The organism is Niabella ginsenosidivorans, assembly GCF_001654455.1.
Lineage (GTDB): Bacteria > Bacteroidota > Bacteroidia > Chitinophagales > Chitinophagaceae > Niabella > Niabella ginsenosidivorans.
Map to the genome: position 1 here is coordinate 3,690,974 of NZ_CP015772.1, position 57,671 is coordinate 3,748,644.

Here is a 57,671-nt window from a genome sequence, read left to right on the forward strand (position 1 = left end):
ATTGTTAGCAGAAGTAGCATTTTGTGTAGATTGGTAAGTGATTGCATAGAAAGTGGCCAGGTTTACCATATCTTCTCCTCTCATTTCAGCCTGCTCAATAGAGGCCGCCCCAAAAGGATAACCACGGCCGCCGCCGCCTGCGTAAGACCCCACGGCAGCCTGTTCATACATACCATTGGCTACAAGCTCTATTTTAGCGGGATCTGTAAATGCAGTACTTTCTGCAAGTGAGCTTAAAGGAGAAATTTCGGTAAATTTTTTGCAGGAAAACAAACCAACCAGCAGCAGAGAATAGACCCAAAAAGGTGCAAACCCCTTAAACATTAAATCCGTATTTCTAAATTTTATATTCATGTTGATGGAATTAATCGGTTAAAATTAAAAATTAACATTTAGGCCAAATGAGAATGTTCTTGGTACCGGATTGGTATTATAATCCAATCCTGGGGTCTGATTTGTGGTCACACTGTTAGCCAGTTCCGGATCAAGTCCTGAATACCCCGTAATTACAAATGCATTCTGAGCCTGTATATAAATTCTTAAGGTATTGATAACATTGGAAAAGTGTTTTGTGTTAAAAGAATATCCCAGGGCTATCGTCTGGCCCCGCAGATAATCTCCTTTTTCCAGAAAACGGCTGTTTAGGTTGCCATTTGAATTCATGTTATTGTCCTCAAAATACCACAGTTTTGGCACATCGGTTACCTGACCTACGGTTGTCCATCTTTTTAATATTTCCGTTCCATTGTTTTGAAACTTCTGGTTCAATAAAGTTTCCTGGCGGGTAATGTTATATATTTTATTACCGCCGGCAAAGGTGAGTACAATTCCCAGATCAAACCCTTTATAATAAAAGTTATTTGTCAGTCCTCCATACCATTTTGGATTGGGCTGGCCTAAAACCCTTTTATCTGAAGCGCTTAAAGTAGAACTGGTTGATTCATCGGTCGGGTTTGATGGGTCATACACAAAAAATCCGTAATGGGGATCATCTGAACCATCATATTGCACAAAAGAGCCATCTGCTTTTTGAAAAATAGGATTTCCGTTCTGGGTATTTACCCCTGCTGCCTGATATCCATAAAAAGAGCCTATTGGCAGCCCTACCCGGGTAATATTATAAGTATTAATGATATCTTTATTATCTACAAGTTCTATTACCTTATTTTTAATAAAGGAAACATTAAAAGCTGTATTCCAGCGGAAACTTCCGTTATCAATATTCACACTGTTTACTGTAAACTCCCATCCTTTATTGGTCATTTTTCCAACATTAGCTGAATAACTGTTTCCCGGAACACCTAAAGAAGGGGCAGTAGGCACAGAGAGGATCAGGTTGTCAACATTGTTATAAAAATAATCAACAACCAACTGCACCTTTCTATGCAGGAAAGACAGGTCTAAACCAACATCCCATTTCCTGCTGGTTTCAAATTTTAGATCGGGATTTCCCATATTACTGTATTGCACACCACTCCAATCACCATACTGCACAGGACCAAATAAACCTGCATAAGGGTAATTGCCAATATCCACATTACCTACTTCTGCATAACTGGCCCTGATCTTGGCGTCATTAAAAATATTTGAAGCTCCTGAAAAGAAGTTTTCTTTGGAAAGACGCCAGCCTACCGAAACACCGGGCAATGTTGCGCTTTGATTCCCCCAGGGTAGAGCCGATAATTTATCATGCCTTAAACTTGCTGATACTAAATATTTATCTGCATACGAATAATTTAACCGTCCGAAGTAGGACAGGAAGGCATTTTCAGATACACTCCCCCCGTAAAACTGGTTTGCTAAAGTACTGCTGATAATGTTACCCTGCTGACCAAAATATACATCGGATAGATCGGTACCTGAACCTTCAAGATACCGGTATCTTGTTTTTTGCAACTCCTGACCAACTACAATATTGAACAGATGCTCCTGAACTTTTTTACTGTAATCAATGGTATTTTGCCAGTTATATCTGAAGGTGGGAGAAAAAGCCTGATCCACAATACCATTAGAACCACGACCATCACCATGCACCGGATTATAATACCAAAAGTCCTCTGTATTAATATAATTAACACCAATTTGAGTGGAGATATTAAATCCGTCAAATAATTTTAACCGGGCAAAGGAGTTGCCATTTATATTTAATGCCTGACTACGAAATACATTATTGGCCAAAACATATGCCAGGTTGGTATAATTATCATCAACCGTCTGATCATTAGGACCAGCTCCTAACGTACCTGAAGGAGATAAATTATAAGAGCCATCCGCATTAAAAGGCGATACGTTAGGCGGTAAACGTAGTGCACCGGTAATATTACCGGATAAAGCGCTGGATCCGGTGTTTAAACCATTATTGATATTGTAGTTTACAGCGATGTTAGCACCCAGCGTTAATGCGTTATTTAAAGCTTTTTGCTCTACTTTAGCCCTGATATTGTATTTAATCAAATTATTACTTACTGAAATACCATCCATATTTACATAGCCTAAAGACAGAAAGTAGTTGGTCTGGTCCGTAGCACCGCTTAAACTTAATGCGTGGCTTTGTTGAAATGCATTACGTAATATAATATCCTGCCAATCTGTATTAGTCCCATCTGCGCTTGCATGAGCCGGCCCGTCTTCACCATAGTTTGTAAGTTTCTCGTTCGCAATTTCAATAAACTGATCAGCGTTTAAAAGGTCAAATTTCTTAGAAGCCCTGGCAGTGGCGATCCAACCGTCATAAGTAACAGTAGGTTTTCCTGTTTTACCACGTTTTGTTGTAATCAATATAACGCCATTAGCAGCCCTTGAGCCATAGATGGCAGTAGCGGCACCATCTTTTAAAACATCAATGCTTGCAATATCAGAGGGGTTTAAATCTGAAATGGGGTTATAGGGTGTAGCGCTACCCTGGTTACCTGAAATATAGGGCACACCATCCACTACATATAAGGGATCTGAGCTGCTGGATATAGAATTGGTACCTCTGATCCTTATGCGCGCTGCCTGACCTAGAATACCGCTGGGCACAGAAGCCTGCAGACCGGCAACCTGCCCCTGCAATTGCTTATCAAAACTGGGAGTAGCCAGATCCTGTATTGCATCTCCTTTTATTGATCCTATAGCACCCGTTACATCTTTTCTTTGTTGTGTACCATAACCCACCACCACCACTTCTTCCAGGTTTGATTCAGTATTTGGTTGCAGTGCAATAGTATAAGTGCCCTTATCAGAAATTTTAACGACCTGATCCTTGAACCCTATAGCACTTACATATAAACTACTCTCCCCGGACGGGGCATTAATACTGAAATCACCATTCTGATCGGAGGTTGTACCCACGGTTTTGTTACTGCCTAACAGAATAGTAACATTGGGGATCGGCATCCCTTCAGGTGTTGTTATTTTACCCCTGATTGTTCTGGTTTGGGAAAATGCCAGCAATGAAAATGCCATAAGCATTGTAAGCAATACAATTTTTCTCATGTAATTTTTTTTGTTAAAAGATTATTTAGTCAGTCTTGAAGTTTTGTAATAAGCAACAAGTCTTCAATTTACTTGCAATATACTTTTTTTTAACAAAAATTTGATACTTCATTAACATTACACATGAAATTATTCTCCCCCAATATTTGAGACACGGGAATTATATACTTATCTTAATTGATTCACAATAATTTATATTGCACCTTAATTTTTAAAAAATATCAAAATATTGATCTTAATCAATTTATTTTTTGAAAAACTTATAAAAATCTGCTTTTTATTAGTTAAAAATCTAATTCTACTCCTTTATTGAATTGTGATTTATTCAGATCACGGGTTCCGTGCATTTCAATTGGCAGCGGTGTTGTTATTTGAAGCATGAAAACGGTTTAAGAAAAAACAAAAAAGCGCGCCTGCTGTGTAAAAACAGCTTTATTGGATCTTCATTTGCCTGTTATTTGTTTTTGCACCGCTCCCAAACTTTCTGTAGGTTTGCAGCCCTATGCAACTACTAAACGGAAAGGAAACAGCTAAGGCTATTCTGGATTCTTTGGAAATTGATGTAGCCCAGCGTGCGGCATCCGGCAAAAAAGTTCCCCATCTTGCGGCTATTCTTGTAGGAAATAACGGGGCCAGTGAAACGTACGTGGCTTCTAAAGTGCGGACCTGCAATGAAATCGGCTTTATATCTACATTGATCCAGTTTGATGAAGATGTGGCTGAGCTGAAACTGCTGGAAAAGATTGATGAACTGAACGAAGATATGGATGTAGACGGCATACTGGTGCAACTCCCGCTGCCGGAGCATATTTCAGAAAAAAAAGTGATAGAAGCCATTGATCCGGCCAAAGACGTTGATGGTTTTCACCCCATCAATATCGGGAAAATGACCTTAGGAGAAAAAGAGGCGTTCATTTCCGCAACCCCTTATGGCATTATGCTGCTGCTGGAGCATCATAAAATTGAAACCAAAGGGAAACACGCTGTAGTTATAGGCAGGAGCCATATTGTTGGCCGGCCCATGAGCATATTGTTAAGCAATAATACCACTCCCGGTAACTGTACCGTAACCCTCTGTCATTCCAAAACCACAAACCTTAAAGAGATTTGCCTGCAGGCAGATATTATAGTAGCAGCTATCGGCATTCCCGAGTTTGTAAAGGCTGATATGGTAAAGGAGGGCGCTGTGGTGATTGATGTGGGCATTACGCGTACCCCGGATGCATCAAAAAAGTCGGGGTATCGTTTGGTTGGCGATGTAGACTTTAAAAGTGTTGCTCCCAAAACAAGTTATATAACCCCTGTTCCGGGTGGCGTGGGTCCTATGACCATAGCGGCTTTAATGAAGAATACATTTAAGGCCTGTGATAACAGGAATTGAGAATTGAGTAATCAGTTATCAGTTCCGATAGTTATCGGGATCAGTTTCAGGATCAGGATGAACAATAGACAATCCGCAATGAACATGAGGTATGTGTGTTAAAGCAGCCTCTTTTTTTCCGTACCTTTGCAGATCACAATTTTCCAGAATTGATCAAACAACAAACATCAAATAATACTCCCTTGTACGCCCCTGGTATAGCACTTCCGGTAATGGAACATTTTTATACAATCCAGGGAGAAGGCTTTCACCAGGGCAAAGCGGCTTATTTTATCCGGCTTGGGGGATGTGATGTTGGCTGTACCTGGTGCGATGTAAAAGAAAGCTGGCCCTTTGATGCGCACCCCTATTACCCCATTGAATCCCTTATTACCGAAGTAAAAAAGACGAACACAAAGATGGTGGTCGTTACCGGCGGTGAGCCCCTGCTGCATAATCTTGATACTCTTACAAACGCATTGCATACGGAAGGATTCCATACCAATATTGAGACCTCGGGTTCTTCTCCCCTTTCAGGAAGCTGGGACTGGATCTGTCTTTCCCCAAAAAAATTCAAACGGCCGCTGCCCGAAGTGTTGCTAAAAGCAAATGAGCTGAAGGTAATCGTTTATAATAAAACGGATTTTGCCTGGGGCGAGCAATTTGCCGCACAGGTCACCCCCAATTGCAAATTGTACCTGCAGCCGGAATGGAGCAAGGCTGCAGCAATGACCCCGCTGATTGTGGAATACATTAAACAACACCCGGAATGGGAATTAAGCCTCCAACTGCATAAATATATTAATGTGCCGTAGAGAGGTGAGCTGCCAGGGCTGAGATCAGTTATCAAAAGAGCCGGGCATCAGGATGCACCATGAACGATTGACTATAAGCCATCAACTATTGACTATTGCCAACGCAAGCACCTGAAATCACCTGTTGCCGTTCGCAACAACATTAATACCCCTGGTATCTGTATCGCTCTACTCTGCCCATCCAGAATCCGGAAAAAATCAGTACGTTTGAAACCATTAAACATTCATTATGGCGAAATCCGATACAAAGCAAAAAGACAAAAAAGTAAAGGCATCAAAAAAAATAATCACTGATGCTTCGTTCACATTTCTAAAAAATTATATCAATAACCCATCGCCGGTAGGTTTTGAAAGCTGGGGGCAAAAATTATGGCTGGATTACGTGAAGCCATACGTGGACACCCATTATGTGGACCCGTATGGAACAGCTGTAGGTATTGTGAATCCCGACCAGCCTTTTAAAGTGGTGATTGAAGCCCATGCTGATGAAATCAGCTGGTTTGTAAACTATATAACGGATAAGGGTTTAATATATGTAAAGCGGAATGGCGGCGCCGATCACCAGACAGCACCGGCACAGCGGGTATGGATCCATGGAAAAAAAGGAGCCGTAAAAGCGGTATTTGGGTGGCCGGCCATTCACACCCGTATTGGTAAAGAGCATGAAACCCAGCCCAAGACAGAAAATATCTGGCTGGACTGCGGCGCCCGCAGCAAAAAAGAAATTGAAGCCCTGGGCATTCATGTAGGTGCCGTGGTAACCTACCAGGATGGGTTTGATGAATTATCGAACGGCCATTTTGTTGGCCGTGCTTTTGATAACCGTATTGGCGGGTTTATGATTGCAGAAGTAGCGCGGCTTTTAAAAGAAAGGAAAAAAACACTACCATATAGCTTATATATTGTAAATGCAGTGCAGGAAGAGATCGGGCTCCGTGGTGCAGAAATGATCGCGCGCCGTATTAAACCTGATGTGGCCATAATTACAGATGTTACACATGATACCAATACGCCCATGATTAATAAAAATATTGAGGGTGATGTGCTTTGTGGAAACGGTCCATCCCTGGCCTATGCACCTGCCGTGCATAATAAACTACTGGCATTTGTGGAAGCCATTGCCGAAAAAAACAAAATACCCGTTCAATGGCGCGCATTAAGCAGAAGCACCGGAACGGATACCGATTCTTTTGCCTATGCCAATGACGGCTGCCCGTCTGTGCTTATTTCCATGCCACTGCGTTATATGCATACTACGGTTGAAATGATCCATAAGAACGATATCGAAAATACGATCCGTTTAATGTACGAAACATTGCTGGCATTGAGCCCAAAAACGAATCTCAGCTATCTGTGATTATTTTGTTCTACCCTGTTAAAAGTTAAGCGGCCTCAAATTACAGCCGCTTAACTTTTACAGAGATACACATTATCTTTAGAAGCCTGTATTATTGGGTAACAGGTTCGGATTGATGTCTGTTTCCTGTTTGGGAATGGGAAATAATAATTGCTTTTCAGTATATGTTGAGCCAAATACTGTTTTATGCCCTACAAAATTGTCCCAGTTGCCGGTAACATCATTATGAATTTTACGGGTACGTATCATATCGAACCACATCTTGTTCTCAAAACAGAGTTCAAAATACCGTTCCAGCCAAACTTCTTTTTCAAAAGCATCTGTATTCGTATTGGTAAACGGAGCCAGTTCCGCCCGCTTACGAATATCATTCAACGCCTTCTGCGCAACTGCATTTGGAGCCCCTTCTGCACGGTTAGACGCCTCTGCGTACATTAGCAACACATCTGCATAGCGATATAACGAATAGTTCAGGTCCGCCTTTAACGTATTGGTAATTGCATTTACATCAAACCATTTATAAATGTATGGATGTGCAAAAGTAACTGTTGCCCCTGTTTTTGCGTTGGGATAACTCCTGTAAATAAACTGACGTTCTTTTACCCTTTTATCTCCTGCCGGAAAAGAAGCTATGAACTGGTCTGTAGGATAAACAGAACCGTATTCATCTGAATAAAGAGAGATTCCGCTATAGTTTGGAATTGTGAGCGGCGTCAGAGGGTTATTAACGTTTACAGAAGCTGCATATTGTACCTGGAAAATAAACTCCTTTGTATTCTTATTGGCAGGATCAATCATATCAGTATACTCTGTAAACAGAGAATATCCACCTTTATTGATCACGTCCAGGGAGCGCTTAGCCGATTCTGCATAATACTGATTTCCTCCATTGATGGCCGCACCGGCATACGTTAAGTACACATCTGCCAAGACAGATTTTACCGCTCCCATAGAGATCCGTCCGTCTGCATCTTTCCAGGGCAATGTTGATTTTTCTGCTGTTAACAGATCCGGTATAATGATATCATCATAGATCTCTTTTGCGGCAGCCCGGGAAGGCTTCAAAGAATTTAAATCCTTTGGCACTTCAGTAATTTCCGGAACAGCTCCATATAAACGCACTAAATAAAAGTAATATAATGCTCTCATGGCATGCGCCTCTGCCAGCATATTTGTTTTTTGCTCATCGGATAAATCACTGGCATTAATAGAAGGTATTGCCGTAATAGCTTCATTACAGGCGCCAATACCCTTGTATAAATTTTGCCACCAGGTATCTACATAAAATGCCTCGTCTGTAAATGTGAGCTTTTGAAAGGTGGTGTACCCTGTTTGCCCGAGATCACTACCGGTCTTGCCCGTCATAAATTCCATCAGGTTCCATGTATTTCCGCCGTAAGAAGAAGGTTGATTTCCCAAAACAGCATCTTTTAGGTTTTGATAGCATCCATCTGCAAAAGCGCGCGCCACTTTAAAACTTGACAGTTCTGCATCAGGTGTAATAAAACCTGTGGGCTTTTCTTCCAGGAATTTGGTGCAGGACGTTGTTATCAGTCCTACAAAAGCACTAAGAATATATATATACTTTTTCATATTCTGAAACTTTGATTTTTAAAATACAAGACTAACTCCCAGATTCCAAACCCGTGGGCGGGGATAGGAGAAGAAATCCAGGTTTTGCGAAAAATTTGAGTTATTGCCAAAAGAGCTGTTATAAGTATCCACTTCAGGATCATAACCGGTATACTTAGTGCTTATAAACAGGTTCTGAACGCTTGCATAGATCCTCAACTTCTGAATCCGCCAACGGTCAATTGTTGCTTTTGGAATGGAATATCCCAGAATAAAGTTCTGACCGCGGATATAAGAACCATCCTCTACCCACCAGGTATCAAATTTGGAATCCTGCGCCCACTTATAAGGGCGTACCTGGGAGATCATGGTATTCTGATGATCGGGAGTCCACCCATCCAGCACAGTGGCCAGGCTGTTTGCAATGGTTTGACGATCTTCTGTTGAATGCTTGAACGTTGCTGCCGTATTAACACCCTGCACAAAACGGATATCGAAAGAAAAATCAAAATTTTTATAGTTCAATGTGCTGGAGAAGGTGCCCGTCCATTTTGGTACAGACCGTCCGATAATGCTATATACTTCTTTACCGTTTTCATCAAGCAGGTATTTGCGGTCACCCGGTAGTAGTCCCTGAGAAGCTGCCAGATCTGCTTCATCGGTACTATAAGTTCCTAACCGGGTTCTCCCCCAAAATGATCCTATAGCTTCTCCCACCCGTAAAATATTGGTTTGCCCTAAAAAGTTAGGGCCGGGAAATATATCCGCATTCCCATCGTTTAGTTTAAGAATCCTGTTTTTATTGGTGGCAAAAATGAAATTGGTGGTCCATTTAAAATTTTCTGTTTTAATATTTTCTGTGCTTAACCCGATTTCAAGACCTGTGTTTCTTACAGAGCCCACATTTCTGTAAACATAATTTTGCTGGAGCCCCGCACTCCACGCAACAGGGGTCTGCAATAGCAGATCTTTAGTGGTTCTGTTGTAAAAATCAGCTGTAAGATAAACTCTGTTATTCCACAGTCCCAATTCCAGACCTGCATCAGCCTGCCAGCTTGTTTCCCATTTCAGATCCGGATTTCCCAGATAGCTGGGCAGCAAGGTAGATTGATTTGCACCAGCCAGAACAGTTGTTGAGGATGAGATCTGAGGGATTGACATATAGCTGCCAATCTCCTGGTTACCGGTACCGCCATAGCTTGCCCGGATCTTTAAGTCACTAATTGCTGAATTGTTTTTCATAAAATCCTCATTCGAAACTCTCCACGCGGCACCGACAGATGGGAAGAATGCGTATTTATTATTTTTACCAAACCTGGAAGATCCATCAGCACGTCCTGTTGCAGTAAACATATACTTATCATTAATGTTATACATGACGCGCGCATAATAAGAATTCATGGCATAATCTCCGGTTCCTGAAGTTATAGCGTTTCTTACCGAACCAGCACCCAAATTATACCACTGGAAATAATTATCTATAAAGTTTTGTGTTTCTGCAAACACCGTTTCCGTATTCGTTTTTTGCCATGAAGCTCCCAACATTGCTGTCATCCTATGCCCATTATCAAACTGTTTATTCCATGTCAGATAATTTTCAGATTGCCAGTAAACAAACTGCGAGGACCGGATATTGGCTACACCGCCCTGATCCTGCGAAAGATTATGAAGATCATTAGATGAGAAGAAATTATTCTTTTGGGTATTTACATTATATCCGAAATCCGATTTAAACTCCAGATCCTTTGTAAGTTTAAACAACAGATAAGTGTTTCCCTGAACCTGGATATTGTTATTCAATGAATACCGGTCATTAGCAATATGTACCGGGGTAGCGCCTCCTTCCATACCATCAATATCGCTATTACCGGACCAGGTTCCATCAGGATATTTTACCGGTAAGATCGGAAGCGCCTCCGTCACCATTCTTGGTACATTCAATCCTCCATTTCCATCAGATACCATGCGTTGTAAGCCTTTGGAAAATGCAATGCTACCTCCTACTTTCAACCATTTATTTACTTCATTATCCAATGTAAAACGGGCAGAATAGCGCTTAAACCAGGAGTTGATCATAATACCGTTTTGGTCCAGATATCCCATCGACAAACTAAAGAGCGTTTTGTCGCTTCCTCCCTGAAAATTCAGCTGATGACTTGTAGACGTTGCAGGCTTATACACTTCCTTTTCCCAATTGGTATTATAAATAGGGTTATCATTTTCATCAAATAATAACGGAAAATTCTGATGATTCAGCGCTTTGGGAGGAGCTACAGCAACCCCATTGTTCCATTTTGCAGAATTTGCGTAGGCTTCATTATACATTTTAACAAATTCCGTAGCATTCAGCGCAGGCAAATGCCTGTAAAGCTGGCCTACATTTACATTTCCTTCATAAGAAACCTGTGTGGGGCCTTTGCGGCCACGCTTTGTGGTGATCATAATAACTCCGTTAGCACCACGAGACCCGTAAATAGCAGTAGCAGATGCGTCTTTCAGCACCTCCATTGAAGCGATATCATTTGGATTGATGCTATTGGGATCAACTCCAATTACTCCATCCACCACATAGGTTGGATCTAACGACGAATTTATTGATCCCAATCCGCGCACACGCACTTTGGCACCTGCACCAGGCGCATTATTATTGATGCTCACATCCACACCCGGCACTTTTCCCTGCAGGGCCTGAGTAACGTTCGGCACCGGAGCATCCATCAATTTATCTGATTTCAGAACAGATATAGCTCCCGTCAAATCAGATTTTCTTGCCGTACCATAGCCAATCACTACTACCTCATCAAGACTGGAAGCTGTGGTCGTTTTTAAAATAACAGTGCCAATATCTGTACGCCCGTTAACTGCCTGTTCGTAATTGGCATACCCCACATAAGAAAATACCAGGGTGGCATTGCTGTTGGGAAGATGAATGCTGAACCTACCGGCCTCGTCCGTTATCACAGCGGTTTGCGAGCCTTTCATCTCTACAGTAACGCCGGCTAAAGGTTCTCCTTTATCATTGGTTACCACACCGGTTACCGTAGCCTGCTGCTGCAGATAAACAACCGGGGCTGCTATCCCCTTCATGCCCGGGTATAAACAACACCCCAGTAAAGCAGTAAACATAAAATGCCTGAAACGCAAACGGTATAACGTAGTGCGCATAGGCAACAGGTTTAGATTTCTCATATAAATAAAAATTGATTTTCATATCGGTTTCCTGTAGGAAACAGGTCAAGCTTCGGCATGCAGCCGGGCAAACAATCCTACAAAATCCTTTTTGCAACAAAGCAAATACGCATTAAAAGTAAGCAAATCTGTTTGCTAAAAAAATATTTTTTAAAACCCAAAAAGGCGCATACAAGATTGCATACGCCTTTTTACTTTATTCCTTAAATTATTAAACGGCTCTAGTAGCCCGGATTCTGTTTCAGGTTAGGATTAGCTCCCAGTTGTACGTTGGGTATTGCAAACAATTCCCTGTTATGGTCATTAGTGGGTTTATGATCCCACCACGTAGCTGTAGTAAACCTACCAAACCGGATAAGGTCTTCCCTCCTTTTTCCTTCAAAAATAAATTCACGCCCTCTTTCTGCCAGCAGTGAATCCAATGTAAAATTGGAAACATTGAATTGTGCCTTTGCCCAGTCAGCTTCCTTAAAGGCTCTTTTCCTGGAAGCATTGATCAGGTCTACTGCCTCCTGCGTAGCTTTTCCTCCGTTTTTGCGCATCAATGCTTCTGCCTTATCAAAATAAATTTCGGTCAACCGATAAAGAATGTATTGGTTCTCCCGGTAATTATCATCCTTTTTAAGGCCTTTGGCCGGTATGTCCATGCTATATCCCGGTTTATATTTATTAAAGCGCGCCCCGCTGTTTTCTTCCCCCTCGGTCATACTGCCTTCGCTGGTATGATCACCCTGGCTTTCTTTCCGGATAGAATTTACAAATACAATCGGTTTGCCTTTATATTCGAAAGAGCCAAGAATGGGCTCATTGGTGGCAAGGTTATATTGGGGGCCAAACAAAAACCAGTCTTTCTTGCGCAGGTCATTTTCCGCATATGCATTAAAGGCTGATGGGATCACAACAAACGCGTTCCACCCTGAAAAATCGATCCCCAGTGCGGGCTCCATATAATCATACCCGCTGAAAAAACCGGACCAGTCAAACGTAAATCCTCCTTTCCGACTAAACGCTACCTGAAACAGCGGCTCCGGCGAAAGACTGTTGAGGTTCCCAAAACATGCATCTAAATTCGGCGACAATTTCGGTCCTCCGTTTATACCGCCTGCCTGCCCGGAAATAATTTTATCACAGGCAGCAATGCATTGATCCCACATTGGCTTCCCGATCCATTTTTCAGCATTCAGGTACAATTCGGCCAGCATGGCATAACCGGCAGCCTGGGAAACACGGCCAATCAGATCATTTGAGTAGGGCAAAAGCGTGGGCACATACTGCTCCAGCTCCGACTGTACAAAGGCAAAAATACTATCCCTGGGTTTTGTTGAAGGGTTTTCGATCTGCCCACCTTTGGGAACCGTGGTTGCAACAGGCACATTCCCCCACAGATCCATTGCCTTCATATAATGAAAAGCACGTAATACGTGCAGCTCTGAAACAGCCCCTGTCAGCTCTCTTTGAGACATGCCGACTGCAGCAGTGTCCAATTGTGAAACATCTTCCAATGCTGAATTTACAAAGCCGATACCCGTCCAGATCAGCTTCCAGCAATCCAGCATCCGGTTCTCATCTGCCGTCCAAGTGTGATAATGCAATCGTATATGATCACCACCATCATAACCATTTACGCCTTTTTGCGGCCAGGCCAGCTGGTCTGCTGCTAATTCTGAGTTATAATAATATCCATTTTGCCCTGTAGGAGCCATCCATGCCTGCATGTGCGTATAAGGGCGCAACACTGCTTCCAGCACATCCCTGCGGTTTTTGTAAAACTGATTCATCTGCACACTGCTGTATGTAGTTTCATCGAGCTTGGTGCATCCGTTCATCAGTAAAAATACCATGATGATGAAACTGGCAGTTATTCCCTGAATTGTTATGTTATATTTATTTTTCATTTTAAGCTCATTTAAAAAAACACCCTTATGAATTAAAAGCTGATATTTAAACCCAGTGTCCATGAACGGGTACGTGGATAAAAGCCCCGGTTATCGATCCCGGTGGTAAACCCGGTGTCTTCCAGCTCCGGATCCAGTCCCGAATACTTTGTAAATGTGGCCAGGTTCCTGCCGGTTGCGTAGATATACAGTCTTTTTACCCAATCTGTTTTAAACCTGAAATTATAGCCCAGAGTTACATTATCCAGCTTTACAAAATCGCCCTTTTCCAGGTAGTAATCCGAATACTGGGGATCATCATTAATGCCGTTATATTTGCCAATAGCCGATTCCAGCACATTATTGGGCAGCCATTTTTTATTTCCGAAATAGAGATCCGGTGTATTCAGAATATCAAATTTGAATTTTCCTCTGAAAAAGATGGTCAGGTCAAATCCCTTATAAGAAAAACGATTACTTAAAGCAGCCATATACTTGGGCACTCCATTGCCGATCACTGTAAGATCACCGGCATTCATATCCGCCGTTCCGCCAATACTTCCGTCTGCTTTATAAAACTGCCACTCCCCATCTGAAGTAAATCCGGCAAAGCGTTTTCCATAAAAGTCCCCGATCATACTTCCTTCTTTAATCCGGATCGCATTTCCTAAATTACCCGGGGAAGGCAAGCCGCCAAATTCAAGATAATTGGCTTTAAACTGATCATTGGAAAGCCTGGTAAGCCTGTTAAAATTGGAACTACCGGTAAACGTTACGTTCCATTTAAAATCTTTTTTATCCAGAGCCAGCGCGCTGATCATCAGCTCTACTCCCTTACTGGATACAGCGCCCACATTTGACCACATATCCGGCTGGGTAAATGGTGGCTGGGGCACATTGTACTGATAAAGCAGGTCTGATGTTTTACGGCTGTAAACATCCAGCGAACCATTGATGCGGTTATTCAGCAGTCCATAATCCAGACCAAAGTTCAGTTCTGCTTTTTTCTCCCATTTCAGATTGGGGTTCACATTCCGTTCCGGGCCATAGGTTTGAAAGTACATACCGTCCTGCGGATATACGCCCCCGGTAGACAATGTATATAAGGACTGATAGTTATCAATCCCCTGGTTCCCTGTAACTCCATAACCTACTCTTAATTTTAAATTACTGATGGCAGGTATGGCTTTCATAAAATCCTCGTTGGATATCGTCCAGCCGGCCGAAACAGCCGGGAAATTTCCCCATTTATTATTTGCTCCAAAACGGGATGATCCTTCGTGCCGTAAAATACCCTGTAAAAAATATTTGTTGTCAAATGAATAATTCACCCTGCCGAAAAATGCAACCAGGGTGTTGTCTTCTTTATGACTGCCCAGCCCGGGTCTTGGCAGGTCGGTATTGTTGATTGCAGATCCGGCGCCCATGTTCCAGTCCTGGTAGGCATCTGTTGAAAAACCGTTATTGGTAAGGTAATTGTATTCAAAAGTTGAGTACTGATAACTGTACCCGGCCAGGGCTTCAATTTTATGCCTATCCGCAAACGTGGTGTTATAATTCAATGTTCCTTCCAGGGTTTTGGACCAATCCAGCCAGTTCGACTTTGATGCATAAGACATTCCCTTATACTGGCTTTGAGGCCGTTGATCCCAGTCCTGCGAGGACCGGAAATAGCGGTCTGTGTACATATTCCGCTGATAGGATCCGAAAACGGAGCCAGACAGTCCTTTTACAATTTTTACCGTTACTTTGGCATCCCCGGAAAAGGTCTGCTGATCCCGTTCCATTGTACGATATGCCAGTCTTGATAAAGGGTTAAACATATTAAATCCTTCCAATTGTGTGAAGGATCCATCCGGCTGGTATAAGGAAGCTGTCGGGTTCCATTGCACTGCCTGCTCAAAATTGCTGAGGGCATCCGGCTTGTCCGGCTCCCAGTCGGCGGCTCCGCCTCCCATAAGATTTGCCTTATTGATATTGGTGGCAATATTCATTTGTAATGTCAACCGGTCTTTTAACCCTGTTTGATTAAAATTAATACGGCCTCCAAATTCTTTGCGGTCATTATCTTTTGCGATCCCTTCTAATGTATTTGAATAAACAGAGCCGCGGTAGTTTGCTTTTGCAGTACCGCCGGATGCTGCCAGCGTATAATACTGGCTCAGATTGTTTTTATTGATCAGTGCATCATACAGGTCTGCATTGCCGCCAAAATCGTACTGGTCGGAGATCTTTCCCTGTTTGATCAGATCCCGGAACTGTGCCGCGCTCAACGAATGCGGCCGTTTATCTACAAACTCCCTTTGCACGTAGCTTCCGAATTCAAAGGTCGGGTCTCCGGATTTTCCTTTTTTTGTGGTGATCAGGATCACACCGCCATTGGCCCTTGTACCATAAATTGCGGCAGCAGAACCGTCTTTTAAGATGTCCATCGATTCAATGTCATTCTGCTGGATCAGGTCCAGATTGCCCCCGGGAATTCCGTCAACTACAATCAACGGCGGCACGCTGCCTTTTAATGTGGTAATACCTCTTAGCTGGATAGAAGTAGCTGCATTGGGGTTACTGCCCTGCGTCTGATTAATAGTTAATCCTGCTACTTTACCCTGAATAAGATCCAGCGGGTTCACCACCCCACCTTTGTTAAAGTCCTCCGCTTTTACACTTGCAATTGCTGAAGTGATCTCTTTTTTCTTTTGAGTGCCATAGCCCACTACTACCACTTCATCCAGACTGGAAGCTGCTGATGCCTGCAATACAATAGTGCCCAGATCCGTACGGTTATTCAGGGGCATTTCCTTATCAGTATAACCAACTGAACTGAAAACCAGGGTGCCCTTGGAATTTGAAACATTAATACTAAACGCGCCCTTTTCATCGGTAGTGGCAGCAACCGTTGTTCCCTTTTCCTGTACAGTTACATTCGGCAGCGGCTCTCCTTTTTCATTAGTGACCTTGCCTGTTATTGTTGTTTTCGTTTGCAGAAAAGCAACAGCAGGCAAATTACGGCCCTGCACCACAGGGATAAAGAATAATGCCAGAAGAAAGGCAAAAAAGCAACTTCTCACGCTCTTACAGCAACCAGGCGTTACAGCAGGCAACAGATTACAAATTCTCATATATACTAAAAATTGATTTAGAGATCAACAGGGCATTTGCAAAAACGTTTTTGCAAACATCACACAACCGGCTTTATAATATAATACATTTCCATACTCCATTTTATGTTAAACATGCAAAGCAATAACATTCCGGAAAGCTGCGCCGGAAACCTGCAAGAGTTATCTGCGGAAGGTATGGCAACACCTTACTTCTTCCATACCCCTTTTGCTGATACCCAACAGGTACCAGCCAGATGCTATCTGAAAAAAACCATGAAAGCACCTGTTAAACCCTTACAAAAATTCTAATATGTTTTCAAATAAATAGCACTAATCATTTAAGACATAACAAGCTTAAATTAAATATGATTTTTTCAAATCTATAAAGCTATGATTTGACCTTGCACATACTGCCTGTAATCCAAACACCTGTTTACAGGTAGCAAACAAATATTGCTGTTTGCCAAATTATCAATACTTAAACGTTAAAATAGAGGAAATATTATCTCCTGTAAAAAAATAAACCTTATTTTATTTTTTATTCAGCAGATTCTGAAAATAAATACATACCTGCTGCAGACCGCACTCCCAGCATTTGGGATTTCTTGCAAGACAAACATAACGGCCGTGCAGGATTAACCAGTGATGTGCTTTATGAATGAGTTCAGGTTTTAAATTTTTTACCAGCTCTTTTTCTACCGCTAATGGTGTTGTTAATTTCTGCGGTACAAGGCCCAGGCGTTTACTAACTCTGAAAACATGCGTGTCAACAGCCATATTCGGCTGCTGGTCAATAACAGAGGTAATAACATTGGCTGTTTTCCGGCCCACGCCGGGTAAGGTGATCAGTTCCGGCACTGTCATTGGAATCTTCCCGTTAAAATCAGTTACCACTTTTTGTGCCATCCCGATCAAATGTTTTGTTTTATTATTAGGATAGGAAATACTTTTAATAAGAGGGAACAGCTCATTAAATGCGGCCTTGCTTAAAGCACGTATATCAGGATATTTTTCAAAAATGAATGGAGTGGTCATGTTTACCCTCTTATCTGTACACTGGGCAGAAAGGATCACTGCCACCAGTAGCTGGTAAGGATTATCATAGACCAGTTCTGTTTCCGCATCGGGCATATGCTCCTCGAAATAATGAATTACAAAATCATACCGCTCTTTCTTTGTCATAAAACAAACCTACGTAAATTTTAGCGGGTTTGGGAATGCTTTCAATAGTCCATGGTCCATAGTCACGGTCGATAGTTTATCTGCTGTAAGTACCGGTATTGTTATTGCCGGATACTGATTATGGAAGTTATTTTTCGTTTTGCGGGATGGGTTCCTGCTTCTAAGCGGACCCCCCACCCAGGCGGGGGAACTGAGGCTATTTTTTAATGTCAATCAAATTTCAGTTCTGCAGCCATCCGTTCGGATCCTAATGTATGTAAGGCATCCTCAATCTTTTTCTTAGCAGCAGGTCGTGGCTTACGGTGTCTGGTTGAATAATGTTGTAATTGCCGCTGGTTAATACCAGTAAGTCGCTCAAAGGCAGAATTTGTGAAAATCCCTTTGTAATAGTTCAGCAGGCTTTGCATATCAAACCTATAAGTTAGTTTATATCTTCCGGGCTTCAGATTCCCCAATTCTTTCTGTATTTCCACACTTGACGTTCCTTTTACATTTAAAATTTCTTATTTCTTATTTTACATTTCCCTGCGGCCCACTGGTTTATGGTTCATAGTTCATGATCGATAGCTTATCTGCTGTAAGTATCTGTATGGTTGATGCTGGATACTTGTTTCCGGATACAGGCTTTCATTTTTCACTATTCACTTCTAACCCTTTCATCTCTCGGTCCTCCTACTAACTCTTTGAAAAAACAGCTAACTTCATTGTATGGGAACCATAGAACTTGATAAGGATACCCTGCTTATTTCGTCACATATTATCACTTATGGTAATGCTGCAACTGCTGCTATTACTGAACAGATAAGGAATGAAATAGAAACTATGTGGAATGAGCCGGAAGGCGCCGTGCTTGTAAAAAGAAAGGAGTACAGGGTGCAGTTTAAGATAACAGCAGCCTGTATGCCGCAAATAGCCCCGGAAGAAATACTGGCTAACGACAGCCCTCTTAACAATTATTTCAGGATTGAGGAGTATGTGCACGGAAATATTTCTTTTGTAGATGGCCTGGGATGTAATACCGGCTATTTTAAACTGGAAAACTTATACCCCGGCTCTACTACTGCGGCACATGAGTACGGACATACCCTGGGACTGGAGCACCCGTCGGATATAGATTACCGGGGAAAAGGCGTTCCTGGCATCATGTATCCGAGAGGCACTCTGGTGGATGCCATGTATCAATATGATCCGGATAAGCCGGCCGGAGTAACGGGAGGCACCATGCACCCCATGTACCGGAAAGTAAGAAAAGAAGATATCCGGCTCCTAAGAATGGACCGGCTTGATTATAAAAACGGGGTTGCCATTATTGGTGATTTCAGCAGCATATGGCATCCTGTTCATGAGGAGCGCTCCTGATCATATGCCATCCATAAACTACCGGATAGCCCGCCGGCAACTATTATTCAGTTCTTCATCAATATATAATGATCCGCCACATCGCTGTTAATGGGGTTGCCATTCATATCCAGCTGTGTTAATGAATTAGGGCTGATGGTATAGATGATGGGGCGCTCCACGCCCGCACCATCCAGTTTCAGGTACAACCGGTTGTCTTTTACTTCGTATTTACCTTTATTGATAAAAGAGTCGAGGGGCTGTGTACCTTTATAAAACTCTTTCATCAGAAATGAATGATCCCTGTACAGGGTAATCGAAGTTTCGATCCCTTCACAACTCGCACAAGGCAGCATTCCCGTATAGGTGCCTTCCAGCTTTTCCATGCTGATCCCGGGTTTTACAGTAGAATCAATAGTAGCGTCCGGTGAATAAGCATAGACCGAATTGCCGGAACCATCCTTTGTTGCTGAGGAATCACGACCACCGCACCCGATCAGCATGAATATCAAAAGCGGAAAAATTTTTTTTATAACCATCCGGTCAGTTATTTTTTATCAGAATAAATCTCCTGTGATGCCGTAACTCAGCCTTTATCTCCCGTATCCAGCGGAAATTCCAGAACAAAAGTACTTCCTTTGCCCAGGGTGCTTTCTACCTTAATAGATCCTCCATGAGACTGGGTTACAGATTTTACATAGTTCAATCCCAGCCCGAAACCTTTTACATTATGCAGGTTCCCGGTATGGGCACGATAGAATTTTTCAAACACCCGTTTCTGGGTTTCTTTGCTCATGCCAATGCCATTATCTTCAAACCGCAGTATGAGCCGGCCATTGATATTTTGCGAAGTTATTTTTAAAAGTATAGGCACATGATCCTTAGAGTACTTTACGGCATTATCTACCAGGTTATTTACAAGATTGGTAAAATGCACTTCATCTGCTCTTATCAGGTCATTGGATGCGTTCAGGCTTAGTTCTGCCTTCCCGTTCTTTTCCTGCAACTGCAACAAAAATTTATCAACGATCAGCTTTATTATTTCATGAACATGCAGCGGGCCCTTATCCAGCTCCACTTCCTGCTTTTCAAACTGAGACGCTTTTAAAATGGCCTCTACCTGTTTGTTCATCCGCTGGTTCTCTTCCTTTATAATCCCGCTGAAATAGGACATTTTTGTTTTATCAGACAGCACTTTTTCATTCTTCAGGGCATCTACTGCAAGGGATATGGTGGCAATAGGTGTTTTAAATTCGTGCGTCATATTATTGATAAAATCATTCTTTATTTCACCCAGCTTCTTCTGACGCAGCATGGTATAAACGGTAACGAAAAAGGCCGCTATGATCACTAAGGTAAACAGAATGGCCAGCAGGATGCTCCCTGTCAGTGATTTCATAACGATCTTCTTATAATTAAGCGCTATAACGCTCAAAGACTCATCCTGAGACAGGTTTTCAAATGTAGAGCCGCTGGGAACGGCGATCAATGCCAACCCGGGTGAATAATTGTGTATGGTATCCTGGCTTGCCTGTTTGTATCCCGGCGATTGCGTTTCCACCGGGTCTTTTGGCATGGAAGTGTTCAGGATCAATGCAAATTCAAAGTTCAGCTCTTCCAGCCCCGAATTATTAAACGAACGCCGGATCTTTTTATAAAGCGAATCCTGGTTCATTTTTGCAAACAGGGTATTTAATCTGCTCATTTCATGTAATCCCCTGTTAAAAAGCAGGAGATTATTGTCGTAGAAGCCGGAATACGGTGTGGCATACTGAGCTTTATACTGGATCAATTCAAGTGCTACGGATTTGATGGCGTTATCAATCTTCTGACGCACCTGGTCTTCCCTCAGAATGACATTATTCTTTAGCCAGGAAACCTGTAACAAAATAATGCCTAAAAGAGACAGGGTAATTAAAACAGTTATCAGTACAAATAGCTTTTTCACAAAAAAATTTCAGACTAAGTATAGCAAATATAACCATAGCCGGCCAACCGTAAAAACGCATTCCTTCTTAACTTTATATTTAACTTGCTTTTATAGGAGCAATTATTTTAGTTATATATTTGAGTTATGGAACCTGCAAATGGAACTTTTTTAATAGCCAACCCGCATTTAGACGATCCAAACTTTGTAAGAACCGTTGTTTTTTTATGTGAACATGACGCAGAAGGCAGCCTGGGCTTTGTAATGAACCGGAAAACCGGCCAGACAATCGGCGACCTGATCCCCGAAATGGAGGGACAGGATTTTCCCGTATATGAGGGCGGGCCGGTTGGGTTGGACAGCATTCATTTTCTGCACCAGTATCCGGAGGAAATCCCCGGGGAAAGGAGGTTACGGACGGCATTTACTGGGGGGGCGATTTTCATACACTGGTCGCGCTAATGGCCGATGGTAAAATTGAAGCAGCCAAAGTACGCTTCTTCCTTGGCTACAGCGGTTGGGATGGAGGCCAGCTTGATATGGAAATGGAACAAAAGACCTGGATTGTAACAAAGGCCACCCGCAACTTTGTTTTCAACAATAATGAAAGAGAGCTCTGGAAAAGCATTCTGCAGCATTTGGGTGGCGATTACCAGCTGATCATCAACGCTCCTATTGATCCTCGGTTAAATTAGGTTCAGCCCTGAAGACCGATCGCTATCGGAATTGATCGATCGCTGATTACTTTATATTTATAATTTATTTAAAATTTTTACATGATAAAACGTTTATTCTTTTCAATAGTCCTTGCTGCCTCCCTGTTTTTTTCCGGTTGCGACACGCTACAATCCGTAGGGGGCGGCTTATCACAGCTGCAAATGGCCGCGGGATTGCGGGAAGCCTTAACACAGGGCCTTTTCAGCGGGTTCGATGCTTTTGCCAACCCCAATCAGGGCAATCCGTTAGTACGCTTTGCTTTTCCCGGTGACGCCGCCAAAATTGAAAAAACGCTGCGGGACCTGGGCCTCTCGTCTGTTGTTAATCAGATGACCTCAAAATTTACCAATGCTATGGGACAGGCTGTGCTGGAGGCTAAGCCGGTTTTTCTGAATGCTGTAAAGAACATGAGCATTACAGACGCCGCTTCCCTGCTGCTGACCAATAATCACCATGCTGCTACCGATTATTTTAAAACGCAGATGAGCCCGGACCTCATGACGCGGTTCCGCCCTATTGTGGATAATACGGTAAAAACCAGCGGTGCCGATAAAGATTATCAAACCATTGCCAGGGCTTACAATGCCGTTCCTTTCCTGAGCAAAAAGCTGGAGCCGGACCTGAACCAGTTTATTGCAGGGCGCGCTATTGATGCAATGTTCCTGTATGTTGCTAATGAAGAGGAAAAAATACGAACCAACCTTTCCTTTAGAAAAACGGCTTTATTGAAAACGGTTTTTGGCTATGCCGACCAGCAACTGCGCAACAAGGGTACAGCCATCATCAGTGACCCATCAGGCTTCGCCCGCTATCCCGCAATGGCCCGCTTTTAATAAAAGATTTCCTGCATTGAATACCCCGGCTGTTTTACTGTAACGCAATCCTGTAAAGCGGAAAGGGGTTACTGTCACCGGAGATTTACTGCCCTTCCGCTTCCGGATGAGATCTCAAGGAGCTTGTATTTCAAAAAATTTAAATTCAATGCTTTTATTTGAGCCTCCTGAAATTATTTATATCTTTAAAGGTATATTCTTATAAAACCCGATTATCTAAACTTTAAAATTGTAAACTTATGAGTGATCCAAACTACGGTTATTCCGGTAGCCAGGCAGGTTTTCCGGGGCAGAGCGATTCTGATCTGTTCAACGAACCGTTATTACCTGCTCAGTACGGTAGTTTCTGGGAACGGTTAGGCGCTTATATTATTGATGCTATTGTTGTAGGAATCCCTACAAACATTATTGCCTCCGTTTTAGGATTGGGGGCTACTATGCGCTCAATAGATCCGGCAACAGGTGCTGTAAGCGAAGGTTTCTGGGCTATGTATTCATCATTCCTTTTAGTATCCATAGCCATTTCCTGGCTCTATTTTGCATTGATGGAATCCAGCGAAAAACAGGCTACCCTGGGAAAAATGGCGCTGCGGTTAAAAGTAACCGATATGAACGGCCAGCGGATTTCTTTTCTGAACGCTACCGGCCGCTATTTTGCCAAGGTGCTGTCCGGGCTCATTCTGCTGATAGGATACCTGATGGTATTGTGGGATGATAAAAGACAGGCGCTGCATGATAAATTAGCAGGCACACTGGTTGTAAAAAAATAATACTGAAATCCTTATAAAAAAGCCGGGCATGTAACCCGGTTTTTTTATGGGATGCCCCGGAAATTATTTACCAGAGCTGGTTGGTCTTCTGTAAGGAATAAGAGAAACCAAGCGCCAGCGAGTAATATTTATTGGGATTATTTACATTTTCCCCTGTATGATTGTCAAGGTTTTTGGACAGGAACCGTACATTGCCCTCCAGAAACAACCGGCCCCGGTTGCTGACCTTGTATTTGACGCCGCCCCCGACAGGAAGCACAAAGCCCAGTTCGTCTGAAGCACTTTTAGAACCATTGGTGGCTGTATAGTTAAACAGCCGGTACCCTCCTACTCCTGCAATAACATAGGGCGACCATTTGGTTACAGCGTCATTTAAAAAATCATATTGGGCTTTGGCTGTTGCTTCAAAGATATTGGTCTTAAATGACCCTTTTGCCGCCGCAGTATTGCGATCCAGATTATCACCCTTCATTTGTCCAAAAAGCAGTTCTCCTCTTACATACAGCTGGGAAGGTAAAATAATATTATGATCATAAAACGCAGACACTGCGTAAGAAGTGTGTGTACCCAAAGGCGTTTCTATGCTATACCGGCCTGCATATCCCAGAGCGCCCGCGGTAATTCCAATGTCGCTTTTCCGGCTGACATAATCCTTTTTTTTATGATCCTGGGCACTTGCAAAAAAACAGGCACCGGCAAACCCGACTGAAAGAAGAATGTATTTTATTTTCATATCTTATATTTATTTGCCCCACATACGTCTGCTTAAATTATTCAGTTGCTGCTGAATTTCCATTGCATGAGCGTCTGTAAGCGGGTTTTCATTAAATCCGTTCTCCGCATCCAAAGATGACTTGGTAACCTTACTATCAAACAACCGGTTCTCAAATACTTCCTCCCAGGTGATCCGGCCACCCATATCAAGCGGGTTTACAATGTTATTTCGTACCAGTGTTTTTCTTAAATCCGGATAATAGATCCAGAACAAGGCATGTTCGCTGTTTGCCACCGTATATCCGTCTGAAGTGGTATAGGAAGAAAGCGGTGCTATTCCCAGAATACGGATATAGGTTTTGCCATCCCTCTTGTTAAACACCCATTCTTCTTTAATCCTGAATTTGTAAATGGAGTCGCCGGATACTTCCCGGTTCCGTACCTGGTATCCTACAATATTACCTTCCATATCATATTTGGCAGAAGTATCTTTTCCACCTCCAAAAGTAGCCATCACTTCCTCATAGCTGATGGGTGTGGTAAAACGATCGTCAATGTTGCTGAACGCCTGCACACTGTCTTCCCTTATCGCTTTAAGCATAATATTGATCAACCGTGAATTATCTTCCCCGTCAATTGCCTTATTAAAAAAGTAGCGGGCATTTTTCTTTGTTCTTGCATCAATGGTACGCCATACCCTTACCCTGTAAAGCGCATCAGAGGCATACAGGGCCGTGTAAGGCAGCGGCGTTGCCGTACTGTCAGACATATCATCTTCAAGGATATTGTCCTTGCGCAGCGATTTTGAGGCAGTGCCAAACAAGCCGCCGGTCAGTGAGTCCTCCACCACTTCCACGGGTAAATTCATTTGTGTGGTATCCACAACAGGCGCAGTATTTGCCGGCTGATCGGCTGAAGTTTTTTTCTGCGCATCAGACCGGGCAGGTTTTTTATTATAGGAAGATACGGGCGTATCATAGGCACTGTGCTGTGCCCATCCTGTTTCTGATAAGAAACCAGTCATTAAAAGAAGCGCTATTAAAAATTTCAATTTCATCCGTATATGTTTTTTAGCGGCCGGGCAGAACTTCAGATGATGCAACTGTTCACACTGTTTAACAAAATAAATGACCTTTTTATCCTTCCTGTTCCTTGATTTTTATTCTTTCCTGCCAGTAATTGTTGTTATAAAATAGATTAATATAAATTAAACGCAATAGGCGCCAGTGTTCTTGTACCACCGGGGCCCACTGCTCTGATTTCATCAATAGTAATCGTGCTGCCGGGCTGCGCTCTTTCAATCAGCGACCGGGCTGCTGAAAAAGAATTCCCGGAGACGGCTTTGTGCATAAATTCGGGGTAGCCTGCGCCCGCGAAAGTGATCGTATAACTGGACACAGTGAATTTTACGCCTTCAAACACAAAATTTTCCAGCTCTGCCCTTACCCCTGCCTGGGCTTTAAAGTCATTTACGCGCATACGGCCGCCTTTACTGGCGCCCACCATTGCCGTTGGAGCCGGCACTGATTTTACACGGAATTCAAAATGGCTCGTTTGCTTACCATCATTCACCACAACGGTTGCTGTACCAGGAGTGGTAACTCTTGCGGTGTATTTTCCACGTGATCCGGAAATGCTTCCCTGGCTGATGGATACCCGCAATTGATCGGCGCTGGTACCGCTGCCCCCTCCTATAGAGATAGGGTTGTCTAATCCAACATACAGCACTTTTACTGCATCTGCGCTAACGGTTAAACCGGTAGGTGATGCCACTGTATAACTGATATCTCTTGTAACAGTGGAAGTGGTTCCATCCGGCTTTACAAAGGAGATCATTACTTTTTTGGAATAAGTGCCCGGGCCGCCGGCAACCGTTTTATATTCAGCAAGCCCATTGCTGTTTAACGGAACAGGCGTACCATCAATAGTTACGGTAGGCTTTGCATTTTTACTAAAAGCGCCCACACCTGCTGTAATATTAAATTCCTGCCCCGGCAGCAGGTATTGTGCATTGGCCGTAGCCAGCGCCTGAAACTCATCATACACCACTTTTACCGCACCGATCTTATTATGGCAGAATTCTACTACCTGCGACTCTGCGTTCTTTACGTCATTCTGAAATTTAGAAAGGATCGTAATGGCCGCTACAGACGGCGTGCTTCTGAAATAGGCGGCGGACCAGGTTCTGTTATTGCTGTTCTTAACCTTTGGCATAGACAGATCCAGCGGCAGCGTGTTCTGAAATTCGGTATTAATCTCCGGGTCCAGCGCTAATAATGCCGATTTGTAATCTGTTAATCTTTTATGCAGCTCCTCCCCATTCTTTTTATCAACCATCAGGTGGGTAGGCACATCCAGGTTGCTCTCTTTATACGCCCCGGTTTTACTGTTGAGCCCTGAAGCCTCTTTGATCTGTGTTTTTAAGCTTTCAATATAGCCGGATATTTCATCAGAGAGTTGTTTGGCCCTTTCTGCCTTAGGCGCCCATATACGGGCCAGTTCCTGCGTTTTGGGATCATTGGCTTTTTCTGTAAGGGAGGCAAAAATGGTCTGTGTTTTTTTATCTATTGTTTCATTGGCATTGGTTAAGCTTTTATCAATTGTTTTAAAAGCATTCAGTACCTCAGATGATACATTCAGCGCCAGCAATGCTGTAAGCACCAAATACATCAGGTTGATCATTTTCTGTCTCGGCTCTCTTGGTAAAGCCATAATACAATTACTTTATTTAATGATGTTAAAGTAGTACAATACTATCCATTCCTCATTTGCATGGCAGCAATCATGCCGCTATACAGCTGATTCAGCTTTGCAAGATTCGTTGAAAGATCAGCTATCTGCTTTTGGGTGTTCTTTGCATCTTCTGCACTGTTTACCAAAGCTTCTGAAGTTTCCGCCAGCTTTTTATAATACGTGTTCATCTGATTGATGGAAACAGAGGCCTGTTTGATCTGCCGGGAATATTCTTCTGTGTCAATGACACTTTCAGAAGCACTGCTGATCTTATTAATATTTGCCTCAAGGCTTTTAAAGCCATTGCTCAGCCGGTCTAAATTTTCCGGTGTTATATCTGCGGCTTTCAGCATTTCATCAACAGATACCAGGGCACTGTCCTTTGCCATTGTCTGCTTCCCCACAACGGCCTCTTCGGCTCCTGCCGGGTTGCCCATTTCATCCACCTTCTGCGGGGGCTTGAACATATACATTAAACCAAAGCTCAGGAATACCAGCACTTCCGTATATAAACCTACCTGCAGCCAGACGTTGGGGTCTCCAAAAGGTGCTGTTCCTGTTAATTTGAACAAAACACCCAATAATACCGGAACGGCGCCCAGGGAATAAAAAATTTCCAGGTAGCGGTCTATAGGACGAACTTTCTCAGCGGACATATCTTCTGTTTTATAAATAAAAAATTGATGAATAAACTACTATTCGGGCAAATTGATCACTATACGGAACCCGAGATAGGAATGGGAAGCATCCATATCTTCAAATTCCCTGTTTTCAGTGGTCATAAACGTAGGCGTATCTTTCCAGCTTCCCCCTCTTATAACTTTCCTTCTCTGGGATTTTGATTCCGATTCAGGAGTTCCCCACTGGATATCAGGATTGAACCGGTTCTGAAAATTCTCTCCCCCTTCATAGTAGGAGGTTGTGGTCCATTCAGAAACATTATCTGCAAGGTCATAAAGACCATAAGCTCCTTTTTTGGCGCCCCTCACATACACAGGAAATATTTTTCCTTCACCGGGAATGGCCACTTTTGTATTTTCTGCAATCTGATCGTCTGCTCCTGCCCCTTTTGCCAGAGTATCCGCCTCTTTTTTAGGAGCATTTCTTGCATTCAGGCTGGCAGCATATTCCCATTCCGCCTCTGTTGGCAGCCTGGCCTTTCCACCGGCATTGCCCGCTTTTCTTTTCTGTTTTTCAAGGATCTTATGTTTTGTCAGCCAATCGCAAAAGGCGCTTGCCTGTTTCCAGCTGACCCCTACAACCGGGTAATTCTGGTATTTGGGGCTGCTGAAATAGTTAACGGCCATCTGTTCATTATTAGAGTAGCCAAAATCGCGCATCCAGGCTAACGTATCAGGATAAACCTGTACGGTATACCGGTACATAAAATCACTGGCATCCCGTCCTTTATTCACCTTCTTTGCGGCTTCCTGGTAATTAAATCCTTCCATGGCGTACACCAGTTTATCCGGATCCAGCATCCTCCTGGCACTGATCGTTTTAGAAGGGTTCAGCACCAGGTCTCCCAATTGAGCCAGCAGGGCAGGGTCTGCATAATTAATTTTTGCAACAGCCTTCCAGTTAATAGTGGTATCATTCCCTGCTATGCTCACATACTGGCCGCCCAGCTTTTTAGCTACGATGGAGTCCCGCACCCAATTCACAAATTCATGATACTGGGCATTGGTGATCTCTGTGGTTGACATATAAAAGCCGCTGATCAATACCGGTCTTTGCTGATTCTGGCTGGTGGAAGAAGTAGAATCTCCATGATTGTTCATTATAAAAGTGCCTGCAGGAATCTCCACTACAGACAAAGGCATGGTAGCGCCAACCTCCGATTTTTTACCAATAACTTTACTTAAATTAATGCTTTTCTGAGCGTACGAATAACAGCATAATAGGGATACACCAAAAGTCAGAAGAATATTCTTCATTAGAAATTTTAGGTTTAAAAAACATTTCATTCACAAAATGTCTGCCAAATTAAGGCTAAATAAACCTCTTTTGCTCAAAAAAGCAACTTTTTTTGACAATTTCAAAAAGACAGGCAATGCACAGACATAATAAACCTATGCCTTTCAGGCAGGTAAAGAATACGCAGAAAGAGAAAAACGGGGGTCTACAGGGGTTGAGCGCCTTCGATCAGTACAGTTGTTTTGTTGTTCAGCACTTCAGCAAAACCACCCTGGATCTGGAAGAAAACAGCGTCACCGTTCAGGCGGTCTTTCAGGATCTTTAACCGGCCCTGCTGCAAAGCAGCGATCATAGGGGCATGCTTATCCAGCACCTCAAAAGAACCGGAAATGCCAGGCATCTGCACGCCGTAAACATCACCGCTGTAGATTTTTTTTCGGGGGTTAATATTTCTAATTGCATACAATCTGAAAATTTGAAAATTTGAAAATTGATAATGAAAATATGCCCTTTTTAAATCAGCACATCTTCAAATTTTCAAATTAAGCCTGTGCTAATAATTTCTTTCCTTTTTCAATAGCATCATCAATATTTCCAACAAGGTTGAAGGCAGCCTCAGGATATTCATCTACCTCACCGTCCATGATCATATTAAAGCCACGGATGGTTTCATCAATCGGCACCAGCACACCTTTTAGCCCGGTAAAGGCTTCTGCCACGTGGAAAGGCTGGGAAAGGAACCGTTGCACCTTACGGGCGCGGGATACGGTCTGTTTGTCTTCATCGCTCAATTCATCCATACCCAGGATGGCGATGATATCCTGCAGTTCCTTATAGCGTTGTAAAATTCTTTTTACCCGGTTTGCGCATTCGTAGTGCGCATTGCCTACTACCTGTGGCATCAGAATACGTGATGTGGAATCCAGAGGGTCTACCGCAGGATAGATACCCAGGTCGGCAATTTTACGGCTCAGTACGGTAGTCGCATCCAGGTGCGCAAACGTAGTAGCCGGCGCCGGGTCAGTAAGGTCATCCGCAGGTACGTAAACCGCCTGTACTGAAGTGATAGAACCATTTTTGGTTGAGGTAATGCGCTCCTGCATCAATCCCATTTCTGTAGCCAGCGTAGGCTGGTATCCTACCGCAGAAGGCATACGGCCTAAAAGCGCAGATACCTCGGAGCCCGCCTGGGTAAAACGGAAGATATTGTCAACGAAAAATAAGATATCACGTCCTTTTCCTTCCTCATCCCCGTCGCGGAAATATTCGGCAATGGTTAAACCGCTCAGGGCCACACGGGCACGGGCTCCCGGAGGTTCGTTCATCTGACCAAACACAAAAGTAGCTTTGGAATCAGAAAGCTCTTCCCTGTTCACTTTGCTCAGGTCCCAGCCGCCTTCTTCCATACTGTGCTTAAAGGCCTCACCGTATTTCATAATGCCGGCTTCGATCATTTCCCGCATCAGGTCGTTCCCCTCACGGGTACGTTCTCCCACACCTGCAAATACAGACAAACCGGAATAAGCTTTGGCAATGTTGTTGATCAGCTCCTGGATCAATACGGTTTTACCAACACCCGCACCGCCAAACAGCCCGATCTTTCCTCCTTTTGCATAAGGTTCAATCAGGTCGATCACTTTAATACCTGTAAACAATACTTCGGTAGCCGTGCTCAGGTTCTCAAAAGCCGGAGGCAGGGCATGAATGGGGCGGCCATTTTCTTTTGAAACAGCCGGCAACCCGTCAATAGGATCGCCCGTTACATTAAACAAACGGCCTTTAATGGCATCACCGGTAGGCATGGTTATGGCTTTTCCGGTATCACGCACTTCAGTGCCCCGTACCAGACCCTCCGTTCCGTCCATTGCAATGGTACGAACACTGTCCTCCCCGAGGTGCTGCTGCACCTCCAGCACTAAAACATCTCCATTTTCCCTGGTGAGTTCCAATGCGTTATAGATCTCAGGAAGATCGCCATCAAACTGTACGTCGATAACCGCACCAATAACTTGTTTTATTTTACCTACGTTTGCCATATGAGATATTGAAATAAGGTTTTATTTGAGGCTGCAAAAGTAAGGTTTATCGCTATAATAAACACTTTCCGATCAAGAATTATTAATAAGCTGTGGAAAAATGCTTAAATATCTCCCGCACTCACGTATTTTTGTATAAAATAGTTTGCTAACCAATTAAAAATAATCTGATTATCCTATGCCTGTTCGACGTGTTCTGACTGCAGTTCTGGTATTGACTATCATTGCCGCTGTTTCCTGTAAAAATGAAGACAAAAAAGCAAAGAAAAAGGTTATACGGGTTGAAAAACCGGTTACAAAAGTGGACGTTACCATTGACACCACTAACGCCTTTAACCAGCTATTTATTGACAGTTCTTTGGTTAACAGTTATTTAGCTAAAGATAGCCTGAGCGATACATTGATAAACAGGATCAAAAGCTTTTATAACAGCCGTAACTACCAGTATGCCTGGTTCTCTCCGGAAGGACTTCCGGAGCATACCGTTTCCTTCTGGAATATGCTGAAGAATTACCTGAATTATTCAAAGGATTCCACAGTGTATAATAAAGCGCTGGCCCTTAAAATGGAATCGATCATCAATACAGACAAACTGAAGATCCGGAATGATTCCACCTACCAGGCCCTTGAGCTTGCGCTGACGAAATATTTTTATCTGTACGCAGATCATGCCTATGCTGATGATCCTGGTTTTGATATGAAAACCCTGGAATGGTATATTCCCAAAAAGAAGCTGACGTTAGAAGGAATGCTGGATTCGGTACTTGCGGGAAAGGGGCAGTTCTCCAACGCCTATGCTCCTACCAATCCGCAATACAAACAACTAAGGGAGCAACTGCAGAAATACAAAACCATAAAAGATGCAGGCGGGTGGCCCAGGGTAAACAGCCCCGTTGAAGTAATGAGGATCGGCTTCAAAGATCCCTCCGTAAAAACATTAAAAAAACGATTGAAAATTGAAGGATTCCTGGAAGGAGAAGACAGTACCTTTACCAATACCTATAACGCCTCTCTGGCAGAAGCTGTAAATGCTATAAAAAGAGCCTATGGCTATAAAGAGGATGGCACAGCCGGTAAAACCTTCTTAAAAGATGTGAACGTTTCTGTAGACGAGCGCATTCAGCAGATACTGATCAATATGGAGCGGATGCGCTGGATCCCCATTGAAACCAAGGATTCCGGCCGCGCTATCATGGTCAATATTCCTGAATATAAAATGCACGTTTATGAAAACGGGCGCCCGGCATGGGATATGAATGTGGTGGTGGGTAAAGAAAGCAATAATACCACGGTGTTTACAGGCGTTCTGAAAACAGTGGTTTTCAGCCCTTACTGGAACGTGCCTACCAGCATTGTTAAAAAAGAAATGGGCGGACGCCCCAGCCAGGCTTACCTGGAAAGGAACCATATGGAAATCGTAAACGGGCAGGTACGTCAGAAACCGGGCCCCTGGAATTCCTTAGGGCTGGTAAAGTTCCTGTTTCCCAACAGCTATAACATCTATTTCCATGACTCACCTGCCAAAAGCCTGTTCAACAGGGATAAGCGCAGTTTCAGCCATGGCTGCATCCGCCTGAAGGAGCCGGCAAAATTTGCAGAATATGTACTGGAAGACACAGCCCGCTGGAGCGAGCAGAAAGTTGACTCGGCCATGCACAGCTATAAAGAAAAATATGTACGTGTAAAAAGGCCCATACCGGTACTGATCACCTATTTTACTGCCTGGGTAGATGATGATGGTGCCCTCAATTTCCGGGAAGACATTTACGGGCATGATGCCGTAATTGCTAAAAAGATGTTCCTGAACAGCGTGGGCACTACCTATAGCCGTCAAAAGGCCATCAGGGACAGCCTGCAACACATAAAAGATTCCATTAAAGCAAAGGAACTGGAGCTGAAGCAGAAAAGAAAGGCAGACAGCCTGAAGCAGGCGAAAGTGATGAGTGGTGGGTAGTGAAGGGTGAATAGTGAAAAAAACAAGTATCCGGAAACAGGTATCCGGCATTAGGAATACTGGTACTTACAACAGACAAACCGACCATGGACTATGAACCATGAACCATAAATCAATAGTTTTGCGGTATGCACATCATAGAAGTAACTTCCCCTGCACTGGCTAAAGCCTTTCTTCAGGTAAATGTGAGTATTAACAAAAACGATCCGAATTATATACGCCCGCTTGATAAAGATGTTGAAGCAGTATTTGATCCAAAAAAGAATAAAGCCTTCCGGTTTGGCGAAGCGATCCGCTGGATATTGCAGGATGAGCAGGGAAAACCAATCGGCCGCATAGCTGCTTTTACCAATAAAAAATATAAAACAAAAGGAGATGACGGGCCCGTTGGAGGCATGGGCTTCTTTGATTGCATTCACAACCAGGATGCTGCCAATCTGTTGCTGGGCACAGCAAAAAAATGGCTGGAGGAAAAAGGCATGACGGCGATGGACGGCCCCATCAATTTTGGCGAACGTGATAAATGGTGGGGGCTTTTGATAGAAGGTTTTGAACCACCTTTATATTGCATGAACTATAATCCGCCCTACTATAAAGAGCTGCTGGAAGCTTATGGCTTTAAGCCCTTCTTCTACCAGTCCTGCTTTGCACTGGACGTTAAAAACCGCTTACAGGAAAAATTTTACGACCGGCATGCAGCTTTGGCAAAAGATCCCGATTTTTCTTCTGATAATATCCGGAAGAGCAACCTGGTGAAATATGCCAAAGACTTTACAACCGTTTATAACAAAGCCTGGGCAGGCCATGGCGGTTTAAAACAAATAGAAGAACGGGTTGCCATAAAAATGTTCCAAAGTATGAAGGCCGTTCTGGATGAGCGCATTTGCTGGCTGATCTATTATAAGAAGGAGCCTATTGGAGTATGGCTGAACTTACCCGACCTGAACCAGTGGTTCAGATACCTGAACGGAAAATTCGGCTGGATCGATAAGCTTAAGTTCCTGTGGTACAAACATACCAAGCCTAATAACAAATTTGTAGGTTTGGTGTTTGGCATAGTACCGGAATTCCAGGGCAGGGGCGCTGATGCTTATATGATCGTGGAAGGAGGTAAAATTATACAGGATTATCAACTGCAAAACGGAAAATACCAGGTAGGAAATGTCATTTACGAAAAATACGAAATGCAATGGATCGGGGAATTCAATCCCAAAATGATTAATGTAGCAGAATCCCTTGGCACCTACCGCAGCCGCAGGCTGGCCACTTACCGTTATAATTTTAACCGGGAAAAGGAATTTAAGATGCACCCTGTATTATAAACAAAGGCCGGCAAAAGCCGGCCCAAAAATCATTCAGTAACTGTTTACCGGTTACAATCTGCGCCCCATGTATTGTCTCCGTTTTTTAATGCAATATGAAGCTTACCGGCATCAATTGATAAAAGACCTGTATACCCGTTTACAGTACCAATATATCCCTGTTCCCCTTTTGACATCTGTACATCCTTGATGGAAGGGATATTGTCTGAAAAATTAAAATCGTACCGGTCTCCTACTTTTACTACAGTTACCGAGCCATTACTGTTTGTAATCGTTTTATCGCCTGTGTAACTAACACTTCCATGATAGGTACCTATAAATAAATCATTATCCACAGGATTATCATCCTTGCTACAGGAGGCAAAAACAACCGTTGCTGCAATTAGCATCAGGCTTAAAAATTTGAAAACAGATTTCATAGAATTTGATTTTGATTAAAAAATAAATATTAACAGCTATAAAACAAGCACAATGCCAAATACCGGAAAAGAACCGGCAGTAGTTGTTAAAAAACAGGACAAAAAGTGTTAAGGAAATATCAACGGCTTTTGCAATAAACTGATAGCTACCAGAATAATCAAAGCCGTTTAAAAAAGGAATACAGCCATTGCTCCTGTAGTTTTCAGAAATAATTAGTTTTGTAATATTATTATGCCGTATCAATTTTATTAAAGTGGTCGCCACCCCGGATGGTTTTGTGCAGGCATACACTATAGCGATGCAGCGGTCAGTGTTTCACAGAAAAAGAAGCAATGAGTTTGGGGACAGGCCCGCAAAGACAATTTTGATAGCAATTCATTTATAAAAAAGCATCATTATGAAATTTACATTTTACGGCCAATCCTGTTTTCAGCTGGAGCTGGGTGGCAAAAAATTTTTATTTGACCCCTTTATTGCCGGTAATGAGCTGGCAAAAGATGTAGACATCAACCGTATTGAAGCGGATTACATACTGGTAAGCCACGGGCATGGTGATCATACAGCAGATCTGATCCCCATAGCCAAAAGAACCGGCGCGCTTGTGATCAGTAATTTTGAAATCATTACCTGGCTGGGGCAGCAGGGCATAACCAATAGCCATCCTATGAACTTTGGCAGCTATGATTTTGAATTTGGCACCTTAACTTATATGCAGGCCCAGCACAGCAGCAGTTTATCTGACGGCACCTATGCCGGAGCTGCAGGCGGTTTTATACTGGCTTCTGACCAGGGCAATTTTTATTACAGCGGCGATACCAGCCTGATGCTGGACATGCAGCTGGTACCTTATTATGCCAGAGTGGATGTGGCCATATTACCTATTGGCGGCAACTTTACCATGAACGCAAAAGACGCCCTGAAAGCCTCCGACTTTATTCAATGCAATAATATTGTAGGCGTGCACTTTGACACCTTCGGCTATATCAAAATTGATCACGAAAAGGCAAAAAAGCTATTTAATGATGCAGGCAAAAAACTGCTGATACCTGAAATAGGAGCCACTTACGACGTGTGATTGCATCGCACGTTTTTTATTGTCTATGAACATTTATTTTACTGGCAAAACCGCTGATCCTGTTTTACAAAATATTTAAGGCGCCCCGCTTCAGAGATCAATAATGTGGCCGTTATTCCACTCAACGGGCATTTTATTCCGCTAACACAAAATTTCAACGATATTTTTTGCCGACTGACAGTTTTCCGGCCTTTTGCCGTCCTATAAATATTGAAATTTACAGGACTATAGAAATAAGCTACCCCGCAAACAGAATCAAATATATGAGAGGATTTCATTTGGCTGTTTTTTCCTTTGTGCTCCTGGCCGCCTGCACATCCGATAAAAATAAAGACAACAAAAAAGAGAACACAACAAGACCTTACCAGGTACTGACACTGGAACCAAGGCCGGCCATAACGTATCATGATTACCCGGCCACCATACAGGGACAGCAGGTAGTAGAAATCCGCCCGATGGTTGACGGCTATCTTGAAAAAATTTACGTACCGGAAGGCGCCGCCGTTCAAAAAGGCCAGCTGCTCTTTCAGATCAGCAATCCCCAATATGAGCAGGAAGTGATCACTGCAAAAGCTGCCATTAAAAGCGCTGAAGCAGATGTAAGCGCCGCCCAAATGAACGTAGAAAAAACAAAGCCACTCGTTGCACAGGACATCATCAGCAAATACGAATTAGAATCGGCCCAGTATACGCTAAAAGCCAAAGAAGCGGCACTGGCCCAGGCAAAGGCCACCCTTGCCAATGCCTTAACCAATATAGGCTATACTACCATCCGGAGCCCGCAATCAGGGGTCATTGGCCTGATCCCCTATAAGATCGGGGCGCTGGTCAGCAGCACTACCTCCAGCCCGCTTACCACCTTATCCAACAACACCAACATATACGCTTATTTTTCTTTAAATGAAAAACAACTACTGAACTTTTCCAGCAGGCACCCTGGTGCTACCATGCAGGAAAAGCTTAAAAGCCTGCCACCTGTAAATTTAGTGCTGGCAGACGGAACACTGTATAACCAAACCGGTAAAGTAGAGCCCGCCAGCGGCTCTATCACCACCGCAACCGGAACCATCACATTTAAGGCTACTTTCCCCAATCCCGGCGGCATTATACAAAACGGGGCCAGCGCCACTGTAAGGATCCCGCGCAATGAAGCAGCAGCATTAATGATTCCCCAAAGTGCCAGTTTTGAGCTACAGGACAAACGGTTGGTTTATAAACTTACGGCCGATAACAAAATTATCAGCACCGCAATTGTATCCACACCTACTCCGGACGGGCAGTACCTGATTGTGCAAAGCGGGCTTACCAAAGGCGACCGTATTGTACTGGATGGTTTCAACCTTAAGGATGGAACGCAGGTCATTCCCAGGCCGGTAAATGCAGATAGCATCTATCATCTTCAGGATACTACACAAAACAATCCCTAATGTTAAAACGATTTATAGAACGGCCCGTATTAAGTACGGTAATTTCAGTGCTCATAGTTTTACTGGGTGTACTTGGATTGTTAAAGCTGCCCATTGAGCAATACCCTTATATTTCCCCTCCCACGGTGCAGGTAAACGCCACTTACAGCGGGGCAAATACCAGTGCTGTTTTAAACAGTGTTATTATTCCGCTGGAGCAGCAGATCAATGGTGTGGAAGGCATGACCTATATGACCTCTACAGCTACCAATACAGGAAGCGCCAACATCAGCATCTTTTTTGAGGTGGGCCGCGATCCTGACCAGGCTGCTGTAGATGTCCAGAACCGCATATCCGCAGCTACCGGGAAGCTCCCGCAATCCGTTATACAAAACGGCATTACTGTAAGAAAACAGCAAACAAGCAATGTACTGATCATTTCCATTTATTCTGACAAAAAGGATTATGACCAGACCTTCCTGCAAAACTATGCAGCAATCAATGTGATTCCGCAATTACAGCGGGTATCCGGCGTAGGAGGCGCCAATGTATTCGGGAATGTAATGACCTATGCCATGCGCATATGGTTAAAGCCGGATGTTATGGCGGTTTATGGCGTAACCCCTGCTGATGTTTCAGCAGCGCTTGCAGAACAAAATCTGAATGCTGCACCAGGCATCTTCGGACAAAATTCCAACCAGCCTTTTCAATACGTTATTACTTATACCGGCACACTGGTTTCTACCAATGAGTTTGGGAATATTATTATAAAATCAATGGGTAACGGGCAATACCTGCGGCTGAAAGACGTAGCCCGTATAGAGCTGGGCGCCCAAACCTATACCGGCTCTACTGCAACGGATGGCAAGCCTTCTTTAGGAATTGCCATCAGCCAGACGCCCGGCTCCAATGCGCGCGAGGTGATCATCAACTGTAAAAAAGTGATCGAGCAGGCTGCAAAATTGTTCCCGGACGGGGTGAAATTTGTTTACCTGGTTGACATCAACAACTTCCTCAGCGCCTCTATTGAAAAAGTAGTGCATACACTGGTAGAGTGCTTTTTGCTGGTGTTCCTGGTGATCCTCATCTTCCTGCAGGATGTGCGCTCTACTATCATCCACGGCATCTCTGTGCCGGTATCTATCATTGGTACCTTCTTTTTCCTGTACCTGTTCGGGTTCAGCGTAAACCTGCTCACCCTGTTTGCGCTGGTACTGGCTATTGGTATAGTTGTGGATGATGCCATAGTGGTGGTAGAGGCCGTGCATGCAAAACTGGAGCATGGCTATACATCGCCCAGGAAAGCAGCCATTGATGCCATGCGTGAAATAGCGCCTGCTATTATTTCCATTACACTGGTAATGGCATCCGTATTCCTGCCGGTGACCTTTGTAACCGGATCTGCCGGTGTATTTTACAGGCAGTTCGGAATAACACTGGCCATTTCCATTATGATCTCTGCATTAAATGCGCTCACACTTTGCCCGGCTATCGCCGCCATGTTCTTAAAACCGCCCAAACATATACAGGAAGATAAGGAAGGCGAAAAAGTAACTTTCGGAAAACGTTTTGCCAGGGCGTTCAATTCCGGTTATAATGCTGTTGTAGAAAAATACACAGGAGGAGTAAAATTCCTTACAAAACGAACCTGGCTGGTCTTTATCATTATACTGCTTTTTGCAGGCGCTTTCTTTGCGCTTATGAAAAGCACGCCCACCAGCTTTGTACCCAGCGAGGACATGGGTACTATTTTTGTGAACGTTACCTTACCGCCGGGGTCAACCATGGAGCGCGTACGGGAAGTAGACCGGCAGGTAGACAGCGCTGCCCGGAAATTGCCGCAGGTAGCAAACACCATGCGCATGATGGGGCGTAATTTCATTGCCGGTGAAGGCAGCTCATACGGTATGGTGATCATACGGCTCAAACCGTGGAGCCAGCGGCCCGGTGTTTCTGATAAAGACCTGATCAAAAAGCTGATCGACAATACCTCCTATATCAGCGGTGCAAAGATCACCTTCATGCAACAGCCCACTATTTCCGGCTTTGGTACCAGCGGCGGGTTTACCTTTCAGTTGCAGGACCGTGCGGCGCACTCTTCAGAAGAATTTTATAAGGTAGGGCAGAATTTTTTAAATGAACTGAATAAACGGCCTGAGATCCAGTATGCAGCCACTTCCTTTAACCCGAACTTTCCGCAATACCTGCTATCCATAAACGTAGCAAAATGTAAAGATGCCGGTGTCTCCGTTTCTGACCTGCTCAATACGATGGGTGTGTTCTATGGAAGCGCTTATGTCAGCAACTTTAACGAGTTCGGGCAGCAGTACCAGGTGATCCTGCAGGCAGACCCCCGTTATACAGCCAGTGTGCAGGGGCTCAACAACATTATGGTGCGCGCCGGAGACGGTTCCATGAACCCCATTACAGAATACATTACCTTAAAACGGGTTTATGGCCCGGAATCGGTTACCCGGTTCAATATGTATAATTCCATGTCCGTAAACGGATCGCCTAATAACGGGTACAGCACAGGCCAATCCCTTACCGCCATTTCAGAAACCGCAGCAAAGGTGTTGCCGCCCGGTTACAGCTTTGAATACTCCGGCATCAGCCGGGAAGAGCAGAACAGCGGATCCCAGACCGTATACGTCTTTATCCTCAGCCTGATATTTGTATACCTGCTGCTGAGCGCGCTTTATGAAAGTTACCTGCTTCCCTTTGCCGTATTGCTTTCACTGCCCGTGGGTTTGACCGGCGTATTTGTCTTTGCCAAACTTTTCGGGCTGGATAATAATATTTATATGCAGATCTCCATGATCATGCTGATCGGCTTGCTGGCAAAAAATGCGATTCTTATTGTGGAATTTGCACTGGAACGCCGGCAAAAAGGCATGGGACTTTTAGAGTCGGCGCTGGAAGGCGCCAAGGCAAGGCTGCGCCCCATCCTGATGACCTCTTTTGCTTTTATCCTGGGACTGATGCCGCTGATCTTTGCATCAGGCGTGGGCGCTTTTGGCAACCGGTCCATCGGTACCGGCGCTATTGGCGGTATGTTATTCGGTACTGTGCTGGGGGTATTCGTAGTTCCCGCATTGTATATTGTTTTCCAGGGGTTGCAGGAAAGAATTAAAACGAATAAATATGACGAGAACGGGGAGCTTATTACTGAAAAGTAAGGGTCTTATTTACCGGAGGCCGCGCATCCGGCATCTTTCCCGCCTGCCGGCGGGTCACTCAATTTTACTTCAGTGCAAAGCCCGGCTATGCCCCTTATATTAAACAGTTTAAAGAATGAAACGCACAGTCATCATCAATAAAATACTATGGATCGTTTTTACAGCGGCCCTCGTTCCCTCCTGTAAAGTGCTGCAGCCCTATTCATCAGAAAAAAATGTAAGCGATCAGCTATACCGGGATGCAGTAACCAATGATACAGCAACCATAGCTTCAATGCCCTGGAGAGCGCTATTTACAGATCCCAGGCTTCAGCATTTAATTGATGAAGGCCTGAGCAACAACCTGGACCTGAAGATAGCCGTTGCACGAATAAAAGCTGCCCAGGCCAACCTGAAACAGGCCAACCTGGCCTATCTGCCATCGCTGCAGGCAAACGCAAGCGCCGGTCTTTACCAAACTTCCGGAGCACAGAACACACCCGCCCAGGTTTACCAGGTTTATCTCAGCTCCAGCTGGCAGGTAGATATCTGGGGCAAGCTGAAAAGCGCCAAACGTGCGGCACTGGCCAGCCTTCTGCAAAGCGATGCTTATAAAAGGGCCGTACAAACACAATTAGTAGCTGATATTGCGACCAACTATTATGCACTGATGGCTTACGATGCGGAATTGACCCTTACTCTTCAAACAGTGCAGAACAGGAAGGAAGATGTAAAGACCATGCAAATTTTAAAAGACGGCGATGTGGTTACCGGTGCTGCTGTTGTGCAAAGCGCCGCCAATCAGTATTCAGTGGAAGTAACTATACCCGACATCAAACAGAACATTCGCCAGACAGAGAATGCTATTTGTTATTTAACAGGCCGTGCCCCCGGCCCTATAGAAAGAGACAGCCTTTCCAATGAGCCCATTCCTGCCAACCTTTCAACAGGGGTACCCGCACAGCTCCTGGCGAACCGGCCCGATGTGCAGGAAGCAGAATACCAGTTGCGTAATGCTTTTGAAATGGTCAATGTAGCGCGTACTTATTTTTATCCTTCCTTAAACATAACCGGCGAAGCAGGTCTGTATAATACCGGCATAAAGAACTTCTTCAATGCGTCTTCTTTCTTTGCAAATATTATCGGCGGCCTTACACAGCCCATCTTTAATAACGGGTTAAATAAACAACGGTTAGCCCTTGCAAAAGCGCAGCAGGAAGAATACGCTGCTGCTTTTCAGAAAGCGCTGCTGAATGCAGGGACAGAAGTTTCCAATGCCCTGTATCAATACCAGGCGGCGGCGGACAAAAAAACAGCGCGCCGGCTGCAACTGGAAAATCTTGAAAAAGCGGTTTCCTATACCCAGCAATTATTAAAATATTCCAACAAAGCAAACTATACAGACGTACTTACTTCTGAGCAAAGCCTGCTGGCCGCACAGCTTAGCAGCATCAATGACAAGCTGGAGCAGCTTCAGGCAGTAGTGGCATTATACGCAAGCTTAGGCGGCGGCTGGAAATAATTATATCAGCGGCTTTACCCAATCATTCAACTATTTTACCCCGCAGGTTGAAACTATTGTAATTTTTCGGGATCTTGCCTGAAAGAAAATTCTATGCGGTCTTTATCCCTTACAATTGCTGTATGCATTTTTGGCAGTATTGCAATGGCGTTTGCCTTTATGCATCAATGGCAATCCGGATACATCCGATTCCATAAAGATGGCAGCCTGCAATACATTCCCGATGACCAGGGGAATATTATTCCCGATTTCAGCCGGGTAGGTTACCAGACCGGGACTATTCCTATCCCCGATGTTCCCGTTGTACAAACGATCATGCCGGGGCCTGATGCTGAAGCCGCTATCCAAAATGCCATCAGTGCCCTGGCCCAAGAACCAGCAGCCCCCAATGGTTTCAGAGGCACCATCCTGCTGAAGAAGGGGCATTATTCTATTAAAAAAAATATCAGCATCAACGCGAGCGGCATCGTATTGCGCGGAGAAGGCGATGAAACGGTATTAACAGCAGAAGGCAACGAACGGCGTGCGCTGATAGAAGTATCCGGATCAGGAACGGTAAAAGAGGTAAAAGGTACCCGCACCTCCGTTACTGATGATTATGTACCGGCAGGTGCAAAAGCCATCAAAGTAGCTGATGCAGGAGCTTTTAAGCCCGGGGATGCTGTTATTATTCATTGGTCTGCCAAACAGCAATGGATCGATGATCTGCAGATGAACCGGATTGTAGAACGGCCCGGAACCCAGCAATGGCAGGCAAAGGATTATGACTTCCGGTTTCAGCGAACGGTGACCAAAGTAGCAGGTAATACGCTGTTTATCGATAATCCCGTAGTAATGGCTATGGATCCGAAATACAATAGTGCGGAAGTTTACAAATACCAATTTGAGGGAAGGATCTCCAACGTGGGTATAGAGAACCTGTATTGCGCATCTGCATATACTTCCGATACATCAGAAAACCATTCCTGGAACGCCATCACTTTTAATAAGATTAAGAACGGGTGGGTAAGGCACGTAACTGCACGCTATTTTGCCTATGCATGTGTGAACCTGGGCGCATTGGCAAAAAACATAACTGTAACCGATTGCTATTGTTTTGATCATAAATCCATCATTACCGGCGGGCGCCGTTATTCCTTCAATAATAATGGTCAACTCAATCTGTTTATGAATTGCAGGGCCAAAGACGGCCGTCATGATTATGTGACCGGCGCAAGAGTGTGCGGCCCCAATGTATTTTATAACTGCACCGCATCCAATACACATGCTGACATTGGCCCGCATCACCGCTGGGCCATGGGCACTTTATATGACAATATAACCACCGATGGAGAAATCAATATCCAGGACAGGGGTAACTGGGGCAGCGGTCATGGATGGGCCGGCGTGAACCAGGTGGTTTGGAACTGTACAGCAAAAAGGGCTACGGTGCAAAACCCCTGGGCATCCGGCAAAAATTATTGCATCGGTCTTACAGGACAAAAATCACCCGGAAGACTTGCAGGAAGGCCTGATGGTGAATGGGAAGGTCAAAATAAAAAGGGCCTTGAACCGGCCTCCTTATATATAGCACAACTCAAAGCCCGTTCCGCAGCCAGGCATTGAGCACTTCGTGGCCTATCACAAATAATACGGAAGTGACATTTTGATCAGACCGAAAAGTTTCTTCAAAACGTAACGCTTTTTTATTGGTCTGTAATGAATTTCACTTGCATGTTATACCAATTAGATTAAAAAAGTATTGTCATCCGGCCTGACGAAGTAAGTTTGTCAAATGAATTATGGTTCGACAAGCTGTTAATGACAAGTGTTGTAAGTTATTGGAAATGAATCTACATAAGGAACGTCATTCCGACCGAATGGAGCAGAGCGGAATGAGCGGAGGAATCTCTCTGAGAATACAGAGATCCCTCGGCTGCGCTGCCAATGACACATTTGTAAGTAACTGATTTGTACTATTCTTTTCGCATCCACATGTATACCTTATTTAAAGCTTCCCTGGTATTTTTTTTATTTGTACCTTTTTGCTTGTCCAAAAAGGTACCCAAAAAAGACTCCCGAAATCGGTTACGGCACGATTTCGGGGAGCACTTCTATCGGCTTCAGCATATAGTGGTATGTTTCGCTGAAAGCGAAACGCTCAGCTGTTGAATTGCTATCATTAAGCTGATATAGCCCTACATTTAGAAAACGCTTTCAATTTGAAAGAACAAATAAATACGTCATCGCATCATTGATTTGGGCCACCAATAATTTACTCGGGATGACGATTAAAAAAAATTTGTCATCCGAATGAACTTAAATGCAATGTTTTTATGGTTGCCTCACCACTACATTGCTTATTGAACGGATTTTAATGTATAAAAGGTATTATATCCCGCTGTTCCGGACTTTCGGAACGCAGACTTCCGCCAATGGCGGAAGCGCAGATGGTTGGTTGTCTGCGCTGTTCTGCGATCTTTGCGGGAACAGGGAACGGCACCAACCCTTTCTTTTGATTCTTCGGAGATGTCGGAAATGCCATATTCTAAAATAGATTCATCTGCTTCTGGGAACTTTTTAAATGCTCTGGCTACTTAGCCGCAACACTTTGATTTATCTTTATAAGCCTGGAAAATGGCTTCACCTGCTAACGAAGCAGTGCGGTGGCGCACCAAAGCAGCGGAGCCTGGCCGTGCAGATCACCGGTGATGCGTTTACGATCCAGGTAGTATTGATGATCATTTTTCTTATTGGTGCCTTCGCATACATCTGTAACAGCGCCATCCGCATTGATGTATGTAATTAATGAAAGCCAGGCCCTGCGCGCAGCAGGCCCATATATATTTTTATCCAGCCACCCTTCTTTTACACCGGTGATAAACGCAAAGGCAAACATGCCGGTAGCCGATGTTTCTTTCCAGGAAGCAGGATCATCGATCAACTGCCGCCACATACCATCTGCTGCCTGATACTTTAATAAGGCGGCCATCATTTTTTTATACCCTTCCATTATCCGTGGCCTGTCCGGGTTGTCCTTTGGTAAAGAGCGCAACAGTTCGCTCATTCCGGCAGCCATCCAGCCATTGCCCCTGCCCCAGTAATACGGTACATCCGGTGCATGATAAAAAAGCCCGCTGGGCTGCTGCAGTGAATCCAGGTAAAAGACCATTTCATGAGCCGCCTTATCAATATACCTGCGATTCCCCGTAGCCCTGTATGCCTGCGACTGAACCGCTGTGATCATAAACATATCATCGATCCACAGCCGGGTTTGCCAGCTCAGCCCTTTGTTATAAAAACGATAAGATTCAGCGGTTACCCTTTTGCCCTCCGGCGGACCCCATTGCTTATCCGCAAATAATTTTCCCGGTTTCAGGTAACGGGCATCTCTTGTTTGCAGGTATAATTCCAGCGGCACTGATCCGAATACGGTGTAGTCCACATGATCAGGTACCGGGATCAATGTATCCTGGTCTGCAAACAGGGGCTCAAAACGATCCGCCATTTGCCGGGTCAGCGATCTATTGCCGGTTACCTTAGCAAATGTCAAAACACCATACCAGGTGCAGGTTTCAGGGTAGGTGATTACACGGGGCGGCCCTGGCCGGTTAAAATTGGTATGCGGGGTTTCCACAAAGCGCGCTGCGATCCGGTCACCAATCTCTTTTGGCGATGTACCTTTGGGCCAGTTTTGAAATACATCCATCTTTTGAGACTGTGCAGCAATATTAGTACTGCCCAGCAGCATGATAGCAGGGCTTGTAAGGAAAATGGTTAAGGATTTCATGTATCTGTTTTTATTTTTTTCGTTGATCAAAAAGTTGTGTCCGCCAGTCCCGATTGTATTATTTCATAAGGCTGTCAATGCTAATAAACAATAATGGCAGAATGTCATCCTGAGTTTTCCATTTATAAAAACAAAATTAATGAGGCGATGACAATCATTCTTACGGGTCACCCTGCCCCGAATGTTCGGGGTGTTTCAGGGTCTACTCCTGTTTCAGGGTCCGGGTGAGCGATCAATAGATGCCGAAACAATTCCGAACTATCGGAACGGCATGACAAAAAGAAAGATTGATTTTCAAAACAATAACACATCTGTTATTGGCAACCCGCCCCGCCAGAATGACTTTGTCGGGCTGGCGTGCCGGTCAGACGGGCCTGACGAAGGGTGATTTTATAATCGTGCTTCGACAAGCTCAGCATGACAATCAATATTGGCACCAAAAAAAGTAGGTGTCACCCAGCCTGCCGAAGGGCATGGTTCGACAGGCCTTTATTGTTTATTCATGGTTTCACCGGGCCAGTCGTCTGTCCGGTACGGAGATGCGGGCAATCCGGCCTCATTATACAACAGTGCATGCGGGAAATGCTTCCATCCGTAACGCACAGCCACGGGCTGCTGCACTGCCTCGCTCCATACAACAACCGTATTACCTTCAATCCTTGCATTTGCAGGCACAAATTGCTGATCCTTACCTGCAATCATAAACTCAGCGGCTGCTCCATCTTTCAATATCAATCCCCCATCTGCAAAATGAAACCGGACCCTGATCTTATTTCCCTGCGTTTGCATGCCCTCGTATACCGGGCCCGAATACGGGATCTTTTTCCCGTAATCCTTTGCCAATGCCCATAAAGCCAGCCGGTGGCCTACCACATCTTTAGTACGCGGGTGAATGTTCAGAGAATCGCCTATATCTGTAATCACAGCCATCCCTGTATGGGGAACAGATTTATACGTAAGCAGCTGTGCTTCTCTTATTTCCGGGTTTTGCTTATAATGCGGGGCGATCTGTACAAAATAAAAAGGAAAATCATCCTTCCATTCCTGCCGCCAGCTGTTGATCAGGGCAGGAAATAATTTACGGTACTGGCAGGCACGATCCGCATTCGATTCTCCCTGGTACCAGATCGCTCCTTTAATGGTAAAAGGGATCAAAGGATGGATCATGGCATTGTACAGTTTGGAGGGAGATTTGGAGTTCTTAAGCGGATCAACCGGCTTTACAGGCTTCTTATTTCCGGCAGTGTCCTTTTTCCATTTATCCAGTTGCAGTTCATAATGCTTCAGGTCATCCGGATACGTCTTCATTGCCGTTTTATAACGATCCAGTATGGGCAAAAAATCTTTATCGGACAATAACACTTCCTTCCGAACCCATGATTCAGCGGGCGTTCCGCCCCAGGAGGAATGAATGAGCCCCACCGGAAACCCGGTTGTCTTACGGATCTCCCGGCCGAAATAGTAAGCAACTGCTGAAAAGCCGGCTACCGTTTGTGGGGTGCAGGCATCCCATTGCCCGTTTACATCCGCTAACGGTTCATCTGCCACTTCCTGTTTTACCGTAAACAAACGTAATTCAGGATCACCGGCCTTTGCTATCTCTTCTTCATAATGAAACACCCCCGTACGCCAGGCTTTTTGCTTGCCCAGCGGAAACTCCATATTGGACTGGCCGGAACATAACCATACCTCACCCAGTAAAACATTTTTAACCGTGATTGTATTGCTGCCCTTAAAAAGAATGGAATAAGGGCCACCTGCCGCAATGGTTTGCACACGCACCTGCCAGCGCCCTTCTTTACCGGCTGTAACGCTGACCGGTTGCCGGTTCCAACTGCATTGCACCGTTACTTTTTCACCGGCAGCAGCCCAGCCCCATAAGGCCACCCTGGTATTTTGCTCCAATACCATATTGTCTGCTATCAGCGCCGGTAACTTTATTTCGGCATGCGCATTGCCAAACAACAATAGCGCTGCTACAGGAAGTATCCATTTATTTTTCATGCCTGCTTTTTTATTTTATCGGTTCCGCTATGATCGATTTCAGCTTAAACAATTCTTTGCCTTGCTGATACGGTTTAACGGTAAGATGGTAAATACCCGGAGTCGCAGCAGTAAAAATAGCTACAGGATGTTTTATAAACAATAACGGGGCCTTCCGGTCAAACTCCGAGGTACGCAACGTGCGGAACAGGTAGCTTTTATCATCCACATTTAAAACCCCTTCCTGTTGCGCGCTTTCCTGCGGGCAGGCATATTCCAGTATCAGTTTATAATCGCCGGGATCTGTTATACGCACCATAAAGACTGCACTATCAGCAGGAGCTTGCAGGTCTGTTACACAGGTTGTATGCTTCCAGTCGCCGTAATAATAGCTGTAGGTTAGGGACTGGATCTTTGCATTCCCCGTAACTTCCGCAAACACAGCATCCACTGTATTGTTTTCAAAAGCGGCTGAAACGGTAACAGGTGCCCCTGCATTATATGCAGGAGGCGTGCCCCGGAATTCCACCACCAATACGGTATTGGGGCTGCGCACATTTTTTACCGCAGCCATGTTAATATACAGATCCTCTCCTTTTTTTATAAAAGGCAGCTTTACGGCTCCATCCAGTGCATAAACGTTTGAAACAGCATTTGTAAACCCGGGCACCAGCACTGTATCGTTTAACGGGCGATTGAATACGTGGAGAAATAACTTACCCGGTTTGGCAGTGGTTACTCCCCAGGGCTGCGCAGGAATAAAACCAGCAGTTGACGCATAAATGCCGGCGCCGTTTTTCTTTAACCAGGCACCTGCCCTTTGTAAATACTTTACTGAATACTCAGGAATTTTTCCCGAACCATCCGGGCCTACATTCAACATCAGGTTACCGCCTTTGGAAGCCACATTGGCAAGCAGCTTTATAATTTCATCCGGCGACTTAAAATTCATATCGTGCGCAATATATCCCCAGGAATCATTGTGCGTATAAATGGATTCCCATGCCCCTTCAATAGGTACCGGTGGCACTTCGGAATCTCCAAAATCTTTATAATCCCCCATACCCTGACCTACGCGACTGCTGAACAAACTATTGGGTTGTAATTGCCTTAGCTCCTTTACAAAAGCCGCCGTTTGTTCTTTTGTCATTCCGCCAGGCGTATCAAACCAAACAATACCAAGCGGGCCGTAATTGGTCAACAATTCCTTTAGCTGGGGAATGGCTTTCTGCCGGTAATATGACTGATAATCTTTTTTTGATTCATCGTAATCCCAGGTATTCCTTCCTCCATTGGGCTCATACCAGTCCTGAAACTGCGAATAGTAAAATCCAAAGCGGATGCCTCTTTTACGCATAGCAGCAGACAGCGCTTTCATGGGGTCCTTCTTATACGGCGTGGCATCCATAATATCAAAACCTGTCACCTTTGAATCAAACATAGAGAAGCCTTCATGATGTTTGGCCGTAATGACCATATATTTTACACCGGCATCCTCTGCTAATTGTGCCCATTCTTCCGCATTAAAATTTACCGGGTTAAAATCTGCTGCAATCTTCCGGTAATCTTTAACGGGAATCTTAGCCTGGTTCATGATCCACTCCCCGCTTCCATAATAGTTCTTGCCCTTCCAGGTGCCCGCCAGCTTTGAATATAAGCCCCAGTGAATAAACATACCGAATTTTGCATCTTTAAACCATTGAATATTGGGATGCTCTTTTTTTGATGCGGAGCTATCCCACATTTCCTCCATCCCCTGGGCTTTGACTGTACAAGAGGCTATAATAAGGTATAACGTAAATAAAATATGTTTCATTTTCTGTTTTTTATTTTTTCAATCGTCACCCAAGCGGGGCTGACTAAAAAGACTCCCTTGATTGTCTTATTGAGGCACTCATAAAAGCGTTGCATTTATGCTTATTGTGATGACAATTTTTTTTAGTCGTCATCCCCGGCATTGCCCCGTCCCGTGAGGCACTGACCGGATTTCTTTTATTGATTTACCAGGAAATGAACAATGCGCACTGCGTTTCCTTTTGACTCTTCATTTTTGCCGGGCGCGATTGTGATCTTAAGCCGGTGCGCACCGCTTGTAAGATCATCTGCCAGCAATATATACCAGGGTAAATGAAGCCCCTTGCTCCATTGTGTATATAGATCAACGGTCTTTGTTGCTTTGCCGTCAACCGAATACCGGATGCTTCCCGCGTCAGGCCCGGAAACCACCGCTATTCCTACAGCCGTTCCATTAAAAGGCAACTCCATTGTTGCACCGGGTGTTGAACCCACCAATACCGGCACCTGTACAAAGCCCGGTCTTGTGTGCACACCATCTTCCGGCACCCAGGATGGATCCAAAACAAACCCTTTGCCAACCACTGCCTTATCAGACGAAAGATAGCCGCCTTTTGTATAGCTGTGCGCGTCCAGCATAGCCGGTAAGCAAGCCGGAGTCAATGCCACAGCTCCGCTTTTCCTAAAGGCGCCTGCCAGTAATGTTTGTATCGTATTTGCATACAATGCCTGCCCAAAGGGTGAGGGATGCAGGTTTTTGAAATCATCGTTCCAGGTAAATTCCTTGTTACCGATGCGCCGGTACACTTCTTCTGCAAGATTTATGAACGGCAGATGGTAATAACGGGCCAGTTCTTCATGCAATTTTATCTCTGTCGGTATTTTACCAGCCTGGTAACCGGCCAGCTTAAACTCATCGGCAAAGCCCATTAATACAATATTTACAAATGGATCGGTATTCAATACATGGCGAATAATCCCTTCCAGCGCACGGCGTTGTATAACGGCGGGTGTTCCGTTTACATAATCGTTGACCGCAGCTTCCACAAAGAGCAGATCAATCCGCCCCTGATCCAGTACATCCTGCTGAAGACGGAACACATGTGGCAGGCTACCCAAAGAGGGAATACCGGCATTTATAAATTTAAAGGGCACATCAGGGTAGCGCTCTGACAGGTACCTGCATACCTGGTTACGCCAGCCTTCCATGTTGGTAATGGAGCCACCCAAAAATGCAACTGTTACTGCTTCCTTATTTTGAATGCGATGCAACACATTATCCAGGTTGCCATACCGGTAAATAAAATCATCCGCCGGCAATAACCCTGTAACCGGCACAGAATGATCATAGATAAATGCTGCCTGTTTCTCCGGATGTTCAATCGGGAAATGATGCCCGTTCAGCTCCTGTTTGCCTTTTGTCATTGGAACAACCGTTGCCGGGCCGCCGTTATTGATATAATTACGCACCAGGATAAAGGTATTTTCATCATTGGGCACCAGGCTATCCTGTAGTCCGATCACGTGCAGCACTGGTACTTTAAAGGCCGCCAGCGTTTCCAGGTGATCCTTTGGCTGATCATTGTATTGCAGTGCCTGTTCCTCTGTAAATCCATATACTTTTAGTAATTTTTTCCATTCTTCCGGGGCACCTTTGCCTTTGCCCTTACCTCCCGGCCAGCTTGTAAAATCACAAACAGGAGCTTCTGCATAAATGCAACTCACTTTAGACGGGTTCCTTTTTGCCCATGCATAGGCATACAAACCGCCCCTGCTTACCGCTTCCAGTGCGGGCCTGGAAGAAAAATGTTTTGTGTGCACCAGGTAATCATAAAAATCATCCCATACATTCATCGCCGATGAATGGCCATACCGGTCATTGGCTTTTATATAAGCAATATAAAAACCCCGTTCCAGTAAAATGCTGTCCATTTCAGTATGCCAATCGGGGAAATAGGCTCTCCATACCCAGGGATTCCCGGCAACAGGCTTATGCGGTGCTATATACCAGGCTTCCGCGCCGTTCAATAAGAACGTATACTTTTTAAATTGCTTCCAGGCCGTTTCATTCTGAGCCGTAATTTCCTGAGCCGCACAATAAAAAGCCTTACCTAAAAACAACAACAGGAAAACCCAACAGCTTAATCGTATGACCAGATTTTTTTTCACTTATTACTATTCACGCAAAGCATCAGATCCACTAAAATACCAAATTATGCAGGTATCTTACAGCTCTTATTGGCTATTTATTAAACGTTATATTCTTTCCTTTATTTAAAACAGGTTTGATGGCAACCTGCTTGGCAAAGCGCCTTTTGGAACCAGTACTATCCGGTCTTCTTCCTGTGTGTTCAACGACAACTGTGCTGCTTTTGACCGGAGCCAGCGTTTCCCGTTCTTATAAATATCCAGCCTAGTACCCGGCCACGGATTTCGTACCTTACAAATACCACCGGACTTTGACAACAGTTCTACAAAGGCTACCTTACGGTCTTTTATAGCTGCGGTTGTTAAAAAGTTACCACGACATAACAAGGTAAACTGCGCATCCCACTCTTCCGGCCATGCCGCAAAAACATCAATGACAGGGTCTTTTCCGGGACCCGGAGGCGCGCTCTGGCAAAGGCTTTGCTGTAAAGCATCTGCAACTCTTCCGATACGCTGAATATTGGTTGTATAAAACCCTTCACTCAGATCCATCCTGTTTTCCATTACATGAATCCGCTCATTGCCTTTTAACATATTCGGCAACAGGTATTTTATAGCATCTGCCCGGCCTAATACAGCCGCTGCTGCAGGTATTTTGGACAATATATGGGGAATGGTATTTGCAGGGCTGTGCTCCTTAAAATAAGCATTAAACGTATTATTGGCAATGCGTACCAGTTGCGGGTCACCTCCTTTATTGCACAAATCAAAAAACCAAACCGGCATCGTATTCCCATCCGGCAGCCGTTGTGCGTAACCCCGCACCGGGCTTACTGATTTCCGGGCGCCCACCCAAACTTCCGGTTCCTGCTGCCTGTTGGGATCATCCTTTGAGGAAGGAAGGGGCGAAAGATGCTCCAGGAACTCCTTCCACACCGGCCGCATTGCTGCATCCGTATTTAATAATTCAGCGGCTTTTATAACCACCGGAAAAAGCCCCTTCATAGCCGCTATTTCTTCCACGGGATTTTCAGCATCCCAGATGGATTCATTATCATTCACATGACTGATAGAATACAGACCATCGGTTCCTTTTTTTACATTTGGAAAATTCCTGTAAAACTCCGCCACACCCTTTAGCAGCGGGTAAGCCCTGCTGCGTAACCATTCCAGGTTTTTTGTATACTCATATTGCTGCCAGTACTGGTAGGCTATTTTTGCTCCTCTTGAAAAAATATGATTCACCGGTCCAAAGGGGCCATCGCCACGCTCTACATATTCCCAGCGCCCGTTTTTCCATTCACCTGTGTGCTTCCAGTTCCAGCGCGCCAGAAAGGGCTGTTTGGTAAAAGCATAGTTCATAAATGCAGCGGATCGTAACGCCCAGGGCTTTTTTAACAAATACAGGTCGCGCATTTCCGCAGCAATCGGCTCCGGCAGCGCGGGCACACCATCAAAGCCTACTGTTTCCGGAATATAGGCTCCTTTTGAGCCCCACTGCTGCCGTGCTGCCCGCTCAAATGTGGGCAGCGCATGGGTGTACATGTTAAACATCGGCTCCATTAATTCCAGGTGGTTGGCAGGAAACAATGCCTCGTAATAACAACTTTGATTAGCGCCCCAGAACGCGCCGCCCCACTGGCGCGCATCCCCGCCGGTTGCCCATAGCATGCCATTGAACTTAACCGGGAAGTTGCCTCTTGAGCTGGATGCCATCACATAAAGAAAGTACGTATAATTCTTTTCAATTTCATCTGCCACGCCATCCCTGCTGGTCATATGAACAAAAGATTGTTTCCAGAAACCCGCCCACCACCGGGCGTTTGACTGATAAAGCGCTTCAAAGCCCTTTTGCTGAGCCGCTTCCAGTTGACGGATCGCCTTTGCTGTTACATCTTCGGTAGAGTCAAAGGAAGCCGCACTGGCAATATAAACGGTGGATCCCATTCCGGCGGAATTAATTCTTAAACGCAGGGCTGCATCATTCATGATTTCTGCTGTAGCAGCTTCATCAGATGCGCCCACCACTACTGCGGAGCTACAGTAATAATCGTTTTCTTTAAAGGTTTGTGTTAATACAATATGTTTTCCAATGATCTTCAGCGCTGACAGGGCCGAATGATTTCCCCGCAGCGTTACCGGCATGCGCAACATGCGTAAATTCACCAATAAAGCGCGGTTGGCTGTACGCTCATCCTTTACCTGCACGGCCATAACATCCTGCTCGTTCCAGGCCAGCACTTTTGCGGCTACTGATCTGCCGGAAACGGTGGAAAGAGCATCATAGCAGGAAAGCTGTTGTTTAAAATGATCTTTGATAAATACATCATCTTCAAAATCCAGGTCTACATACCCGGTTCCGCCACAATAATCTGTGTTCCGCTCGTAAAAATTATCGGAATTGGAATTACTGCCAAAAACGTCCACCCTGTTGATCTGCATTTTAATCTGCGAAGGAGTGGTCCAGACCAGGCTGCCCATGCGGCCATTGCCTACAGGCTGCCCCGCTTCACTGCGCGATGCAGGTTGGCTATATACCAGGTCGGCACGGGATATTAACGCCCGGTAATCCGGCATCAGTATTGCTGATCCTGCCGGATCCTGCTGCGGCTGCGCATTAGCTGCACTACAGAGCAGCAGTAAAAGAACAAATAATTTATTTTTCAGCTCCATTTTATTTTATTTCGGGATTGATGATAACGGACTTTTTATTCCAGTCTATCGTTACGGTTGTGCCATCCTCAAAGGTTGTCCGTTCCCGGGTAAAATCCGTATTTAAAAACTCATGGTTGGTCATTTCTGTAAATGCCAGCCGCTTGTTTAGCCGGCTCATCCGTTCAATAAGCGCCAGTGAGGCAGCATCCACCTTTGTATTGCGGCCAAACTGCGGAAGCCCGGCATTCAGCAACCCATAAAGATCATCCGGGTTGTAAGTGGTTAAAAGGGCATCATGATATACCAGGTCCCACAAGGGCACAGTAATGCCGTTACGGGCCCTGAGCGGGGATGAAAAATCAACATAAGGCACTGTCCAGTCGCAGGCCGTTTCAGTACCCACAATACCCAAATGGGCTTTGGCCCATAAATACAGTTTTTTCCGTTCGTTCAATGCGCCTGTCCGGGTCAGCCGGTTCTGCGGATTAAAATCCTCATCCGGCGGCACATAGCCGAAAACATCCAGGTAAGAAGCCTGTGGTTGTATCTGGTGATCAAACAACCACTGGTAGTTTTTTTTCATATGCCCCAGCATCAAACGGCCATTCAGATAACTCATTTTACCACCATCCCAATAATCCATGTAAGGAATAACGCCCTGCTTTGAATCGCCAAAACGCGTACCGGGAAATACTGATGGCGGCCGGTCAGCACTGGCCTCATGAATTGCAAACTGCGTATCAAATGAGGGGGCATCCGTATAATAATCCCGGTATTGATCGTGCAATCCTAAAAGGTATCCCAGCGACCGGAGCGTATCGCTCAACCGGCGCATTCCCTGCCAGCCGCCAGCTTCCGGAGCGGGCGGCAATACATCCGGGTGCTGCCGGTCGTAACCCAGCTTTGGCCATCCTGTTAATACAACCATTAATTTTTTCAGGCCGGCATCTTTCCAGCGGCGAAACTCACGGGCCTTTTCATCAAAGCTTACTACACTGTGCCGGCTATCCGGATCGCGGTTCCAGCGTGCTCCCTCCGGATTGTAATTGGTTAAAATGCCGGAACGCACAATGGGCGTACCAATAAGGGCACCTACTTCAGGTTGTATAGCTACCTTATTTTTGAGCGGCACAAATAACCCGGATTCTATGGCATACTGCCGGTAACGTTTTGCCATTGAAACATAATTTCCCTTGTCAAAAAAACAAAACCGGGCAGTGCGTGGATAACGCAATTTTCCCAGGCTTTCCTGCCACCGCGGCCCGATCACAGTAGGCCCACCGGCAGGATGGTGAAACTGGTATGCCGCATCATCGGGCGTTTCTACAATGACCATCATTGCAGCGGCTCCTTTTTGAAACCCCCACCAGGACATTGACCAGGATTCAATCACATTGCTTTCTACTTCGCTCCTGTCTGTTGATGTAATCGTTCCGTCCTTTTCCGATGTACGGATCGGGTGATAGGCTTTTGGCCAGTTGCGGGGCAATAACACTCCCCTTATATTGCTCAGCAAGGTATAGTCAACCGCTGATGCCTCCAGTGCTGCCGGCCAGTCGATACGCTGCACCCCTTCGCCTTTTTCTTCGGCAGCTGTTGTAAAAACCAGCTCTTCTGATGGGCCTTCCAGCGCCATTGTAAAGAATAACTTTAAACCGGAGCCCTTCCAGCCGCCTGCAGTAAGCTTAATGCCCACGCTGTAACCGGTATTAAAATATTCCGTGTGCTTAACCGTTGCATCAGACAATCGCAGTTTTACTTCTTTCTGATCTTTTTCTATTACCAGGTCACCCGGCTGCGATGGGAATAACTGCCATTGCTCCGGCCCTGCTTTTATGTGTATTAAAAAATCTTTTTCATTAAAACGCACTATTTGTTTTTTTCCGGTAATTGTCCAAACTGACCCGTTCCGGGCAACGGTCACTTCCGGCGCGCCAAAAATGGTATTGGTGTATACGGCAGTCCCTTCCTGCTGCGCCTGCATATAGCAGGGCAGCAACCACCACAGAAGAGAAAGATAAAGGGCGGGTACTTTAAAGCGCCCGGAAAAAGCCCTGAAAAAATGCTTCATCATTAAAAATTCAGTTAAAAAATAAGCCGGCTATTTAGCGGTAATCAGGATTTTGAAAATCAGGCCCCATCATATCTACCTCTGATTGAGGCACCGGCCAGTAATAAAAGCGGTCTTCAAACACGCGGGTCACATTCCCCGGGTCTTTTACCCCGTTCAGCACTTCTTTGCCAATTTTCCATCGTTTGATGTCGTAATAACGCAGTCCTTCAAAAGCCAGCTCCACCCTTCTTTCATTACGTACCATCTCCCGCGTAAGCGGCGCAGTTTTCGGAGGCATGCCAATACCCGGTCGTGCCCGGATATCATTAATGGCCTTTAATGCAGCCGGATCGCTGGTTGTGCCACCGCCCAGCTCTACCATCGCTTCTGCATACATCAGCAATACATCAGCGTAGCGAAGCTTTACAAGGGCCTGGGAGCTGCCGGAAGGGCCACCGGAACCATCATTTACCGTAAGGTTGATGTATTTCCGCATACCTAGATTATTAACAGAAGGAGATTCTGCCTTGAATTTTGCCTCGTTGTTAAACCCTATCGTTGGATTATACGCCCAGGGATCGCCCGGGGTAAAGATGGTCAGCTTCAGGCGGGGGTCTCTGTTCCTGTAAAAATCATTCCGCATCCTGTTATTGGGGTCATAGAACGATGGAACGACCGGCGCCACCGGTTTGGAGCCGTCCAGCATTTCATAACTGTCTACCAGCTGGTGCAAAGGCACCATGGAAAACCGGGAACCATATAAAAGATCCAGGTTGTGAACAATCGTCGGGCTGCTGGCTTTTATTGAAAATAATATTTCGGGGTTATTATCCTGTTCTCCCCAGAAAATACCCTGGTAGCTGTTCGCCAGTGAGCTCTTTCCTTCTGTGATTACTGTTTTTGCCGCATCAGCAGCCTCCTGCCATAATTCATTATACAGGCAGATACGCGCCTTTAATGCCAATGCCGAGGCCCTTACCGGATGCCCGGTGCTATAGGCGGTATTCGGAAGCCCGGCCGCTGCGGTATCAAGGTCTGCCAGGATCTGTTTTGCAATAGCCGCCCGCGGTGTTTTTTGTATTTTAAAAACGTCCGGCCCAAAGCCAAGCTGTTCGGTCACAAAGGGAACATCGCCATACAGCATCGTTAATTCATTATAAAAGAATGAACGGAGAAAATAGACCTCCCCCTTCATGCGTGCCTGATCGGCTTCAGTAAGATCAGGCACCCGGTACAGGTTTCCTAAAAACCAGTTACAGGCAGCAATGCCTTTATAGGCATCTGTCCAAACACGGGACTGAATACCGCCAGATGTGGGTGTAAGCACGCCCCGTGAAATATCCGTATAGCTATCCAGTGTGGAATTGCAATAGGCATTATCAGAAAGACCTTCCATTTGCAGGGATGAGAATGAGCTGGCGTCTATGGCAAAGGCAGGAGTTCTCAATGTACTGTAACAGCCGGCAATTGCCAGTTCTGCATCGTTTTTGGAAGTCCAGA

General features: G+C 44.7%; 38 protein-coding genes and 1 pseudogene (2 of these 39 running past the window's edge). 14 read left to right on the plus strand and 25 right to left on the minus strand.

Annotated features, from left to right (window positions below; all coding sequences use genetic code 11):
• On the minus strand, window positions 1–354 hold the start of the coding sequence (locus A8C56_RS15525) for a RagB/SusD family nutrient uptake outer membrane protein (RefSeq protein ID WP_218917192.1). It extends 1,251 nt beyond the left edge of the window; 354 of the gene's 1,605 nt are visible here — the first part of the coding sequence; its start codon is at window positions 352–354; the stop codon falls past the left edge of the window.
• A 24-nt stretch (window positions 355–378) separates the two neighbouring features.
• Window positions 379–3,477, minus strand: coding sequence for a SusC/RagA family TonB-linked outer membrane protein (locus A8C56_RS15530; RefSeq protein WP_067757913.1), 3,099 nt, complete (start codon window positions 3,475–3,477; stop codon window positions 379–381).
• Window positions 3,478–3,979: 502 nt separating this feature from the next.
• On the opposite strand from A8C56_RS15530, the gene A8C56_RS15535 reads away from it, so the two are divergent.
• From A8C56_RS15535 to A8C56_RS15545, 3 genes are all read left to right on the plus strand, one after another.
• The gene (locus A8C56_RS15535) at window positions 3,980–4,858 is read left to right on the plus strand and encodes a bifunctional 5,10-methylenetetrahydrofolate dehydrogenase/5,10-methenyltetrahydrofolate cyclohydrolase (RefSeq protein WP_067757916.1); all 879 of its coding nucleotides are present in this window, start codon (window positions 3,980–3,982) and stop codon (window positions 4,856–4,858) included.
• Between the two features lie 212 nt (window positions 4,859–5,070).
• Window positions 5,071–5,652: a 7-carboxy-7-deazaguanine synthase QueE gene (locus A8C56_RS15540; protein ID WP_067762131.1), complete on the plus strand. Its 582-nt coding sequence runs from the start codon at window positions 5,071–5,073 to the stop codon at window positions 5,650–5,652.
• A gap of 229 nt (window positions 5,653–5,881) precedes the next feature.
• Window positions 5,882–7,009, plus strand: coding sequence for a M42 family metallopeptidase (locus A8C56_RS15545; RefSeq protein WP_067757920.1), 1,128 nt, complete (start codon window positions 5,882–5,884; stop codon window positions 7,007–7,009).
• A gap of 78 nt (window positions 7,010–7,087) precedes the next feature.
• On the opposite strand, the gene A8C56_RS15550 is transcribed toward A8C56_RS15545, so the two are convergent.
• From A8C56_RS15550 to A8C56_RS15580, 6 genes are all read right to left on the minus strand, one after another.
• Window positions 7,088–8,602, minus strand: coding sequence for a RagB/SusD family nutrient uptake outer membrane protein (locus A8C56_RS15550; protein WP_067757923.1), 1,515 nt, complete (start codon window positions 8,600–8,602; stop codon window positions 7,088–7,090).
• Between the two features lie 18 nt (window positions 8,603–8,620).
• Window positions 8,621–11,770, minus strand: coding sequence for a SusC/RagA family TonB-linked outer membrane protein (locus tag A8C56_RS15555; protein WP_245645521.1), 3,150 nt, complete (start codon window positions 11,768–11,770; stop codon window positions 8,621–8,623).
• Between the two features lie 221 nt (window positions 11,771–11,991).
• Window positions 11,992–13,665: a RagB/SusD family nutrient uptake outer membrane protein gene (locus tag A8C56_RS15560; protein WP_067762136.1), complete on the minus strand. Its 1,674-nt coding sequence runs from the start codon at window positions 13,663–13,665 to the stop codon at window positions 11,992–11,994.
• A gap of 32 nt (window positions 13,666–13,697) precedes the next feature.
• Window positions 13,698–16,763, minus strand: coding sequence for a SusC/RagA family TonB-linked outer membrane protein (locus A8C56_RS15565; RefSeq protein WP_084490237.1), 3,066 nt, complete (start codon window positions 16,761–16,763; stop codon window positions 13,698–13,700).
• A 513-nt stretch (window positions 16,764–17,276) separates the two neighbouring features.
• Entirely contained in the window at window positions 17,277–17,927 is a 651-nt protein-coding gene (gene nth, locus A8C56_RS15575) for an endonuclease III (RefSeq protein ID WP_067757929.1), read from the minus strand.
• Window positions 17,928–18,136: 209 nt separating this feature from the next.
• Window positions 18,137–18,400 carry a hypothetical protein gene (locus A8C56_RS15580; protein ID WP_157098005.1) on the minus strand — a complete coding sequence of 88 codons (264 nt, stop codon included), beginning with the start codon at window positions 18,398–18,400 and terminating at the stop codon, window positions 18,137–18,139.
• A 235-nt stretch (window positions 18,401–18,635) separates the two neighbouring features.
• Between A8C56_RS15580 and A8C56_RS15585 the strand changes: the two genes are divergently transcribed.
• The gene (locus A8C56_RS15585; RefSeq protein ID WP_067757936.1) at window positions 18,636–19,286 is read left to right on the plus strand and encodes a M10 family metallopeptidase domain-containing protein; all 651 of its coding nucleotides are present in this window, start codon (window positions 18,636–18,638) and stop codon (window positions 19,284–19,286) included.
• 47 nt (window positions 19,287–19,333) lie between these two features.
• Here A8C56_RS15585 and A8C56_RS15590 read toward each other — a convergent pair whose 3' ends face one another.
• Window positions 19,334–19,804: a copper resistance protein NlpE gene (locus A8C56_RS15590; protein ID WP_084490238.1), complete on the minus strand. Its 471-nt coding sequence runs from the start codon at window positions 19,802–19,804 to the stop codon at window positions 19,334–19,336.
• A 47-nt stretch (window positions 19,805–19,851) separates the two neighbouring features.
• Window positions 19,852–21,213 (minus strand): sensor histidine kinase, encoded by a 1,362-nt coding sequence (locus tag A8C56_RS15595; RefSeq protein ID WP_067757942.1) that lies wholly within the window; start codon window positions 21,211–21,213, stop codon window positions 19,852–19,854.
• Between the two features lie 126 nt (window positions 21,214–21,339).
• Between A8C56_RS15595 and A8C56_RS15600 the strand changes: the two are divergent.
• The 3 genes and pseudogenes from A8C56_RS15600 to A8C56_RS15610 all read left to right on the plus strand — a co-directional run bounded on the left by A8C56_RS15600 (window position 21,340) and on the right by A8C56_RS15610 (window position 23,512).
• Window positions 21,340–21,887, plus strand: a pseudogene (locus A8C56_RS15600) (YqgE/AlgH family protein).
• Between the two features lie 81 nt (window positions 21,888–21,968).
• Window positions 21,969–22,742, plus strand: a complete 774-nt coding sequence (locus A8C56_RS15605; RefSeq protein ID WP_067757945.1) for a DUF4197 domain-containing protein — start codon at window positions 21,969–21,971, stop codon at window positions 22,740–22,742.
• 239 nt (window positions 22,743–22,981) lie between these two features.
• Window positions 22,982–23,512, plus strand: coding sequence for an RDD family protein (locus A8C56_RS15610; protein WP_084490239.1), 531 nt, complete (start codon window positions 22,982–22,984; stop codon window positions 23,510–23,512).
• A 67-nt stretch (window positions 23,513–23,579) separates the two neighbouring features.
• Here A8C56_RS15610 and A8C56_RS15615 read toward each other — a convergent pair whose 3' ends face one another.
• The 7 genes from A8C56_RS15615 to atpD form a co-directional block, all read right to left on the minus strand.
• Window positions 23,580–24,245 (minus strand): outer membrane protein, encoded by a 666-nt coding sequence (locus tag A8C56_RS15615; RefSeq protein ID WP_067757947.1) that lies wholly within the window; start codon window positions 24,243–24,245, stop codon window positions 23,580–23,582.
• A 9-nt stretch (window positions 24,246–24,254) separates the two neighbouring features.
• Window positions 24,255–25,283 (minus strand): type IX secretion system ring subunit PorN/GldN, encoded by a 1,029-nt coding sequence (gene porN, locus A8C56_RS15620; protein ID WP_067757950.1) that lies wholly within the window; start codon window positions 25,281–25,283, stop codon window positions 24,255–24,257.
• A gap of 140 nt (window positions 25,284–25,423) precedes the next feature.
• Window positions 25,424–26,938 carry a type IX secretion system motor protein PorM/GldM gene (gene porM, locus A8C56_RS15625; protein ID WP_245645523.1) on the minus strand — a complete coding sequence of 505 codons (1,515 nt, stop codon included), beginning with the start codon at window positions 26,936–26,938 and terminating at the stop codon, window positions 25,424–25,426.
• Between the two features lie 41 nt (window positions 26,939–26,979).
• The gene (locus tag A8C56_RS15630; RefSeq protein ID WP_067757956.1) at window positions 26,980–27,615 is read right to left on the minus strand and encodes a GldL-related protein; all 636 of its coding nucleotides are present in this window, start codon (window positions 27,613–27,615) and stop codon (window positions 26,980–26,982) included.
• A 39-nt stretch (window positions 27,616–27,654) separates the two neighbouring features.
• Entirely contained in the window at window positions 27,655–28,896 is a 1,242-nt protein-coding gene (gene porK / locus A8C56_RS15635) for a T9SS ring complex lipoprotein PorK/GldK (RefSeq protein WP_169818788.1), read from the minus strand.
• Window positions 28,897–29,081: 185 nt separating this feature from the next.
• Window positions 29,082–29,342 (minus strand): F0F1 ATP synthase subunit epsilon, encoded by a 261-nt coding sequence (locus A8C56_RS15640; protein ID WP_067757962.1) that lies wholly within the window; start codon window positions 29,340–29,342, stop codon window positions 29,082–29,084.
• 76 nt (window positions 29,343–29,418) lie between these two features.
• Window positions 29,419–30,912, minus strand: coding sequence for a F0F1 ATP synthase subunit beta (gene atpD, locus A8C56_RS15645; RefSeq protein WP_067757965.1), 1,494 nt, complete (start codon window positions 30,910–30,912; stop codon window positions 29,419–29,421).
• A 178-nt stretch (window positions 30,913–31,090) separates the two neighbouring features.
• Between atpD and A8C56_RS15650 the strand changes: the two genes are divergently transcribed.
• Together A8C56_RS15650 and A8C56_RS15655 are read left to right on the plus strand one after the other, a co-directional pair.
• Complete coding sequence (locus tag A8C56_RS15650; protein ID WP_067757968.1) at window positions 31,091–32,866, plus strand: L,D-transpeptidase family protein; 1,776 nt, start codon at window positions 31,091–31,093, stop codon at window positions 32,864–32,866.
• 128 nt (window positions 32,867–32,994) lie between these two features.
• On the plus strand, window positions 32,995–34,188 hold the full coding sequence (locus A8C56_RS15655; protein ID WP_067757972.1) for a hypothetical protein: 1,194 nt from the start codon (window positions 32,995–32,997) through the stop codon (window positions 34,186–34,188).
• Window positions 34,189–34,232: 44 nt separating this feature from the next.
• On the opposite strand, the gene A8C56_RS15660 is transcribed toward A8C56_RS15655, so the two are convergent.
• Window positions 34,233–34,607: a hypothetical protein gene (locus tag A8C56_RS15660; protein WP_067757975.1), complete on the minus strand. Its 375-nt coding sequence runs from the start codon at window positions 34,605–34,607 to the stop codon at window positions 34,233–34,235.
• Window positions 34,608–35,005: 398 nt separating this feature from the next.
• Here A8C56_RS15660 and A8C56_RS15665 point away from each other — a divergent pair, with 398 nt between their 5' ends.
• The 5 genes from A8C56_RS15665 (at window position 35,006) to A8C56_RS15685 (ending at window position 43,374) form a co-directional block, all read left to right on the plus strand.
• Complete coding sequence (locus A8C56_RS15665; protein ID WP_067757978.1) at window positions 35,006–35,683, plus strand: metal-dependent hydrolase; 678 nt, start codon at window positions 35,006–35,008, stop codon at window positions 35,681–35,683.
• A 263-nt stretch (window positions 35,684–35,946) separates the two neighbouring features.
• On the plus strand, window positions 35,947–37,110 hold the full coding sequence (locus tag A8C56_RS15670; RefSeq protein ID WP_067762141.1) for an efflux RND transporter periplasmic adaptor subunit: 1,164 nt from the start codon (window positions 35,947–35,949) through the stop codon (window positions 37,108–37,110).
• A complete protein-coding gene (locus tag A8C56_RS15675; protein WP_067757980.1) occupies window positions 37,110–40,268 on the plus strand; it encodes an efflux RND transporter permease subunit in 3,159 nt (1,052 codons plus the stop codon). Before A8C56_RS15670 ends, A8C56_RS15675 begins: the two co-directional genes overlap by 1 nt.
• 115 nt (window positions 40,269–40,383) lie before the next feature.
• Complete coding sequence (locus tag A8C56_RS15680) at window positions 40,384–41,769, plus strand: efflux transporter outer membrane subunit (RefSeq protein ID WP_067757982.1); 1,386 nt, start codon at window positions 40,384–40,386, stop codon at window positions 41,767–41,769.
• Window positions 41,770–41,862: 93 nt separating this feature from the next.
• Window positions 41,863–43,374 (plus strand): hypothetical protein, encoded by a 1,512-nt coding sequence (locus A8C56_RS15685; RefSeq protein ID WP_067757985.1) that lies wholly within the window; start codon window positions 41,863–41,865, stop codon window positions 43,372–43,374.
• A gap of 1,024 nt (window positions 43,375–44,398) precedes the next feature.
• On the opposite strand, the gene A8C56_RS15690 is transcribed toward A8C56_RS15685, so the two are convergent.
• The 7 genes from A8C56_RS15690 to A8C56_RS15725 all read right to left on the minus strand — a co-directional run.
• Window positions 44,399–45,538 carry a glycoside hydrolase family 88/105 protein gene (locus tag A8C56_RS15690; protein ID WP_067762143.1) on the minus strand — a complete coding sequence of 380 codons (1,140 nt, stop codon included), beginning with the start codon at window positions 45,536–45,538 and terminating at the stop codon, window positions 44,399–44,401.
• 489 nt (window positions 45,539–46,027) lie between these two features.
• Window positions 46,028–47,542 (minus strand): sialate O-acetylesterase, encoded by a 1,515-nt coding sequence (locus tag A8C56_RS15700; protein WP_067757991.1) that lies wholly within the window; start codon window positions 47,540–47,542, stop codon window positions 46,028–46,030.
• 10 nt (window positions 47,543–47,552) lie between these two features.
• Window positions 47,553–49,337 carry an alpha-L-fucosidase gene (locus A8C56_RS15705; protein ID WP_067757994.1) on the minus strand — a complete coding sequence of 595 codons (1,785 nt, stop codon included), beginning with the start codon at window positions 49,335–49,337 and terminating at the stop codon, window positions 47,553–47,555.
• Window positions 49,338–49,513: 176 nt separating this feature from the next.
• The gene (locus tag A8C56_RS15710) at window positions 49,514–51,484 is read right to left on the minus strand and encodes an SGNH/GDSL hydrolase family protein (protein ID WP_245645525.1); all 1,971 of its coding nucleotides are present in this window, start codon (window positions 51,482–51,484) and stop codon (window positions 49,514–49,516) included.
• 105 nt (window positions 51,485–51,589) lie between these two features.
• A complete protein-coding gene (locus A8C56_RS15715; RefSeq protein ID WP_245645527.1) occupies window positions 51,590–54,136 on the minus strand; it encodes a glycoside hydrolase family 95 protein in 2,547 nt (848 codons plus the stop codon).
• 1 nt (window position 54,137) lies between these two features.
• Window positions 54,138–56,192, minus strand: a complete 2,055-nt coding sequence (locus tag A8C56_RS15720; RefSeq protein WP_157098006.1) for a DUF5696 domain-containing protein — start codon at window positions 56,190–56,192, stop codon at window positions 54,138–54,140.
• A 31-nt stretch (window positions 56,193–56,223) separates the two neighbouring features.
• A protein-coding gene (locus A8C56_RS15725; RefSeq protein WP_169818789.1) for a RagB/SusD family nutrient uptake outer membrane protein crosses the window boundary here: on the minus strand, window positions 56,224–57,671 show its 3' portion. The gene runs 76 nt beyond the window's last position; 1,448 of the gene's 1,524 nt are visible here — the last part of the coding sequence; the start codon falls outside the window, past its right edge — the gene reads right to left on this strand; its stop codon occupies window positions 56,224–56,226.

Bases quoted from the DNA above. Each gene is read 5' to 3' on its own strand.
- A8C56_RS15530 (WP_067757913.1), bottom strand. From the start codon at position 3,477: ATGAGAAAAATTGTATTGCTTACAATGCTTATGGCATTTTCATTGCTG.
- A8C56_RS15535 (WP_067757916.1), top strand. From the start codon at position 3,980: ATGCAACTACTAAACGGAAAGGAAACAGCTAAGGCTATTCTGGATTCT.
- A8C56_RS15540 (WP_067762131.1), top strand. From the start codon at position 5,071: ATGGAACATTTTTATACAATCCAGGGAGAAGGCTTTCACCAGGGCAAA.
- A8C56_RS15545 (WP_067757920.1), top strand. From the start codon at position 5,882: ATGGCGAAATCCGATACAAAGCAAAAAGACAAAAAAGTAAAGGCATCA.
- A8C56_RS15550 (WP_067757923.1), bottom strand. From the start codon at position 8,602: ATGAAAAAGTATATATATATTCTTAGTGCTTTTGTAGGACTGATAACA.
- A8C56_RS15555 (WP_245645521.1), bottom strand. From the start codon at position 11,770: ATGAGAAATCTAAACCTGTTGCCTATGCGCACTACGTTATACCGTTTG.
- A8C56_RS15560 (WP_067762136.1), bottom strand. From the start codon at position 13,665: ATGAAAAATAAATATAACATAACAATTCAGGGAATAACTGCCAGTTTC.
- A8C56_RS15565 (WP_084490237.1), bottom strand. From the start codon at position 16,763: ATGAGAATTTGTAATCTGTTGCCTGCTGTAACGCCTGGTTGCTGTAAG.
- nth (WP_067757929.1), bottom strand. From the start codon at position 17,927: ATGACAAAGAAAGAGCGGTATGATTTTGTAATTCATTATTTCGAGGAG.
- A8C56_RS15585 (WP_067757936.1), top strand. From the start codon at position 18,636: ATGGGAACCATAGAACTTGATAAGGATACCCTGCTTATTTCGTCACAT.
- A8C56_RS15590 (WP_084490238.1), bottom strand. From the start codon at position 19,804: ATGGTTATAAAAAAAATTTTTCCGCTTTTGATATTCATGCTGATCGGG.
- A8C56_RS15605 (WP_067757945.1), top strand. From the start codon at position 21,969: ATGATAAAACGTTTATTCTTTTCAATAGTCCTTGCTGCCTCCCTGTTT.
- A8C56_RS15610 (WP_084490239.1), top strand. From the start codon at position 22,982: ATGAGTGATCCAAACTACGGTTATTCCGGTAGCCAGGCAGGTTTTCCG.
- A8C56_RS15615 (WP_067757947.1), bottom strand. From the start codon at position 24,245: ATGAAAATAAAATACATTCTTCTTTCAGTCGGGTTTGCCGGTGCCTGT.
- porN (WP_067757950.1), bottom strand. From the start codon at position 25,283: ATGAAATTGAAATTTTTAATAGCGCTTCTTTTAATGACTGGTTTCTTA.
- porM (WP_245645523.1), bottom strand. From the start codon at position 26,938: ATGGCTTTACCAAGAGAGCCGAGACAGAAAATGATCAACCTGATGTAT.
- A8C56_RS15630 (WP_067757956.1), bottom strand. From the start codon at position 27,615: ATGTCCGCTGAGAAAGTTCGTCCTATAGACCGCTACCTGGAAATTTTT.
- porK (WP_169818788.1), bottom strand. From the start codon at position 28,896: ATGAAGAATATTCTTCTGACTTTTGGTGTATCCCTATTATGCTGTTAT.
- atpD (WP_067757965.1), bottom strand. From the start codon at position 30,912: ATGGCAAACGTAGGTAAAATAAAACAAGTTATTGGTGCGGTTATCGAC.
- A8C56_RS15650 (WP_067757968.1), top strand. From the start codon at position 31,091: ATGCCTGTTCGACGTGTTCTGACTGCAGTTCTGGTATTGACTATCATT.
- A8C56_RS15655 (WP_067757972.1), top strand. From the start codon at position 32,995: ATGCACATCATAGAAGTAACTTCCCCTGCACTGGCTAAAGCCTTTCTT.
- A8C56_RS15660 (WP_067757975.1), bottom strand. From the start codon at position 34,607: ATGAAATCTGTTTTCAAATTTTTAAGCCTGATGCTAATTGCAGCAACG.
- A8C56_RS15665 (WP_067757978.1), top strand. From the start codon at position 35,006: ATGAAATTTACATTTTACGGCCAATCCTGTTTTCAGCTGGAGCTGGGT.
- A8C56_RS15670 (WP_067762141.1), top strand. From the start codon at position 35,947: ATGAGAGGATTTCATTTGGCTGTTTTTTCCTTTGTGCTCCTGGCCGCC.
- A8C56_RS15675 (WP_067757980.1), top strand. From the start codon at position 37,110: ATGTTAAAACGATTTATAGAACGGCCCGTATTAAGTACGGTAATTTCA.
- A8C56_RS15680 (WP_067757982.1), top strand. From the start codon at position 40,384: ATGAAACGCACAGTCATCATCAATAAAATACTATGGATCGTTTTTACA.
- A8C56_RS15685 (WP_067757985.1), top strand. From the start codon at position 41,863: ATGCGGTCTTTATCCCTTACAATTGCTGTATGCATTTTTGGCAGTATT.
- A8C56_RS15690 (WP_067762143.1), bottom strand. From the start codon at position 45,538: ATGAAATCCTTAACCATTTTCCTTACAAGCCCTGCTATCATGCTGCTG.
- A8C56_RS15700 (WP_067757991.1), bottom strand. From the start codon at position 47,542: ATGAAAAATAAATGGATACTTCCTGTAGCAGCGCTATTGTTGTTTGGC.
- A8C56_RS15705 (WP_067757994.1), bottom strand. From the start codon at position 49,337: ATGAAACATATTTTATTTACGTTATACCTTATTATAGCCTCTTGTACA.
- A8C56_RS15715 (WP_245645527.1), bottom strand. From the start codon at position 54,136: ATGGAGCTGAAAAATAAATTATTTGTTCTTTTACTGCTGCTCTGTAGT.
- A8C56_RS15720 (WP_157098006.1), bottom strand. From the start codon at position 56,192: ATGATGAAGCATTTTTTCAGGGCTTTTTCCGGGCGCTTTAAAGTACCC.